51 protein-coding genes and 1 tRNA gene (1 of these 52 cut by a window edge) are annotated in these 55,689 nt (G+C 72.1%); 21 read left to right on the top strand and 31 right to left on the bottom strand.

What is annotated here, in order from left to right:
* Positions 1 to 110: 110 nt before the first annotated feature.
* Together pafA and ACIRRU_RS17215 are read right to left on the bottom strand one after the other, a co-directional pair.
* Positions 111 to 1,472: a Pup--protein ligase gene (gene pafA / locus ACIRRU_RS17220; protein WP_403681084.1), complete on the bottom strand. Its 1,362-nt coding sequence runs from the start codon at positions 1,470 to 1,472 to the stop codon at positions 111 to 113.
* A 9-nt stretch (positions 1,473 to 1,481) separates the two neighbouring features.
* Positions 1,482 to 2,750, bottom strand: coding sequence for an MFS transporter (locus ACIRRU_RS17215; RefSeq protein ID WP_403681082.1), 1,269 nt, complete (start codon positions 2,748 to 2,750; stop codon positions 1,482 to 1,484).
* Positions 2,751 to 2,885: 135 nt separating this feature from the next.
* Between ACIRRU_RS17215 and ACIRRU_RS17210 the strand changes: the two genes are divergently transcribed.
* On the top strand, positions 2,886 to 3,920 hold the full coding sequence (locus ACIRRU_RS17210) for a LacI family DNA-binding transcriptional regulator (RefSeq protein WP_403681080.1): 1,035 nt from the start codon (positions 2,886 to 2,888) through the stop codon (positions 3,918 to 3,920).
* A gap of 60 nt (positions 3,921 to 3,980) precedes the next feature.
* Here ACIRRU_RS17210 and prcA read toward each other — a convergent pair whose 3' ends face one another.
* The 6 genes from prcA to arc form a co-directional block, all read right to left on the bottom strand.
* Positions 3,981 to 4,757, bottom strand: a complete 777-nt coding sequence (prcA, locus tag ACIRRU_RS17205) for a proteasome subunit alpha (protein ID WP_363202342.1) — start codon at positions 4,755 to 4,757, stop codon at positions 3,981 to 3,983.
* 59 nt (positions 4,758 to 4,816) lie between these two features.
* Complete coding sequence (gene prcB / locus ACIRRU_RS17200; RefSeq protein WP_363202341.1) at positions 4,817 to 5,662, bottom strand: proteasome subunit beta; 846 nt, start codon at positions 5,660 to 5,662, stop codon at positions 4,817 to 4,819.
* Positions 5,643 to 5,792 (bottom strand): hypothetical protein, encoded by a 150-nt coding sequence (locus tag ACIRRU_RS17195; RefSeq protein WP_363202340.1) that lies wholly within the window; start codon positions 5,790 to 5,792, stop codon positions 5,643 to 5,645. Before ACIRRU_RS17195 ends, prcB begins: the two co-directional genes overlap by 20 nt.
* 117 nt (positions 5,793 to 5,909) lie before the next feature.
* Positions 5,910 to 6,128, bottom strand: a complete 219-nt coding sequence (locus ACIRRU_RS17190; protein ID WP_018515354.1) for a ubiquitin-like protein Pup — start codon at positions 6,126 to 6,128, stop codon at positions 5,910 to 5,912.
* Between the two features lie 130 nt (positions 6,129 to 6,258).
* Complete coding sequence (dop, locus tag ACIRRU_RS17185; RefSeq protein WP_403681076.1) at positions 6,259 to 7,770, bottom strand: depupylase/deamidase Dop; 1,512 nt, start codon at positions 7,768 to 7,770, stop codon at positions 6,259 to 6,261.
* 237 nt (positions 7,771 to 8,007) lie between these two features.
* Positions 8,008 to 9,774, bottom strand: a complete 1,767-nt coding sequence (arc, locus tag ACIRRU_RS17180; RefSeq protein WP_403681073.1) for a proteasome ATPase — start codon at positions 9,772 to 9,774, stop codon at positions 8,008 to 8,010.
* Between the two features lie 240 nt (positions 9,775 to 10,014).
* Here arc and ACIRRU_RS17175 point away from each other — a divergent pair, with 240 nt between their 5' ends.
* Positions 10,015 to 10,326 (top strand): ferredoxin, encoded by a 312-nt coding sequence (locus ACIRRU_RS17175; protein ID WP_363202337.1) that lies wholly within the window; start codon positions 10,015 to 10,017, stop codon positions 10,324 to 10,326.
* A 12-nt stretch (positions 10,327 to 10,338) separates the two neighbouring features.
* On the opposite strand, the gene ACIRRU_RS17170 is transcribed toward ACIRRU_RS17175, so the two are convergent.
* The 3 genes from ACIRRU_RS17170 to ACIRRU_RS17160 all read right to left on the bottom strand — a co-directional run bounded on the left by ACIRRU_RS17170 (position 10,339) and on the right by ACIRRU_RS17160 (position 13,382).
* Complete coding sequence (locus ACIRRU_RS17170; protein WP_403681070.1) at positions 10,339 to 10,920, bottom strand: hypothetical protein; 582 nt, start codon at positions 10,918 to 10,920, stop codon at positions 10,339 to 10,341.
* Positions 10,921 to 11,162: 242 nt separating this feature from the next.
* Positions 11,163 to 12,071: a tRNA (adenine-N1)-methyltransferase gene (locus ACIRRU_RS17165; protein WP_363204604.1), complete on the bottom strand. Its 909-nt coding sequence runs from the start codon at positions 12,069 to 12,071 to the stop codon at positions 11,163 to 11,165.
* A 60-nt stretch (positions 12,072 to 12,131) separates the two neighbouring features.
* Entirely contained in the window at positions 12,132 to 13,382 is a 1,251-nt protein-coding gene (locus ACIRRU_RS17160) for a site-2 protease family protein (RefSeq protein ID WP_403681066.1), read from the bottom strand.
* A 177-nt stretch (positions 13,383 to 13,559) separates the two neighbouring features.
* Here ACIRRU_RS17160 and ACIRRU_RS17155 point away from each other — a divergent pair, with 177 nt between their 5' ends.
* Positions 13,560 to 14,405, top strand: coding sequence for a RecB family exonuclease (locus tag ACIRRU_RS17155; protein ID WP_403681250.1), 846 nt, complete (start codon positions 13,560 to 13,562; stop codon positions 14,403 to 14,405).
* Positions 14,406 to 14,414: 9 nt separating this feature from the next.
* Positions 14,415 to 15,086 (top strand): response regulator transcription factor, encoded by a 672-nt coding sequence (locus tag ACIRRU_RS17150; protein ID WP_336672575.1) that lies wholly within the window; start codon positions 14,415 to 14,417, stop codon positions 15,084 to 15,086.
* A 75-nt stretch (positions 15,087 to 15,161) separates the two neighbouring features.
* Here the strand turns inward: ACIRRU_RS17150 and ACIRRU_RS17145 are convergent, their stop codons facing one another.
* The 3 genes from ACIRRU_RS17145 to metH form a co-directional block, all read right to left on the bottom strand.
* Positions 15,162 to 16,760, bottom strand: a complete 1,599-nt coding sequence (locus ACIRRU_RS17145; protein WP_403681062.1) for an ABC transporter substrate-binding protein — start codon at positions 16,758 to 16,760, stop codon at positions 15,162 to 15,164.
* A gap of 309 nt (positions 16,761 to 17,069) precedes the next feature.
* On the bottom strand, positions 17,070 to 17,771 hold the full coding sequence (locus ACIRRU_RS17140; RefSeq protein ID WP_363204607.1) for an HAD family phosphatase: 702 nt from the start codon (positions 17,769 to 17,771) through the stop codon (positions 17,070 to 17,072).
* 151 nt (positions 17,772 to 17,922) lie between these two features.
* The gene (gene metH / locus ACIRRU_RS17135; protein WP_403681059.1) at positions 17,923 to 21,438 is read right to left on the bottom strand and encodes a methionine synthase; all 3,516 of its coding nucleotides are present in this window, start codon (positions 21,436 to 21,438) and stop codon (positions 17,923 to 17,925) included.
* Positions 21,439 to 21,678: 240 nt separating this feature from the next.
* Here metH and ACIRRU_RS17130 point away from each other — a divergent pair, with 240 nt between their 5' ends.
* From ACIRRU_RS17130 to ACIRRU_RS17110, 5 genes are all read left to right on the top strand, one after another.
* Positions 21,679 to 22,443 carry an IclR family transcriptional regulator gene (locus ACIRRU_RS17130; RefSeq protein WP_363204609.1) on the top strand — a complete coding sequence of 255 codons (765 nt, stop codon included), beginning with the start codon at positions 21,679 to 21,681 and terminating at the stop codon, positions 22,441 to 22,443.
* Between the two features lie 503 nt (positions 22,444 to 22,946).
* The gene (locus ACIRRU_RS17125; protein WP_403681056.1) at positions 22,947 to 23,753 is read left to right on the top strand and encodes an MIP/aquaporin family protein; all 807 of its coding nucleotides are present in this window, start codon (positions 22,947 to 22,949) and stop codon (positions 23,751 to 23,753) included.
* 58 nt (positions 23,754 to 23,811) lie between these two features.
* Positions 23,812 to 25,356 (top strand): glycerol kinase GlpK, encoded by a 1,545-nt coding sequence (gene glpK, locus ACIRRU_RS17120; RefSeq protein WP_363204611.1) that lies wholly within the window; start codon positions 23,812 to 23,814, stop codon positions 25,354 to 25,356.
* Positions 25,357 to 25,371: 15 nt separating this feature from the next.
* Positions 25,372 to 26,982, top strand: a complete 1,611-nt coding sequence (locus ACIRRU_RS17115; protein WP_403681053.1) for an FAD-dependent oxidoreductase — start codon at positions 25,372 to 25,374, stop codon at positions 26,980 to 26,982.
* Between the two features lie 286 nt (positions 26,983 to 27,268).
* Positions 27,269 to 28,351: a PAC2 family protein gene (locus tag ACIRRU_RS17110; protein WP_403681050.1), complete on the top strand. Its 1,083-nt coding sequence runs from the start codon at positions 27,269 to 27,271 to the stop codon at positions 28,349 to 28,351.
* Positions 28,352 to 28,465: 114 nt separating this feature from the next.
* Here the strand turns inward: ACIRRU_RS17110 and mshC are convergent, their stop codons facing one another.
* From mshC to ACIRRU_RS17090, 4 genes are all read right to left on the bottom strand, one after another.
* Complete coding sequence (gene mshC / locus ACIRRU_RS17105; protein ID WP_403681047.1) at positions 28,466 to 29,695, bottom strand: cysteine--1-D-myo-inosityl 2-amino-2-deoxy-alpha-D-glucopyranoside ligase; 1,230 nt, start codon at positions 29,693 to 29,695, stop codon at positions 28,466 to 28,468.
* A 121-nt stretch (positions 29,696 to 29,816) separates the two neighbouring features.
* Positions 29,817 to 30,656: an SCO1664 family protein gene (locus ACIRRU_RS17100; protein ID WP_403681044.1), complete on the bottom strand. Its 840-nt coding sequence runs from the start codon at positions 30,654 to 30,656 to the stop codon at positions 29,817 to 29,819.
* The gene (locus ACIRRU_RS17095; protein ID WP_363204616.1) at positions 30,620 to 31,210 is read right to left on the bottom strand and encodes a DUF3090 domain-containing protein; all 591 of its coding nucleotides are present in this window, start codon (positions 31,208 to 31,210) and stop codon (positions 30,620 to 30,622) included. The genes ACIRRU_RS17100 and ACIRRU_RS17095 overlap by 37 nt, the downstream gene beginning before the upstream one ends.
* Before the next feature lie 69 nt (positions 31,211 to 31,279).
* Positions 31,280 to 32,002 carry a histidine phosphatase family protein gene (locus ACIRRU_RS17090; protein ID WP_403681041.1) on the bottom strand — a complete coding sequence of 241 codons (723 nt, stop codon included), beginning with the start codon at positions 32,000 to 32,002 and terminating at the stop codon, positions 31,280 to 31,282.
* 55 nt (positions 32,003 to 32,057) lie between these two features.
* Between ACIRRU_RS17090 and corA the strand changes: the two genes are divergently transcribed.
* Positions 32,058 to 33,050 (top strand): magnesium/cobalt transporter CorA, encoded by a 993-nt coding sequence (gene corA, locus ACIRRU_RS17085; protein WP_403681039.1) that lies wholly within the window; start codon positions 32,058 to 32,060, stop codon positions 33,048 to 33,050.
* Between the two features lie 87 nt (positions 33,051 to 33,137).
* Here the strand turns inward: corA and ACIRRU_RS17080 are convergent, their stop codons facing one another.
* Both ACIRRU_RS17080 and ACIRRU_RS17075 read right to left on the bottom strand, forming a co-directional pair.
* Positions 33,138 to 33,926, bottom strand: coding sequence for a ferritin-like domain-containing protein (locus ACIRRU_RS17080; protein ID WP_403681036.1), 789 nt, complete (start codon positions 33,924 to 33,926; stop codon positions 33,138 to 33,140).
* A 249-nt stretch (positions 33,927 to 34,175) separates the two neighbouring features.
* Positions 34,176 to 35,225 carry an LLM class F420-dependent oxidoreductase gene (locus ACIRRU_RS17075; RefSeq protein ID WP_403681034.1) on the bottom strand — a complete coding sequence of 350 codons (1,050 nt, stop codon included), beginning with the start codon at positions 35,223 to 35,225 and terminating at the stop codon, positions 34,176 to 34,178.
* Positions 35,226 to 35,362: 137 nt separating this feature from the next.
* On the opposite strand from ACIRRU_RS17075, the gene ACIRRU_RS17070 reads away from it, so the two are divergent.
* Together ACIRRU_RS17070 and ACIRRU_RS17065 are read left to right on the top strand one after the other, a co-directional pair.
* The gene (locus tag ACIRRU_RS17070) at positions 35,363 to 36,346 is read left to right on the top strand and encodes an aldo/keto reductase (protein WP_403681031.1); all 984 of its coding nucleotides are present in this window, start codon (positions 35,363 to 35,365) and stop codon (positions 36,344 to 36,346) included.
* On the top strand, positions 36,343 to 38,640 hold the full coding sequence (locus ACIRRU_RS17065; protein ID WP_403681029.1) for a helix-hairpin-helix domain-containing protein: 2,298 nt from the start codon (positions 36,343 to 36,345) through the stop codon (positions 38,638 to 38,640). The genes ACIRRU_RS17070 and ACIRRU_RS17065 overlap by 4 nt, the downstream gene beginning before the upstream one ends.
* A gap of 96 nt (positions 38,641 to 38,736) precedes the next feature.
* Here ACIRRU_RS17065 and ACIRRU_RS17060 read toward each other — a convergent pair whose 3' ends face one another.
* Positions 38,737 to 39,399: a hypothetical protein gene (locus ACIRRU_RS17060; protein WP_403681026.1), complete on the bottom strand. Its 663-nt coding sequence runs from the start codon at positions 39,397 to 39,399 to the stop codon at positions 38,737 to 38,739.
* Between the two features lie 47 nt (positions 39,400 to 39,446).
* Here ACIRRU_RS17060 and ACIRRU_RS17055 point away from each other — a divergent pair, with 47 nt between their 5' ends.
* On the top strand, positions 39,447 to 39,635 hold the full coding sequence (locus ACIRRU_RS17055; protein WP_014157168.1) for a DUF5703 family protein: 189 nt from the start codon (positions 39,447 to 39,449) through the stop codon (positions 39,633 to 39,635).
* Positions 39,636 to 39,729: 94 nt separating this feature from the next.
* On the opposite strand, the gene ACIRRU_RS17050 is transcribed toward ACIRRU_RS17055, so the two are convergent.
* The 3 genes from ACIRRU_RS17050 to ACIRRU_RS17040 form a co-directional block, all read right to left on the bottom strand.
* A complete protein-coding gene (locus ACIRRU_RS17050; RefSeq protein ID WP_403681022.1) occupies positions 39,730 to 40,536 on the bottom strand; it encodes a chaplin in 807 nt (268 codons plus the stop codon).
* Positions 40,537 to 40,676: 140 nt separating this feature from the next.
* Positions 40,677 to 40,910, bottom strand: coding sequence for a chaplin ChpH (gene chpH / locus ACIRRU_RS17045; protein ID WP_006123411.1), 234 nt, complete (start codon positions 40,908 to 40,910; stop codon positions 40,677 to 40,679).
* Positions 40,911 to 41,074: 164 nt separating this feature from the next.
* Positions 41,075 to 42,409 (bottom strand): M20/M25/M40 family metallo-hydrolase, encoded by a 1,335-nt coding sequence (locus ACIRRU_RS17040; RefSeq protein WP_403681020.1) that lies wholly within the window; start codon positions 42,407 to 42,409, stop codon positions 41,075 to 41,077.
* A 183-nt stretch (positions 42,410 to 42,592) separates the two neighbouring features.
* Here ACIRRU_RS17040 and ACIRRU_RS17035 point away from each other — a divergent pair.
* A tRNA-Leu gene (locus ACIRRU_RS17035) sits at positions 42,593 to 42,680 on the top strand.
* A 62-nt stretch (positions 42,681 to 42,742) separates the two neighbouring features.
* The gene (locus tag ACIRRU_RS17030; protein ID WP_403681018.1) at positions 42,743 to 43,681 is read left to right on the top strand and encodes an RluA family pseudouridine synthase; all 939 of its coding nucleotides are present in this window, start codon (positions 42,743 to 42,745) and stop codon (positions 43,679 to 43,681) included.
* Between the two features lie 12 nt (positions 43,682 to 43,693).
* On the opposite strand, the gene ACIRRU_RS17025 is transcribed toward ACIRRU_RS17030, so the two are convergent.
* From ACIRRU_RS17025 to ACIRRU_RS17015, 3 genes are all read right to left on the bottom strand, one after another.
* On the bottom strand, positions 43,694 to 44,323 hold the full coding sequence (locus tag ACIRRU_RS17025; protein WP_403681016.1) for an MBL fold metallo-hydrolase: 630 nt from the start codon (positions 44,321 to 44,323) through the stop codon (positions 43,694 to 43,696).
* Positions 44,320 to 45,408 carry an S-(hydroxymethyl)mycothiol dehydrogenase gene (locus ACIRRU_RS17020; protein WP_403681015.1) on the bottom strand — a complete coding sequence of 363 codons (1,089 nt, stop codon included), beginning with the start codon at positions 45,406 to 45,408 and terminating at the stop codon, positions 44,320 to 44,322. Before ACIRRU_RS17020 ends, ACIRRU_RS17025 begins: the two co-directional genes overlap by 4 nt.
* 69 nt (positions 45,409 to 45,477) lie before the next feature.
* Positions 45,478 to 46,179, bottom strand: coding sequence for a FadR/GntR family transcriptional regulator (locus ACIRRU_RS17015; protein WP_403681012.1), 702 nt, complete (start codon positions 46,177 to 46,179; stop codon positions 45,478 to 45,480).
* A 131-nt stretch (positions 46,180 to 46,310) separates the two neighbouring features.
* Between ACIRRU_RS17015 and ACIRRU_RS17010 the strand changes: the two genes are divergently transcribed.
* Together ACIRRU_RS17010 and ACIRRU_RS17005 are read left to right on the top strand one after the other, a co-directional pair.
* Positions 46,311 to 46,838, top strand: coding sequence for a gluconokinase (locus ACIRRU_RS17010; RefSeq protein WP_403681009.1), 528 nt, complete (start codon positions 46,311 to 46,313; stop codon positions 46,836 to 46,838).
* 11 nt (positions 46,839 to 46,849) lie between these two features.
* Entirely contained in the window at positions 46,850 to 48,247 is a 1,398-nt protein-coding gene (locus ACIRRU_RS17005; protein ID WP_403681007.1) for a GntP family permease, read from the top strand.
* 121 nt (positions 48,248 to 48,368) lie between these two features.
* Here ACIRRU_RS17005 and ACIRRU_RS17000 read toward each other — a convergent pair whose 3' ends face one another.
* Together ACIRRU_RS17000 and ACIRRU_RS16995 are read right to left on the bottom strand one after the other, a co-directional pair.
* A complete protein-coding gene (locus ACIRRU_RS17000) occupies positions 48,369 to 49,940 on the bottom strand; it encodes an APC family permease (protein ID WP_403681004.1) in 1,572 nt (523 codons plus the stop codon).
* Between the two features lie 63 nt (positions 49,941 to 50,003).
* Complete coding sequence (locus ACIRRU_RS16995; protein WP_403681003.1) at positions 50,004 to 50,975, bottom strand: hypothetical protein; 972 nt, start codon at positions 50,973 to 50,975, stop codon at positions 50,004 to 50,006.
* Between the two features lie 227 nt (positions 50,976 to 51,202).
* Between ACIRRU_RS16995 and ACIRRU_RS16990 the strand changes: the two genes are divergently transcribed.
* Positions 51,203 to 51,628, top strand: coding sequence for an ASCH domain-containing protein (locus ACIRRU_RS16990; RefSeq protein WP_403681001.1), 426 nt, complete (start codon positions 51,203 to 51,205; stop codon positions 51,626 to 51,628).
* Positions 51,629 to 51,963: 335 nt separating this feature from the next.
* On the opposite strand, the gene ACIRRU_RS16985 is transcribed toward ACIRRU_RS16990, so the two are convergent.
* On the bottom strand, positions 51,964 to 53,622 hold the full coding sequence (locus ACIRRU_RS16985; RefSeq protein ID WP_403680998.1) for an FAD-binding dehydrogenase: 1,659 nt from the start codon (positions 53,620 to 53,622) through the stop codon (positions 51,964 to 51,966).
* Positions 53,623 to 53,804: 182 nt separating this feature from the next.
* Here ACIRRU_RS16985 and ACIRRU_RS16980 point away from each other — a divergent pair, with 182 nt between their 5' ends.
* The 3 genes from ACIRRU_RS16980 to ACIRRU_RS16970 are packed head-to-tail and all read left to right on the top strand — an operon-like array spanning position 53,805 to position 55,083.
* Positions 53,805 to 54,338 carry an NUDIX domain-containing protein gene (locus ACIRRU_RS16980; RefSeq protein WP_363204636.1) on the top strand — a complete coding sequence of 178 codons (534 nt, stop codon included), beginning with the start codon at positions 53,805 to 53,807 and terminating at the stop codon, positions 54,336 to 54,338.
* 23 nt (positions 54,339 to 54,361) lie between these two features.
* Positions 54,362 to 54,757 carry a YidH family protein gene (locus ACIRRU_RS16975; RefSeq protein WP_403680995.1) on the top strand — a complete coding sequence of 132 codons (396 nt, stop codon included), beginning with the start codon at positions 54,362 to 54,364 and terminating at the stop codon, positions 54,755 to 54,757.
* Positions 54,754 to 55,083 (top strand): DUF202 domain-containing protein, encoded by a 330-nt coding sequence (locus ACIRRU_RS16970; protein WP_403680992.1) that lies wholly within the window; start codon positions 54,754 to 54,756, stop codon positions 55,081 to 55,083. Before ACIRRU_RS16975 ends, ACIRRU_RS16970 begins: the two co-directional genes overlap by 4 nt.
* A 245-nt stretch (positions 55,084 to 55,328) precedes the next feature.
* Here ACIRRU_RS16970 and ACIRRU_RS16965 read toward each other — a convergent pair whose 3' ends face one another.
* Positions 55,329 to 55,689: the 3' portion of an NADP-dependent oxidoreductase gene (locus ACIRRU_RS16965; RefSeq protein ID WP_403680990.1), read on the bottom strand. It continues 575 nt past the right edge of the window; the window shows 361 of its 936 coding nt (coding positions 576-936); its start codon lies off the right edge, out of view; its stop codon occupies positions 55,329 to 55,331.

Below are 55,689 nucleotides of genomic sequence, written 5' to 3'. Positions count from 1 at the left end.
TAGGGGGTGTCCGGCCGTCGGGACCTGACCCGCGCACGCCCCGGCCCCCGGGACCAGGTGCGGTCCCGGGGGCCGGGGGACGGTTCGTACGCATGTGCTCGCACGGCGGCTCACATACCGGCGATCAGCTTCTCCACCCGCTCGTCCACGGAGCGGAACGGGTCCTTGCAGAGCACCGTGCGCTGCGCCTGGTCGTTGAGCTTGAGGTGGACCCAGTCGACGGTGAAGTCGCGCCGCTGCTCCTGGGCCCGGCGGATGAAGTCGCCGCGCAGCCGCGCCCGGGTGGTCTGCGGGGGCACCGACTTGCCCTCGAAGATCTTCAGGTCGTTGCAGATCCGGGCGGTCTGGCCCTTCTTCTCCAGGAGGTAGAAGAGGCCGCGCCGACGGTGGATGTCGTGGTAGGCGAGGTCTATCTGGGCGACCCGCGGGTTCGACATGGTCATGTTGTGCTTGGCCCGGTAGCGCTCGATGAGCTTGTACTTCATGACCCAGTCGATCTCGGTGCCGATCCGGTCGAGGTCCTCGGCCTCGATCGCGTCCAGGGTGCGGCCCCACAGCTCCAGCACCTGGTCGACGGTGCCGGTGCGGATGCCCCGGCGATCGACGAAGTCCACGGCCTTCTCGTAGTACTCCCGCTGGACCTCTATGGCCGAGGCCTCCCGGCCGCTGGCCAGCCGGACCTTGCGCTGTCCGGTGAGGTCGTGGCTGACCTCACGGATCGCCCGGATCGGGTTCTCCAGGGTCAGGTCGCGCATGACCGTGCCCGCCTCGATCATGCGGAGCACCAGATCGGTGGCGCCGACCTTGAGCAGCATGGTCGTCTCGGACATGTTGGAGTCACCGACGATGACGTGGAGGCGGCGGTAGCGCTCGGCGTCGGCGTGGGGTTCGTCGCGGGTGTTGATGATCGGCCGGGAGCGGGTGGTGGCGGAGCTGACGCCCTCCCAGATGTGCTCGGCGCGCTGGCTGACGCAGTAGACCGCGCCGCGCGGGGTCTGGAGCACCTTGCCCGCGCCGCAGATCAGCTGACGGGTGACGAGGAAGGGGATGAGGATGTCCGCGAGCCGGGAGAATTCTCCGTGCCGGGCCACGAGGTAGTTCTCGTGGCACCCGTAGGAGTTTCCCGCCGAGTCGGTGTTGTTCTTGAAGAGATAGACGTCGCCCGCGATTCCCTCCTCGTGCAGGCGGCGTTCGGCGTCGACGAGCAGGCCTTCGAGAATGCGCTCGCCCGCCTTGTCGTGGGTGACCAGCTCGGTCACGTTGTCGCATTCCGGCGTTGCGTATTCCGGATGCGATCCCACGTCGAGGTAGAGGCGGGCGCCGTTGCGCAGGAAGACGTTGCTGCTGCGGCCCCATGACACGACACGGCGGAAGAGGTAGCGCGCCACTTCGTCAGGTGACAGTCGGCGCTGTCCCCTGAACGTGCACGTGACGCCGTACTCGTTCTCCAGCCCGAAAATGCGGCGGTCCATGACTGAACATTACGCCTTGGGGCCTGTGCTGAAACCGGGTTCGACGGCCCCGTTGCGATCATTTTCCGATCCGGTCACGACGGCGGGGGCGCGGACGGGGACCGAATCGGCCCCCAGGACCCGCCCGGTGGCCAGCAGAACCACCAGGGCGGCCACTCCCCCGGCCCCCGCGACGGCGAAGCTCCAGGAGGTGGAGCCGAACTCGACGGCCGGGCCCGCGGCGGCCGTTCCCGCCGCCGCTCCCACGCCGAAGGTGGTGACGAGCCAGGAGAAGGCCTCCGTCACCGTGCCGCGCGGCGCGTGCCGGTCGACCACGATGAACGAGCAGGCGATGGCCGGGGCGAGGAACACCCCGGCGAGGGCGGCGAGGAGGGCCATCACGGGCAGCGGCGGGGTGAGGGCCAGCGGCAGGTAGCCGAGCGCCAGCAGCCCGACGATGGCCCGCAGCCGCCGCTCCGGCGGGCCGGCCCACTGCCGAGCCCCGTAGGCCAGGCCGCCGGTCAGCGCGCCGAGGCCGAGCGCGGCCATCAGCCAGCCGTACACCGACTCCCGGCCCTGGTCGTCCGCGTACGCCACCGCGGCCACCGTGATGGAGCCGAGCGCGAGGCCGACGAAGAAGAACGCGCCCAGCAGGGCCAGGAGACCGGGCGAGCGCAGGGCGCCGAGCCAGTGCGCCTCGCGGGGGGCGGAGCGCCAGGCGCGGGAGGGCTCGGACAGCACGACGGAGAGCGCGCCGAGGACGCCGAGGGCGTTGATGACGAGGAGGGCGGCGGCCGGGGACCAGAGCGAGACGAGCAGGGTCACCAGGAGCGGTCCGACGGTGAACATGATCTCCTGTGCGACGGCGTCCAGGGCATACGCCCGGTGCACCTGGTCCTCGCGCTTGAGGACGCTGGGCCACAGGGCGCGCAGGCCGCCCTCCAGGGGCGGGGTGGCGACCCCGGCGAGGACGACGGCGGCGCAGGCCAGTGGCAGCGAGCCGAGTCCGGTGACCGCGAACAGGGCCATGCCGAGCGCGGAGAGGACGGCGGCGGGGAGCTGTACGCGCGGCTGCCCGTAGAGGTCGACGGCCCGGCCGAGGAGCGGCTGGCCGACGGCGGTGGCCAGGCCGTACGCGGCGGCCAGTGCGCCCGCCAGGGTGTAGCTGCCGCCCTCGGCGCGGGTGAACAGCACGATCGCGATGTGCCCGGTGCCGTTGGGCAGCCGCCCCACCAGGGTGCCCGTCAGCAGCCGGGCGGCGTGCCGCGCCCGGAGGATGTCACCGTATCCCGCGGCCATGTCCGCCCCTCCTCCCCCGGACCGGGCCGTCGCCCCGCCGAGGTGTTACGTATAACGTCGAGGCTCATACGTACCATGTCCGCAGTCCGCGGGTCTACCTCGCGGCGCTTTTCAGACACCCGCACGGAGGCCCGAGTGACCAGCGCGCAGCAGCCCGTACCCGCCCGGCCCACCAGCCGGGACGTGGCCCGCGCGGCGGGCGTCTCGCAGGCGACGGTCTCGCTGGTGCTGGGCGGGAAGTGGCCGGGGCGGGTCTCCGAGGCCACCGCCGCGCGGGTCCGGCAGAGCGCGGCGGAGCTGGGGTACCGGCCCAATCTGGCGGCCCGCAGTCTGCGGCTGGGCCGGACGCGGACGGCGCTGCTGGTGGTGCCCGCGCTCACCAACGAGTTCTTCGCCCGGGTCTACACCGGGGCGGCGGCGATCGCCGCCGAGCACGACTTCGGTGTGGTGCTCTACCCCTCCCCCGACGGCACGGGCCCCGCCCGTGATCCGTTCGCCTCGGCCCGTGCCGCACTGGACGGGGTGATCGCGTCCTCGATGGCCGCCGACGCCCTCGACGCGCTGCGCGGGGCGGACCTGCCGCTGGTGATGCTGGACAGCGATCCGGCCGACACCGGCCCGGCAGCCCAGGTGAACCTGGACATCGCCGACGGGATGCGGCAGGTGACGGACCATCTGGTGGCGCTCGGGCACCGGCGCTTCCTCCACCTCGCCTCCGCGGTGGACACCTGGACGTTCGCGGTCCGCGCCCAGGCACTGGCCGAGGCCCTGGCGACGGTGCCGGAGGCGGGCGTGCGTACGGTACGGGCCGCGCTGGACGTACGGGCCGGGCGCGAGGCGGTCGAACAGGCGCTGGCGGTCGCCGGGGAGCGGCCGACCGCGATCGTCTGCGACGACGACATCCTGGCCGCGGGGGCGTGCAAGGCGGCCCGTCGGCTCGGGCTGCGGGTGCCGGACGACCTGTCGGTCACCGGCTTCGACGATCTGGCACTGGCCACCGCCGTCGAGCCGGAGCTGACCACCGTGGCCCTCCCCGCCGAGCGGGTCGGGGAGCGGGGCATGGAGGCTCTGCTCGCCGTCCTGGAGGACCGTCCCGTCGAGCTGGACGGGCTGCCGGTGGAGCTGGTCGTCCGGGGGTCCACCGCGCCGCCGCCCGCGCCCCGGGCATGACGGTGCCCCCGGACCCGAGTCCGGGGGCACGAGGCCCGGGGCCTGTCGTCGGACTGCCGCCTACTCCTCGGTGGACTCCGGCGTGGAGCCGTCGTCCTCGGTGTCGGACGGGGCGTCCGTCGGTGTGCTGGCCGCGGCTTCCGTCTCCAGCAGCCGGGCCAGCTGACGGCCCACGATCCGCTTGAACTTGCGCTGCTGGGGGCGGGTGCGGTCCAGGACCGCGACCTCCAGGCGCTCGGCGGGGATCTCCCGCTCGCCACCGCCGGGCTCCCGGGAGAGCGCCTGGACGGCCAGCTTGAGCGCCTCGGCGAGCGTCATCCCGTCGCGGTGGCGCTGGTCGAGGAAGCCGCTGATCTGCTCGGCGTTGCCGCCGACCGCGACCGAGCCGTGCTCGTCCACGATCGAGCCGTCGTGCGGCAGCCGGTAGATCTGGTCGCCGTCCGGCTCGGTGCCGACCTCGGCGACCACCAGCTCCACCTCGTACGGCTTCTCGGCGGCGCTGGAGAAGATGGTGCCGAGGGTCTGGGCGTAGACGTTGGCCAGCCCACGGGCCGTCACATCGTCCCGGTCGTAGGTGTAGCCGCGCAGGTCGGCGTAGCGCACGCCGCCGATGCGGAGGTTCTCGTACTCGTTGTACTTGCCGGCGGCCGCGAAGCCGATCCGGTCATAGATCTCGCTGAACTTGTGCAGCGCGCGGGACGGGTTCTCGCCGACGAACACAATGCCGTCGGCGTATTGCAGCACGACGAGGCTGCGACCACGGGCGATGCCCTTGCGGGCGTACTCCGCCCGGTCGGCCATGGCCTGCTGGGGTGAGACATAGAACGGCGTCGACACCGGCTATCCGTCCCTTCCTGTCAGTGACGAGTGCATCGGAAAAAGGCTCGGAGTCCGGGTCAGAGCAGGGCGGCGCGCGGGCCGTCGGGCTGCTCCAGTCGGCGTTCCAGGACGGAGCGCGCGATCTCGGAGGACTCCTGGTCGCTCAGCTTCCGGAAGCCTTCGTCGGTGATGACGGTGACGATCGGGTAGATGCGGCGGGCCATGTCCGGGCCTCCGGTCGCCGAGTCGTCGTCGGCGGCGTCGTACAGCGCCTGCACGACCAGGGTGAGGGCCTGCTCCTCCGTCAGGTCCTCGCGGTAGAGCTTCTTCATGGCGTTGCGGGCGAAGATCGACCCGGAGCCGGTGGCGGCGTAGCCGGTCTCCTCGGAGCGGCCGCCGGTGACGTCGTAGGAGAAGATGCGGCCCTTGGCGCGGTCGACGTCGAAGCCCGCGAAGAGTGGCACCACGGCGAGCCCCTGCATGGCCATGGCCAGGTTGGAGCGGATCATGGTGGAGAGCCGGTTGGCCTTGCCCTCCAGGGAGAGCTGGGCCCCCTCGACCTTCTCGAAGTGCTCCAGCTCCAGCTGGAAGAGCTTGACCATCTCCACGGCCAGCCCGGCGGTGCCGGCGATGCCCACCGCCGAGTACTCGTCGGCCGGGAAGACCTTCTCGATGTCGCGCTGCGCGATCATGTTGCCCATGGTGGCGCGCCGGTCACCGGCCAGCACCACACCGCCGGGGAAGGACGCGGCCACGATCGTCGTGCCGTGCGGGGCCTCGACGGCCCCCTGGAGCGGCGGCAGACTCCGGTTGCCCGGGAGCATCTCGGGCGACTGGTCGGACAGGAAGTCCATGAACGAGGACGACCCCGGCGTCAGGAAGGCTGCTGGTAGACGCCCGGTGCTACGAGTGTTGGCTTCCACGCGTTTCCCTCCAGGTATGCGATGGCCCCGCGCAAGGGACGTCAGGATCATTCCCCAACTCGCCGACGGCCGGATTGCGGTTGAAGCAAGTGATGCCACGGACCCTACCCGCCGCGCGGGAGTGATCCACATGTCCGGCGGGGGAGATCCGCGCCGATCCGGCTGCCCGCCGGCCGGGGCCGGTCGGCCGACGGGGTGACGGCGCACGCCGTCACCCCGCTTCCCGCCGGACGTTCACACCGGGGACCTACTGCCCGCCCTTTTGCACGAAGGACCGGACGAAGTCCTCGGCGTTCTCCTCCAGGACGTCGTCGATCTCGTCCAGCACCGAGTCGACGTCGTCGCTCAGCTTCTCCTGTCGCTCCGCAAGGTCCTCGGACGCCTGCGCGTCCTGCGCCTGCTCCTCGGTCTCCTCGGTGGAACGCGTCGCCTTCTGCTGTCCGCCGCCGGTGTCCTTGGTCGCCATGTAGCTCACCCCGCTCGGTTCGAAGCAATCGAAGCTCTTGATCAGACCCTACCCACGAGGTCCGGCTTTTGGCCCGGTGATCGGGTCGACGTCCGGGCCCCAGGTGATTGATTCCCAGCCCGGAGCCCTTTCAGCCGCCGGACAACGTCCGGACCAGCTCGTCCGCCGTACGGCAGCGGTCCAGCAGATCCTTCACGTGCTCCTTGGTCCCGCGCAGCGGCTCCAGAGTGGGCACCCGTTGCAGCGAGTCACGGTCGGGCAGGTCGAAGATGACCGAGTCCCAGGAGGCGGCCGCCACGTCGTCGGCGTACTGCTCCAGGCAGCGGCCCCGGAAGTAGGCCCTGGTGTCCTCCGGAGGCTTCGTACGGGCCCGGGTGACCTCGTCCTCGTCCAGCAGCCGCTTCATCCGCCCACGGGCCGCCAGCCGGTTGTAGAGGCCCTTGTCGGGCCGCACGTCGGCGTACTGGAGGTCCACCAGGTGCAGCCGGGGGGCGTCCCAGTCCAGCGCGTCCCGGCGCCGGTAGCCCTCCATCAGCTCCCGCTTGGCGATCCAGTCCAGCTCGCCCGCCAGACTCATCGGGTCGGTCTCCAGCCGGTTGAGGGTGTCCTCCCAGCGGTTCAGGACGTCCTTCGTCTGCTCGTCGGCGTCGGCGCCGTACCGCTCGTCCACGTACTTGCGGGCCAGCTCGAAGTACTCCATCTGGAGCTGCACCGCGGTGAGTGTCCGGCCGCTGCGCAGCGTGATCAGCTGCCGCAGGTCCGGGTCGTGCGAGACCTGGTGCAGGGTGCGGACCGGCTGGTCGACGGCGAGGTCGACGTTGATGAAGGCGTCCTCGATCATGGATAGGACCAGGGACGTGGTGCCGAGCTTGAGGTAGGTCGAGATCTCCGAGAGGTTGGCGTCGCCGATGATCACGTGGAGCCTGCGGTACTTCTCGGCGTCGGAGTGGGGCTCGTCGCGGGTGTTGATGATGGGGCGCTTGAGCGTGGTCTCCAGGCCGACCTCGACCTCGAAGTAGTCGGCGCGCTGGCTGATCTGGAAGCCGTGCTCGTTGCCGTCCTGGCCGATGCCGACCCGGCCCGCGCCCGTGACGACCTGGCGCGAGACGAAGAACGGGGTCAGGTGGCGCACGATGTCCGAGAAGGGCGTCTCCCGCCGCATGAGGTAGTTCTCGTGCGTGCCGTAGGAGGCGCCTTTGTTGTCGGTGTTGTTCTTGTAGAGGTGGATCGGCTGGGCGCCGGGGATGGCCGCCGCCCGCTCGGCCGCCTCCGCCATGATCCGTTCACCGGCCTTGTCCCAGAGCACGGCGTCCCGCGGGTTGGTGATCTCCGGGGAGCTGTACTCGGGGTGCGCGTGGTCGACATACAGCCGGGCGCCGTTGGTGAGGATCACGTTGGCCAGGCCGATGTCCTCGTCGGTGAGCTGGCTGGAGTCGGCGGTCTCCCGGGCGAGGTCGAAGCCTCGCGCGTCACGCAGCGGGTTCTCCTCCTCGAAATCCCAGCGGGCGCGGCGCGCCCGGTGCATCGCCGCCGCGTAGGCGTTGACGATCTGGGACGAGGTGAGCATGGCGTTGGCGTTGGGGTGGCCGGGGACGGAGATCCCGTATTCGGTCTCGATGCCCATTACTCGACGTACGGTCATGCGGCCCTCCTTGCCCGGCGTCGGCCCCCTCTCGGGAGGGACGATCGCGTACCGCTGCTGTCTCCGGTGCGTGCGCGGTGCCCGTCACCGCACTGCGCGACTCGGCGGTACCGCAGAGCCTAGAGCGCCTCCGCGCCGGTGGGGAGCTCCCTTGCGACTTTGCTCCGGCGTGGCCGGAACGGTGGAATGCCACCGGCCGCGGACACCCCCTCCGGGCATCCGCAGCCGGTCCGCGTATTACAGGTACTGGCCGGTATTGGCGACCGTGTCGATCGACCGTCCGGTGTCCGCGCCCTGCTTTCCGGTGACGAGCGTGCGGATGAAGACGATCCGCTCGCCCTTCTTTCCGGAAATCCTGGCCCAGTCGTCCGGGTTGGTGGTGTTCGGCAGGTCCTCGTTCTCCTTGAACTCGTCCACGCAGGCCTGCAGGAGATGAGCCACCCGCAGCCCCTTCTGGTCCTGTTCCAGGAATGCCTTGATGGCCATTTTCTTCGCCCGGTCGACGATGTTCTGAATCATCGCGCCGGAGTTGAAGTCCTTGAAGTACAGCACTTCCTTATCGCCGTTGGCGTAGGTGACCTCGAGGAAGCGGTTCTCCTCGGACTCCGTGTACATCCGCTCCACGACCGACTGGATCATGGCGTGGGCGGCGGCCTCGCGCGAGCCGGTGTGCTCGGAGAGGTCGTCCGCGTGCAGCGGGAGCGAGGGGGTGAGGTACTTCGCGAAGATGTCCTTCGCCGCCTCGGCGTCCGGACGCTCGATCTTGATCTTCACATCGAGGCGGCCGGGGCGCAGGATGGCGGGGTCGATCATGTCCTCGCGGTTGGAGGCGCCGATGACGATGACGTTCTCCAGGCCCTCCACCCCGTCGATCTCGGCGAGCAGCTGCGGGACGATGGTGTTCTCCACGTCCGAGCTGACGCCGCTGCCGCGGGTGCGGAAGAGGGACTCCATCTCGTCGAAGAAGACGATGACGGGGGTGCCCTCGCTCGCCTTCTCCCGCGCACGCTGGAAGACCAGGCGGATGTGCCGCTCGGTCTCACCGACGTACTTGTTGAGCAGCTCGGGGCCCTTGATATTGAGGAAGTAGCTCTTCCCCGCGGGCTGCCCGGTGACCTCGGCGACCTTCTTGGCGAGCGAGTTGGCGACGGCCTTGGCGATGAGCGTCTTGCCGCAGCCGGGCGGCCCGTAGAGCAGGATGCCCTTCGGCGGCCGCAGCTCGTGCTCCTTGAAGAGGTCGGGGTGCAGATACGGAAGCTCGACCGCGTCGCGGATCAGCTCGATCTGGTCGCCCAGGCCGCCGATCTTGTCGTAGTCGATGTCCGGGACCTCTTCGAGGACCAGCTCCTCGACCTCGCTCTTGGGGACCACCTCGTAGACGTAACCGGACCGGGAGTCGAGCAGCAGGGCGTCGCCGGGGCGGATGGTGATGTCCAGCAGGGGCTCGGCGAGCCGCACCACCCGCTCCTCGTCGGTGTGCCCGACCACCAGGGCGCGCTCGCCGTCCTCAAGGATCTCCTTGAGGGTGACGATGTCCCCGGCCCGCTCGAACTCCATGGCCTCGACCACGTTGAGCGCTTCGTTGAGCATGACCTCCTGGCCGCGCCGAAGGTCCTCCAGCTCGACACTGGGAGAGACGTTCACCCGGAGCTTGCGGCCCCCGGTGAAGATGTCGCAGGTGCCGTCCTCGTTGGCCTGGAGGAAGACGCCGAAACCGGCCGGCGGCTGCGCGAGCCGGTCGACCTCCTCCTTGAGGGCCACGATCTGGTCACGCGCCTCACGGAGCGTGTTGGCGAGCCGCTCGTTCTGGGCGGACACACCCGCCAGGTTCGTCTGCAACTCGACGATCCGCTCTTCGAGAATCCTCGTATGACGCGGAGAGTCGGCGAGCTTACGTCGCAGGACGGCGATTTCCTGCTCTAGATAGGCAACCTGGCCGGCCGGGTCCTGTGACCCTCGCGCGGGCCGGATGCCGCGGTTGATGTCGTCGTCGTGGGCTGCCACGGTCCTCACCTCCTCCATGGGGAGCTGGACGCTTCCTGACCCTACCTGGGTGGGTGATGATTGAAACCCCTAGATCACAAAGACTCCCGGGTGTGTCCGATCTTCACCCTTGCGCTCTCCCCCACGTGAAGGGAATACCCACCCTTCGGCACCGGAAAGCCGCCGGTTGTATCGTCGAACAGGTCAACACCCGTCAGGGCTGGCCCCCATTGCTTCGGATACGCAGGAACGGCAGGACTCATGACCGTGCAGCAGGACTCGCCGGGCGACAGCGGCACCCAGGATCTGGAGGTCTGGATCGACCAGGATCTGTGCACGGGGGACGGCATCTGCGTGCAGTACGCCCCGGACGTCTTCGAGCTGGACATCGACGGTCTGGCGTACGTGAAGAGCGGCGACGACGAGCTGCTCCAGGACAAGGGCGCGACCACCCCGGTGCCGCTGCCGCTCCTCCAGGACGTCGTCGACTCGGCCAAGGAGTGTCCGGGCGACTGCATCCATGTGCGGCGCGTCAAGGACAGCGTCGAGGTGTACGGGCCGGACGCGGAGTAGGTCCCGCGCGGCTCAGACGCTGCGGGCGAGGTCGCCGGAGGTGCGGACGAACGCCTTGCCCTGCCATCGCCAGGACGCCCGTTCCTCCTGGTCGGGGCAGCAGCGGGGGACGTCGAGCGAGGAATAGCCGAGCAGGGTCGCCGTGACACGGCCCTCCCGTACGGCGAGGTCGCCGACCGTCTTCCTGTCCGCGGGGTCCACCAGCGTCGCCACGACCCTGGGTGCGGCCCCGCTCGCGCCGGTCACGACGTAGACGCCGCTCGGCGGGGTCCCGGAGCCCGCGGCGCAGTGCACCACGGCGACGGTTTCCGGCCGCCCGTCGCCGTCGAGGTCACCGGGGGCCTGCCGGGCCACGGTGGTCCCGGCGCCGCCGCACTCCACCGGGAAGTCCACGCCGGCCGGATCCGGTGCGGAGGCGGGCCGGCCGTGCTCGGCCGTCCTGCGCTGCTCGGGGGCCGTGGCGGTGGCGGTGGCCGTACGGGTCTGGAGCAGCCCGGCCAGGGCGACGACGCCGGCCATCGCGGCGGCCGTGGCGATCCAGTGCACCGGCCTGGCCGCGGTGTGCGCGAGATCCGGGAGCGCGGAGGGCTGCACGCGGGATGTCTCCTGATGGTTCCTGGGAGCCCCGGGAGGGGGTGCGGAACACCGCCTGGGGGTGCCCAGCATCGTGCCACACCTCACACTCCGGCGGAACGGCGGGGTGGGCACGGATTTCGCCGCCGGGCCGCCGCGGGGGACGACGGCGAGGGGCGGCAACGCGCGGGCGCCGCCGCGCCGTTGCCCGGTCGGTCGGGCAACGGCGCGGCGGCGCCGGTTCGCATGGCCGGTCGGCCGGGTCAGCCGCGGGCGGCGGAGCCGTTCTGGCCGCCGGGGCCGTCGTAGTCCTCGCCGTAGGCGCCCTTGGAGGGACGGCGGCGGCGCAGCGGCGGCTCGACGCCGTCCGCGAGGCGGCGGGCGGTGACCAGGAAGCCGGTGTGGCCGATCATGCGGTGGTCGGGGCGGACGGCGAGGCCCTCCACGTGCCAGTTGCGGATCATCGACTCCCAGGGCTGCGGTTCGGCGAAGCAGCCGATCTCGCGGATGGACTCGACGGTGCGCGAGAGCTGGGTGGTGGTGGCCACGTAGGCGCACAGGATGCCGCCGGGCACCAGGGCCTTGGAGACGGCCTCCAGGCACTCCCAGGGGGCGAGCATGTCCAGTACGACGCGGTCGACGTCGGCGTCGGAGAGGTTGTCCTGGAGGTCGCCGACGGTCAGCTGCCAGGCGGGGTGCGGCGAGCCGAAGTAGCGCTCGACGTTCTGCTGGGCGATCTCGGCGAAGTCCTCGCGGCGCTCGTAGGAATGCAGCATGCCCTGCTCTCCGATGGCGCGCAGCAGGAAGGTGGAGAGTGATCCGGAGCCGACCCCGGCCTCCACGACGCGGGCGCCGGGGAAGATGTCGGCGAAGGCCAGGATCTGCCCCGCGTCCTTGGGGTAGACCACGGCGGCGCCGCGGGGCATGGACAGGACGTAGTCGGGGAGCAGGGGGCGCAGCGCGAGGTAGGCGACGTTTCCCGTGGTGCGGACAACACTGCCCTCGGGAGCACCGATCAGCTCGTCGTGCTGGAAAGAACCCTTGTGGGTGTGGAAGCTCTTCCCGGCTTCGAGCGTGAAGGTGTAGTGGCGTCCCTTGGGGTCGGTGAGCTGGACCTGGTCCCCGACCTTGAAGGGCCCACGTCGGCGGGCGGCACCGGTCGGTTCAGACATGTGACCAGCGTACCGGTCGTTCCGGGGCCGCCGACCGCCGCTCCCCCGCCCCCGAGGGGGTCAGGAACCGGGGCGGGCCATGGCCTTGACGAAGGCGCGCTCCACGTCGGCGGTGGACAGGACCCCGTAGATCTCGCCGGTCTCCTCGACGACCAGGTACTCGGTGGCGGGGGTCGCCTTGAGGCGGTCCAGGAGGGCTTCGCCGGCCAGTTCGGCGGGGACCTTCATGCCGTCGGTGAGGTCCTGGGCGAGGCCGCTGACGGCGACCCAGGGGCGGCGGTGCTCGGGGACGCCGACGATGGCGGCCTCGCGGACGACGCCCTTGGGGTCGCCCTGTCCGTCGACGACGACCAGGGCGCGGGCGCCCGCCTCGTTGGCCCGGCGCAGCGCTTCGGAGAGCGGGGTGGCGGACTCGACGGGGACGGCGCGGCGGGTGAGGGTGCGGGCGCGGAGGTCGGGCAGGTGCTCGCGGAGGCGGGCCATGCGCAGGCTGTTGCCCGCGCCGGTCCAGATGATCCCGGCGAGGATCGCGGCGAGCAGGGCGTCCATGACGGTCTCGACGCCGCCGATGTCCTGGGGGGAGCCGCCGAGCGTTCCGGTGTGGGTGAGCAGCGGCAGTCCGATGAGGACGGTGATCGCCAGGCCGCGGCCGACCCAGGCGGCGGCGACGGTGCCGCTCATGGGCTTGCCGGTGATCTTCCAGACGACGGCGCGGAGCATCCGCCCGCCGTCGAGCGGCAGGCCGGGCAGCAGGTTGAAGGCGGCCACGATGAGGTTGGAGATCATCAGGCCCGCGAGCAGGACGCCGGGGACGGTGCCGGGCTCGACGAACTGCATCGCCCCGTAGAAGACCGCGCCGAGCACGAGGGACAGGAGCGGGCCGACGAAGGCGAGGACGAACTCGCGGCCGGGGGTCTCGGTCTCCTTCTCGATCTCCGAGACGCCGCCGAAGAACTGGAGCTGGATACGGCGGACGGGGAGCTTGTAGCGCAGGGCGGCGACCGTGTGGGCCAGTTCGTGGACGAGGACGGAGGCGTAGAAGGCGATCGCGAAGAACAGCGCGACGAGGTAGCGGGCTCCGCCCAGTTCGGGCAGCACCCGGTCCAGCTGCCCGCCGAAGACCCAGGTGATCAGCGCGGCGACGACGAACCAGCTGGGCGCGACGTAGACGGGCACCCCGAAGGGGCGGCCCATGAGCAGCCCGCCGCCCGGCTCCGCGGGCCGCTTGGGCTTGTCGTCGTCCGGGGCGGCGCCGGGGCCCGTGCCCCCTGCGCCGGGCTGCGGCCGCCCGCTGTCGCCGCTCTCGTCCACGGGATCCCTTCGGTTCGGTGAGTGGCCTTTGCCACGATCATGCAGTGTGCGAGGGTCTGCCGTCGATGGTATGCCGCTGACTGTCGGTGGCGGGCCGTAGGGTCTGGAGTCATGACTTTCGTGCCGCGGCAGCCCCAGCCGCCCTCGTCGCTGTCGCCGTCGCGGGCGAGCGATTTCATGCAGTGCCCTCTGCTCTACCGCTTCCGGGTCATCGACAAGCTGCCGGAGAAGCCCAGCGAGGCGGCGACCCGGGGCACGCTGGTCCACGCGGTGCTGGAGCGGCTCTTCGACGCCCCGGCGGCCGACCGTACGGCGCCGCGGGCGCGGGGGCTGGTGCCCGGCCAGTGGGACCGGTTGCTGGAGTCGCGGCCGGAGCTGGGCGAGCTGTTCGCCGAGGACGCCGGGGGTGAGCGGCTGACGCGCTGGCTGGGCGAGGCGGAGCAGCTGGTGGAGCGGTGGTTCTCGCTGGAGGACCCGACGCGGCTGGAGCCCGCGGAGCGCGAGCTGTTCGTGGAGACGGTGCTGGAGTCGGGGCTGCGGCTGCGCGGGGTGATCGACCGGGTGGACGTGGCACCGAGCGGCGAGGTCCGGATCGTCGACTACAAGACGGGCAAGGCCCCGCGGCCGGAGTACGCCGACGGTCCGCTGTTCCAGATGACGTTCTACGCCCTGGTGGTCTGGCGGCTGAAGGGTGTGGTGCCGCGCCGCCTCCAGCTGGTCTATCTGGGCAGCGGCGACGTCCTGACGTACGACCCGGTGGTGGCGGACCTGGAGCGGGTGGAGCGCAAGCTGCTGGCCCTGTGGGACGCGATCTCGCGGGCGACGGAGACCGGCGACTGGCGGCCGCGTCCGACGAAGCTGTGCGGCTGGTGCGACCACCGGGCGGTCTGTCCGGAGTTCGGCGGGACTCCCCCGGTCTACCCCCTGGCGGTGCGCCCGGCCGCGTCGGGTGAGGACGCTCAGGGCAGAATGGGAGCGGTCCGGGCCGAGGCCGGCCGAGCTGTGGCCCTTGAGGGCCCTTAAGGAGTTCCTGTGGCGATCCGCGTCCTTCTGGTCGACGACCAGCCTCTGCTGCGCACCGGTTTCCGGATGATTCTGGAGGCGGAGGGCGATCTGGCGGTGGTCGGTGAGGCCGGTGACGGTCTCCAGGCCATCGATCAGGTGCGGGCCCTGCAGCCCGATGTGGTGCTGATGGACATCCGGATGCCGCGGATGGACGGGGTGGAGGCGACCCGTCAGATCACCGGCCCCGGCAAGGACGGCCCGGCGAAGGTCCTGGTGCTGACCACCTTCGATCTCGACGAGTACGTGGTGGAGGCGCTGCGGGCGGGGGCGAGCGGGTTCCTGCTGAAGGACGCCCCGGCGGCCGAGCTGGTGCAGGCGATCCGGGTGGTCGCGGCGGGTGAGGCGATGCTCGCCCCGAGCATCACGCGCCGGCTGCTGGACAAGTACGCGGACCATCTGCCCTCCGGCGAGGAGCCGGTGCCCGACGCCCTGCACACGCTGACGGACCGTGAGGTCGAGGTGCTGAAGCTGGTGGCGCGCGGGCTGTCCAACGCGGAGATCGCCGCGGACCTGTTCGTCAGCGAGACGACGGTGAAGACCCATGTGGGCCATGTGCTCACGAAGTTGAGCCTGCGCGACCGGGTGCAGGCCGCGGTGTACGCGTACGAGAGCGGGCTGGTGCGCCCCGGCGCGCAGTAGGCCCGTCACGCGCGCAAAGCCGTCCGGCCCGCACCTCCTCGAAGCAGGAGGGTGCGGGCCGGACGGCTGAGCGGGCTAGGCGTTGGGCCGGTTCAGCTCCCACAGCTGGAGCTCGGAGGTGGAGCTGACGGAGCGCTCCACCCCGGCGATGCCGGCGCGGGAGGCCACGTACTGCTTGCCCTGCCAGACCGGGAGCAGGGGGACGTCGTTGGCGACGATGTCCTGGAGCTTCTCGTAGGTCTCCCCGGCGGCGGTGCGGTCGGCCTCACGGCGCGACTGCGGGATGAGGACGTCCTGCGCCTCGCGCGAGCGGTAGGGCGAGTTGAGGAAGTTGTTCTTGTCGAGGAACGGCGCGGTGTAGTTGTCCGGGTCCGGGAAGTCGGGGAACCAGCCCATGCCGTAGGCCGCGTAGTCGCCGCGCTTCTGCTCCGGGCGGTACTTCGACCACTCCGTGCCCCGGACGTCGACGTCGAAGAGGCCCGAGCGGTTCAGCTGCTGCTGGAGCGTCTTGAACTCCTTGGCGGTGGCCGGGCCGTAGTGGTCGTTGGTGTAGTGCAGGGTGAACTTCACGGGGGTCTTGGTCCCGGCGTCCCGCAGTGTCTCGGCGGCCTTGGCGGTGTTGGGCTCGCCGTACTTGTTGAAGAAGGAGTTCGTGTGCCCGGCGATGCTGGTGGGGATCATCGAGTAGAGCGGCTCGGCGGTGGTGCCGTACACCTCGCCCGCGATCTCGCCGCGGTCGATGATCTGAGCCATGGCCTGCCGGACGGCCTTGTTGACCACGGGGTCCTTGGTGTTGAACGCGAGGTACCTGATGGCCAGGCCGGGCATCTCGGTCAGCTCGACGCCCTCCTGCGGGTTGACCAGCAGGTCGCGGGCCTGCTCGGGGGACATGGCCCGGGTCATGACATGGATCTTCTTCTCGTCGAGCGCCTTGCCCATGGCCTCGGAGTCGGGGAAGAGGTCCATCTCGACCTTCTCGTTGAGCACCTTCAGCTCACCCTTGTACGAGGGGTTCTTGGAGAAGTTGATCTTGACGACGCGGCCGTCCTTCACCTCGGGCTTCATGGTGTACGGGCCGGAGCCGTCGACCTGGAAGCCGTCGCGGGGGGTCTTCGCCGCGTAGTGCTTCTTCGGGACGATGCCCGCGGCGGGGGTGGAGAGCTTGTACGGGAAGGTCGCGTCGGGCGTCTTCAGGTGGAAGATCACCTGCTGGTCGCCCTTGGTCTCGATGGTGTCGATGTTGTCGAGCAGACCGGTGGGACCGCTGTCGGCGCCGATGGCGACGACGCGCTGGACGGAGTGCTTCACGTCCTCGGCGGTGATGGGCGTCCCGTCGGCGAACGTGAGGCCCTCGCGCAGGGTGCAGCGGTAGCTCTCGCTCTCGGTGTCCGTGAAGCCGCAGCTGCGGGCGGCCTCGGGCACCGGCTCACCGCCCCCGCTGGGGACGACGGTGAGGGTCTGCACGGTCTGGCGCAGGACGTTCCAGACGCCCGCGTCGTAGCCGATGGCCGGGTCGAACGGGGCGGGGTTCTCCTCGGAGGCCACGAACTGGTCCGTGGTGCCGACGACGATGGCCCCATCGCCACCGGCGCCGCTGTCCGTGCTGCCACAGGCGGCGAGCACGGGGGCGAGCAGGCCGACGAGGGCCGGCAGCACCAGGGTCTTGCGGTTCATCTGAAGGTTCTCCCTCATCCCGGCAGGTGAGGAATCAAAGGTAGTAGCCGCCGCGCGGCGCTCCCACCCGCGCGACGGGACAATCATCGCGCCCGAGCCGCCGGGAGGGACGGCAGACGATCAGCATTCCGGACAACTCCGTCGATCCCGATGGCACCTGGGAGGCTCCCGGGTGAGGAAGCTCACCTCCGGGGCCGCTTCACCGCCCTGTCCGGTGACTGACGCGTGTTCACGCGATGTTGCGGGAACGCACACGGACACGGGAGAGAAATCCGCCGTTCGTTCACAGAGCCACGCTCGGTGTCCGGGTCACCCCCTCCCGGTGACGAGTCCCCGGAGGAAGGCGAGGTCGACCTCTTCGAGGGAGCCGACGACCACCCGGCCGTCGGCCGGGGCGATCGGGGACACCGACGGCACGGCGACCACCCGGCATCCGGCGGCCTCGGCGGCGGCCACCCCGGTCGCGGTGTCCTCGATCACCGCGCAGCGCCAGGGGTCGGCGCCGAAGCCCGCGGCGGCGGTGAGGTAGGGCTCGGGGTGGGGCTTGGTCCGGGTCACCTCGTCCCCGGCGACGGTGAGTGCGAAGTGGTGGCGGCCCACCGAGTCCAGCACCCGGTCGATGACCCTGCGGTGGGAGGCGGAGACGAGCGCGGTGGGCACCTCGTGCGCGGCCAGTTCGGCGAGCAGCCGGTCGGCGCCGGGCATCAGGTCGACCCCGCGCGCGATGCGCTTCTCGAAGCCGTCGTTGAGCAGCACGCTCAGCTCGTCCAGCCGGATGTCGGCGCCGGTGGCGTCGATGAGATACCCGGCGCTGCGGGTCATCGGACCGCCCACCACGACCTCCCGCCAGGACTCCTCCAGCCGGTGTCCGAGGCCCGCGAAGACCTCCTTCTCGACGTCCCACCAGAAGCCCTCGGTATCGACCAGGGTTCCGTCCATGTCGAGAAGGACCGCCTGCAGTGCGGCGCCTCCGGCCGTGCGGGTCAAGGACGCGGGAACCGTGCTGGTCATCCGGCACACCTTCCGTAAGGGACGAGAAGGCCGGTCGCCACTCCCACCCGGGGAGGACGACCGGCCTGCGCTGGACCGATAATTGTACGACGTGTCCGGCCATTGTGCGCTCAGCGCGTGAAGAGCGCGGCAGCCGCGTGTGAACGGCCGGCTACCGGGCGTTGAAGTACTTCGCCTCGGGGTGGTGGATCACGATGGCGTCCGTGGACTGCTCCGGGTGGAGCTGGAACTCCTCGGAGAGGTGGACGCCGATGCGCTCCGGCTGGAGCAGGTCCGCGATCTTCGCCCGGTCCTCCAGGTCGGGGCACGCCCCGTAGCCGAGCGAGAACCGCGCGCCGCGGTACTTCAGCGCGAACATGTCCTCGACGTCCGCCGGGTCCTCCCCGGCGAAACCCAGCTCACCGCGGACCCGGGCGTGCCAGTACTCGGCGAGGGCCTCGGCGAGCTGGACGGACAGGCCGTGCAGCTCCAGGTAGTCGCGGTAGGAGTTGGCGGCGAAGAGTTCGGCGGTGGCCTCGCCGATCTTCGAGCCGACGGTGACGACCTGGAGGCCGATGACGTCCCGCTCGCCGGACTCCTCCGGGCGGAAGAAGTCCGCCAGGCACAGACGGCGGCCCCGGCGCTGGCGCGGGAAGGTGAAGCGGGTGCGCTCCGAGCCGTCCTCGTGCAGCAGGATCAGGTCGTCACCCTTGGATACGCACGGGAAGTAGCCGTAGACGACGGCGGCCTCCAGCATGTTCTCGGTGTGCAGCTTGTCGAGCCAGCCGCGCAGATGGGGGCGGCCCTCGGTCTCCACCAGTTCCTCGTAGGAGGGTCCGTCGCCGGTACGGGCCTGCTTCAGGCCCCACTGGCCCTTGAAGAGCGCGCCCTCGTCGAGCCAGGAGGCGTACTCCTTGAGCTGGATGCCCTTGACGACCCGGGTTCCCCAGAACGGCGGCTCGGGGACGGGGTTGGTGGTGGAGACGTCCGAGCGGACGCCCTCCTCGGGCCGCTCCTCGACCTCGGTCACCGGGGCGTCCCGCTTCGGCACCCGGCGCTGCTTCAGCTCGGGGAGAGCCGCGCCGGGGACGCCGCGCTTGACGGCGATCAGGGCGTCCATCAGCCGCAGGCCCTCGAACGCGTCCCGGGCGTAGCGGACCTCGCCCTCGTAGATCTCGTGGAGGTCCTGCTCCACATAGGCCCGGGTGAGGGCCGCGCCGCCAAGGATGACGGGGTAGTCCGCGGCCATGTTGCGCTGGTTCAGCTCCTCCAGGTTCTCCTTCATGATCACCGTCGACTTCACGAGGAGGCCGGACATGCCGATCACGTCGGCGCGGTGCTCCTCGGCCGCTTCCAGGATCGCGGAGACGGGCTGCTTGATGCCGAGGTTGACGACGTTGTAGCCGTTGTTGGACAGGATGATGTCGACGAGGTTCTTGCCGATGTCGTGGACGTCGCCGCGGACGGTGGCCAGCACGATGGTGCCCTTGCCGTCGTCGTCGGTCTTCTCCATGTGCGGCTCCAGATAGGCCACCGCGCCCTTCATGACCTCGGCGGACTGGAGGACGAACGGCAGCTGCATCTGGCCCGAGCCGAACAGTTCACCGACGACCTTCATGCCCTCCAGAAGGGTGTTGTTGACGATGTCCAGGGCGGGGGTGTCCTGGAGCGCCTCGTCGAGATCGGCCTCCAGGCCGTTCTTCTCGCCGTCGATGATGCGGCGCTGGAGGCGCTCGTCGAGCGGGAGGGCCAGCAGCTCCTCGGCCTTGCCCGCCTTCATCGACTTCATGTTGACGCCCTCGAAGAGCTCCATGAGCTTCTGGAGGGGGTCGTAGCCCTCGGCGCGGCGGTCGTAGATCAGGTCGAGGGCGGTCTTGACCTGCTCCTCCTCCAGCCGGGCGATGGGCAGGATCTTCGAGGCGTGCACGATCGCCGAGTCCAGCCCCGCCTTGACGCACTCGTCCAGGAAGACGGAGTTCAGCACGACGCGGGCGGCCGGGTTGAGACCGAAGGAGATGTTGGAGAGGCCGAGGGTGGTCTGGACGTCGGGGTGGCGCTTCTTCAGCTCGCGGATCGCGCCGATGGTGGCGATGCCGTCGCCGCGCGACTCCTCCTGGCCGGTGCAGATGGTGAAGGTCAGGGTGTCGATGAGGATGTCGGACTCGCGGATGCCCCAGTTGGTGGTGAGGTCCTCGATCAGCCGCTCGGCGATGGCGACCTTCGTCCCGACCGTACGGGCCTGGCCCTCCTCGTCGATGGTCAGCGCGATCAGCGCCGCCCCGTGCTCCGAGGCCAGCGCGCTGACCTGGGCGAACCGGGACTCGGGGCCGTCGCCGTCCTCGTAGTTCACCGAGTTGAGCACGGCGCGCCCGCCGAGCTTCTCCAGCCCGGCCCGCAGCACGTCCAGCTCGGTGGAGTCCAGCACGATCGGGAGCGTGGAGGCGGTGGCGAACCGTCCGGCCAGCTCGGCCATGTCCGCGACGCCGTCCCGGCCGACGTAGTCGACGCAGAGGTCGAGCATGTGCGCGCCCTCGCGGATCTGGTCGCGGGCCATCTCGACGCAGTCGTCCCAGCGCGCCTCCAGCATGGCTTCGCGGAACTTCTTGGAGCCGTTGGCGTTGGTCCGCTCCCCGATCGCGAGGTAGGAGGTGTCCTGGCGGAAGGGCACGGTCTGGTAGAGCGAGGCGGCTCCGGGCTCCGGGCGCGGTTCGCGGGCGGCGGGCGCCAGCTCCCGGACCCGCTCGACGACCTGGCGCAGGTGCTCCGGCGTCGTACCGCAGCAGCCGCCGACCAGGGACAGCCCGTACTCGTGGACGAAGGTCTCCTGGGCGTCCGCCAGCTCGGCCGGGCCCAGCGGGTAGTGGGCGCCGTTCTTGCCGAGGACCGGCAGACCGGCGTTCGGCATGCAGGAGAGCGGGATGCGGGAGTGCCGGGCGAGGTAGCGCAGGTGCTCGCTCATCTCGGCGGGGCCGGTCGCGCAGTTCAGGCCGATCATGTCGATGCCGAGCGGCTCCAGGGCCGTCAGTGCCGCGCCGATCTCCGAGCCGAGGAGCATCGTGCCCGTCGTCTCGACCGTGACGGAGCAGATCAGCGGGAGCGTGAGGCCGGTGGCCTCCATGGCGCGCCGGGCTCCGACGATCGAGGCCTTCGTCTGGAGCAGGTCCTGGGTGGTCTCCACCAGGAGGGCGTCGGCACCGCCCGCGATCATGCCCTCGGCGTTCTGCTGGTAGGCGTCGCGCAGGGTGGTGTAGGGGGCGTGGCCCAGGGTCGGCAGCTTGGTGCCCGGACCCATGGAGCCCAGCACCCAGCGCTGCTGTCCGCTCGACACGGTGAACTCGTCGGCGACCTCGCGCGCGATCCGGGCGCCCGCCTCTGCCAGCTCGTACACCCGCTCGGGGATGTCGTACTCGGCGAGCGCCGCGTAGTTGGTGCCGAAGGTGTTGGTCTCGACGCAGTCGACGCCGACCGAGAAGTACTCCTCGTGGACCGAGCGCACGATGTCGGGGCGGGTGATGTTCAGGATCTCGTTGCAGCCTTCGAGGTTCTCGAAGTCCTCAAGGGTGGGGTCCTGTGCCTGGAGCATCGTTCCCATCGCTCCGTCGGCCACCACCACGCGGGTGGCGAGCGCCTCTCGGAGGGCGTCTGCTCGGGTCCGGCTGTCGGCGGCGGATGTCGGCAACGAGGCCATGGATGATCTCCCAGGGATGCGACGGCTGTCGGCTTTGCGTCCTTCTCGGGGAAGGCGCACCCGGCCAGCGTAGCGGGACGGCACCCCGGACGGTCAGGGCGTCCATGGGACGGACTCCATGCTGTACGGGGTGGGGTGCGCGGGGACGGGTGGCGGAGACTTTCTCCGGGCGCCGGGCGTAGGTCGGCATCGACCGATAGTGTTCAGCATTGTCGAACCGAGGTGGAGGAGTACGGCGCGATGGCGAAGAACATCCAGTCGCTGGAGCGGGCGGCCGCGATGCTGCGGCTGCTGGCGGGCGGCGAGCGCCGGCTCGGGCTCTCCGACATCGCCTCGTCGCTGGGGCTGGCCAAGGGCACCGCGCACGGCATCCTGCGCACCCTCCAGCTGGAGGGGTTCGTCGAGCAGGACGCGGCGTCGGGCCGCTACCAGCTCGGCGCGGAGCTGCTGCGGCTGGGCAACAGCTATCTGGACGTCCACGAGCTGCGGGCCCGCGCCCTGGTCTGGACGGACGACCTGGCCCGCTCCAGCGGCGAGAGCGTGCACCTGGGCGTCCTGCACCAGCACGGCGTCCTGATCGTCCACCACGTCTTCCGGCCGGACGACAGCCGCCAGGTGCTGGAGGTCGGGGCGATGCAGCCGCTGCACTCCACGGCGCTCGGCAAGGTGCTCTCGGCGTACGACCCGGTGGCCCACAGCGAGGTCGTGGAGGCGGAGCGGCGCTCCTTCACCGGGCGCACCGTGACCGCGGCCGACGAGTTCGAGGCGATGCTCGACCTGGTCCGGGCCCAGGGCTGGGCCGCCGACGCGGAGGAGACCTGGGAGGGCGTGGCCGCCGTGGCCGCGCCGGTGCACGACCGGCGCAGGATGCCGGTGGGCGCGGTCGCCGTGACGGGCGCGGTGGAGCGGGTGGCCCCGGGCGGGACGCTGCGGCCCGAGCTGATCGCGGCCGTACGCGACTGCGCCCGCGCGGTCTCCCGCGACCTGGGCGCCGGGCGCTTCTGAGCGGCGGGCTCTCCGGAAGCCGGGCGGACCGCGCCCCCGAGAGCCCGGCGGACCGCGCCCCTCCGAGAGCACGCTGGACCGCGCCCCGCGAAAGCCCGGCGGACCGCGCCCCGCGAAAGCCCGGCGCCCCCCTGAGAGCCGGGCGGCCGCCCCCGTGACCGGGCCTGTTTCCGCCGGGGCCGTGCGGCTTCTCCTGTGCGCCGGGTCCCGCCCCACTCGCGCCCGCGCGCGTCCGGGCGCATCGTGGGGTAACGATCGCGTCGCGCACCGGGTTCTGCGCCACAGAACCCTTGACGCATCTTTCACACAAGGAAACACTGCCGTTCAACGGTCGGCATTGTCGAACGACTAACGGCAATACGCGTTAGAGTGTGACAGTGCCAAGGGCCGGTCAAGCCCTTACAGGTGGTCTGCCCACGCTTCGTGGATACCCACCTGGGGCGTGGAACACCGGCGGGACCGGTGGTCCGCGCTCCCCTGGACGAAGGACAAAGGAGTCGCGGGTGTCCAGCTCCGACATTTTCATCGGCGAGACCATAGGGACCGCCGTACTCATCCTGCTCGGCGGCGGTGTCGTCGCCGCCGTCACCCTGAAGCGCTCGAAGGCCCGGAACGCGGGCTGGCTGGCCATCACCTTCGGGTGGGGCTTCGCCGTGCTGACCGGCGCCTACCTGGCCGGCGGCGTATCGGGCGCCCACCTCAACCCGGCGGTCACGCTCGGCCTGGCCATCCAGGGCGGTACCGAGTGGAGCGACGTGCCCCTCTACCTCGGCTCCCAGCTGCTCGGCGCGATGATCGGCGCCGTACTGGTCTGGGCGGTGTACTACGGGCAGTTCCACGCGCATCTGACGGACCCGGAGATCGTCGGGACCAAGGCCAGGGACGGGGACGAGGACGACGAGGGCCTCGTCGACCAGGCCGCCGCGCCCAAGGCGGGCCCCGTGCTCGGGATCTTCTCCACCGGCCCCGAGATCCGCAACGCCGTGCAGAACGTCGTCACCGAGGTCATCGCGACCGTCGTCCTGGTCCTGGCCATCCTGACCCAGGGCCTCAACGACGAGGGCAACGGCCTCGGCACGCTCGGCGCCCTGATCACCGCCCTGGTCGTGGTCGGTATCGGTCTGTCGCTCGGCGGGCCCACCGGATACGCCATCAACCCGGTCCGTGACCTCGGCCCGCGCATCGTCCACTCCCTGCTGCCGCTGCCGAACAAGGGCGGCTCGGACTGGGGCTACGCCTGGGTGCCCGTCGTGGCTCCCCTCATCGGCGGCGCGCTGGCCGGCGGGCTCTACAACCTGGCCTTCGCCTAGCCCGCGCGGGTATCAGCGCCGTAACCCCTCTCCATCCACAGACTTCCGGGAGCACACCGTGACCGACGAACACACCACCGGGACCCACGGCAGCGGGCCGTTCATCGCGGCCATCGACCAGGGCACCACCTCCAGCCGCTGCATCGTCTTCGACAAGGACGGCCGGATCGTCTCCGTCGACCAGAAGGAGCACGAGCAGATCTTCCCCAAGCCGGGCTGGGTCGAGCACGACGCGACCGAGATCTGGGAGAACGTGCAGGAGGTCGTCGCCGGGGCGATCGTCAAGGCGGGCATCACCTCCGCCGACGTCAAGGCGATCGGCATCACCAACCAGCGCGAGACCACCCTGCTGTGGGACAAGAACACCGGGGAGCCGGTGCACAACGCCCTCGTCTGGCAGGACACCCGCACCGACGCGCTCTGCCGGGAACTGGGCCGCAACGTGGGCCAGGACCGTTTCCGCCGCGAGACCGGGCTGCCGCTCGCCTCGTACTTCGCCGGGCCCAAGGTCCGCTGGCTGCTCGACAACGTCGAGGGGCTGCGCGAGCGCGCCGAGGCGGGCGAGATCCTCTTCGGCACGATGGACTCCTGGATCATCTGGAACCTCACCGGCGGCACCGACGGCGGTGTCCACGTCACCGACGTCACCAACGCCTCGCGCACCCTCCTGATGAACCTGCGCCGCATGGAGTGGGACGAGAAGATCCTCCACTCCATCGGCGTCCCAGCCGCGGTGCTCCCCGAGATCCGCTCCTCCGCCGAGGTCTACGGCCACGCCAAGGGCGGCATCCTCGACGGGGTGCCGGTCGCCTCCGCGCTGGGCGACCAGCAGGCGGCCCTGTTCGGCCAGACCTGTTTCGCCGAGGGCGAGGCCAAGTCCACGTACGGCACCGGCACCTTCATGCTGATGAACACCGGCGGAACCCCGGTGAACTCCTACAACGGGCTGCTCACCACGGTCGGCTACCGGATCGGCGACAAGCCCCCGGTGTACGCCCTGGAGGGCTCCATCGCGGTCACCGGCTCGCTGGTGCAGTGGATGCGCGACCAGATGGGCCTGATCAAGTCGGCCGCCGAGATCGAGACGCTGGCCTCCTCGGTCGAGGACAACGGCGGCGCGTACTTCGTGCCCGCCTTCTCCGGCCTGTTCGCCCCCTACTGGCGGCCCGACGCCCGGGGCGTCATCGCCGGTCTCACCCGCTACGTCACCAAGGCGCACATCGCCCGTGCCGTCCTGGAGGCCACCGCCTGGCAGACCCGCGAGATCAGCGACGCCATGACGAAGGACTCCGGCGTCGAACTGACCGCGCTCAAGGTCGACGGCGGCATGACGTCCAACAACCTGCTGATGCAGACGATCTCCGACTTCCTGGACGCGCCCGTGGTGCGTCCCATGGTCGCCGAGACCACCTGCCTCGGCGCTGCCTACGCCGCCGGTCTCGCCGTCGGCTTCTGGCCGGACACCGACGCCCTGCGCGCCAACTGGCGCCGGGCGGCCGAGTGGACCCCCCGCATGGACGCGGACACCCGTGACCGCGAGTACAAGAGCTGGCTCAAGGCCGTCGAACGGACCATGGGCTGGGTCGAGGACGAAGAAAGCTGACGAGGAGCATTCACCATGACCACCCTGCAGAGCGTTCCCGCCCTAGGGACGCACCCGGCCTCCGGCACCCTGCCGAGCCGCGCCGAGACCCGGGACCAGCTGTCCCGGGCCACGTACGACCTCCTGGTCATCGGCGGCGGCATCCTGGGCATCTCCACCGCCTGGCATGCCGCGCAGTCCGGGCTGCGGGTGGCTCTGGTGGACGCCGGTGACTTCGCCGGCGCCACCTCCTCCGCCTCCTCCAAGCTGCTCCACGGCGGTCTGCGCTACCTCCAGACCGGTGCGGTCAAGCTGGTCGCGGAGAACCACTTCGAGCGGCGCGCGGTCTCCCGCGAGGTGGCCCCGCACCTGGCCAACCCGCTCACCTTCTACCTGCCGGTCTACAAGGGCGGCCCGCACGGCGCGGCCAAGCTCGGTGCGGGCGTCTTCGCCTACTCCGCGCTCTCCGCGTTCGGCGACGGCGTCGGCCACGTCATCTCCCCGGCCAGGGCCCGGCGCGACGTGCCCGAGCTGCGGACGGACGACCTCAAGGCGGTCGCGGTCTACCGCGACGACCAGATGAACGACGCGCGCATGGCGCTGATGACGGTCCGCGCGGCCGTCGACGCGGGCGCCGTCGTCCTCAACCACGCGGCCGTCACCGGGCTGCGCTTCACCCGGGGCCGGGTCACCGGCGCCGAGCTGAAGGACAGCACCGACGGCACCGAGTTCGGCGTCGACGCCCGGCTCGTGCTCAACGCGACCGGCCCCTGGGTCGACCACCTGCGGAAGATGGAGGACCCCAACGCGGCCCCCTCCATACGGCTGTCCAAGGGCGCCCACCTGGTCCTCAAGCGGACCCGGCCGTGGGGGGCGGCGCTGGCCACCCCGATCGACAAGTACCGCATCACCTTCGCGCTGCCGTGGGAGGACATGCTGCTCCTCGGCACCACCGACGAGGAGTACGAGGGCGACCCGGCGGACGTCGCGGTGACCGAGGCCGACACCGCGCAGATCCTCGACGAGGCGGCGTTCTCGATCAGGGACCAGCAGCTGTCGCGCGATCTGATCACGTACTCCTTCGCGGGGCTGCGCGTGCTGCCGGGCGGCCCCGGTGACACCTCCAAGGCCAAGCGCGAGACGGTCGTGTCCGAGGGCCGCGGTGGGATGCTGTCGGTCGCGGGCGGCAAGTGGACGACGTTCCGCCACATCGGCCGCACCGTCATGAACAAGCTCGCCGCCCTCCCCGGCCACCCGCTGGCCGAGGACATGGAACCGATGGACCGGCTGCCGCGCAAGCTGCCGCTGCCCGGCATCGCCAACCCCGACGCGGTCGCGCACCGGCTGCTGATCGACGCCCCGGCGCCCGGCCCCCGGATGGCCCCGGACACCGCCCGGCACCTGGCCACGCACTACGGCTCGCTCGCCTTCGACATCGCCCGCCTGGCGAACGAGGACCCGGCGCTCGCCGAGCGCGTCCACCCCGACGCCCCGGAGATCTGGGCGCAGGTCGCCTACGCCCGCGACCACGAGTGGGCCGTGAGCGCCGACGACGTGCTGCGCCGCCGGACGACGCTGACCATCCGGGGCCTGGCCACGGACGAGGTCCGCGACGGGGTCGAGAAGCTGCTCGCCGACCGGGACTGATCCACCCCCCACGGGTACGGCACGGGGGCGGCCTCCGCGAGGAAGCCGCCCCCGTCTCCGTGTCCGCGCCCCCTCCCGCGCCCCGGTGCCCGCCCACGGGGCAACGCGCCACGCGGCCGCCGCGACGATGCAACGTGCCGTAAGGACAGCGCAGTTCGTCGCGTTCCCGGCCGGCCCGTGAGGGCGGGGCACGGGGTTCACCCGGCCGTGCGTGAGAGCGGCGGCGGAGGGCCTGAGACGCCGTAAGGTTGCCCCGTACGTATGGAGACATCGGAAGGAGGCCCGGGTGATCGAGCTTGAGTCGGTGCCCGAGCTGATCGATCCGGTCATGGTGGCCGCGTTCGAGGGCTGGAACGACGCCGGGGACGCCGCCTCGACAGCGGTCGGCCATCTGGACCGGGAGTGGAAGGGCGAGGTGTTCGCGGCGCTGGACGCCGAGGACTACTACGACTTCCAGGTCAACCGGCCCACGGTGTGGCTGGACGGCGGGGTGCGGAAGATCACCTGGCCGACGACCCGGCTCTCCGTGGTGCGGATCGGCGGGGAGAAGCCCCGGGACCTGGTCCTGGTGCGCGGGATCGAGCCGTCGATGCGCTGGCGCTCGTTCTGCAACGAGATCCTGGGGTTCGCCCACGAGCTGGGCGTCGAGATGGTCGTCATCCTGGGCGCGCTGCTGGGCGACACCCCGCACACCCGGCCGGTGCCGGTGAGCGGGGTCACCTCGGACGCCGATCTGGCGCGGACGATGGATCTGGAGGAGACCCGCTACGAGGGCCCGACGGGCATCGTCGGGGTCCTCCAGGAGGCCTGCACGCACGCCGGGGTGCCCGCGGTGAGTCTGTGGGCGGCGGTGCCGCACTACGTGTCGCAGCCGCCGAACCCGAAGGCGACGCTCGCTCTGCTGAACCGGCTGGAGGACCTGATCGGGCTGCGGATCCCGCTGGGCGAGCTGCCCGAGGACGCGCGGGCCTGGCAGGTGGGCGTGGACCAGCTGGCCTCGGAGGACAGCGAGGTCGCGGAGTACGTCCAGACGCTGGAGGAGGCGCGGGACACCGCGGAGCTGCCCGAGGCGTCCGGCGAGGCCATCGCCCGGGAGTTCGAGCGCTATCTGCGGCGGCGGGACGGCGGTCCCGGCCAGGGGCCGGGGAGCCACGCGACGGAGAGCGGGGACGGGTCGTATCTGCGGGACCCCTCCGGTGGCCGCACCCGCCCGCCGAGGCCGCCCCGCCCGGAGCCGGGTCGGGGCAGGAAGCCCGGCCACCCCGAGAACAAGGGCGGTGACGACGGCGAAACGGGCGACGACAAGGGCGGCCGGGGTCCCGACGCCCCGCCCGGAGAGACCTCAGGGGACACCCCCGGGGAGGACTGACCCCCGGGACGGGTACGGCCAGCTGGGCGCCGCACGGGGGACGGAGACGGCGACCGGCCCCGAACTTCCTGGAGAAGTCCGAGGCCGGGGCGGCGGGCGGGGCGCCGGAGCCCGCTACAGCGCGACCCCCAGCAGGGCGTCGGCGGTACGGGAGACGAGGCCGGGCGCGCCCTCTTCGCCGCCGCCCTCCGCGTCCTGGAGCGCGGCCCAGCGGTCCACCGCGGCCAGCGCGGCGGGGCTGTCCAGGTCGTCCGCGAGGGCCGCGCGGACCTCCTCGACCAGGGCGTCGGCGGACGGGCCGTCGGGGCGCGAGACCGCGGCCCGCCAGCGCGCGAGGCGCTCGACGGCGTCGGCCAGTACCTGCTCGGTCCACTCCCAGTCGGAGCGGTAGTGGCGGGAGAGCAGCGCGAGCCGGATGGCCGCCGGGTCCACGCCCTCGCGGCGCAGCGCCGAGACGAAGACCAGGTTGCCGCGCGACTTCGACATCTTCTCGCCGTCCAGGCCGACCATCCCGGCGTGGACGTACGCCCGGGCGAACGGGTGCTCGCCGGTCAGCGCCTGGGCGTGCGAGGCGCCCATCTCGTGGTGCGGGAAGGCGAGGTCGGAGCCGCCGCCCTGGATGTCGAAGCCCATGCCGAGGTGGTCGAGCGCGATGGCGACGCACTCGATGTGCCAGCCGGGGCGGCCCTGGCCGAGCGAGGCGCCCTCCCAGCTCGGCTCGCCCGGCCGGGCGGCCATCCAGAGCATCGGGTCGAGGGGGTTCTTCTTGCCGGGGCGCTCCGGGTCGCCGCCGCGTTCGGCGGAGAGCAGCCGCATCGCCTCGGCGTCGAGGCCGGAGACCTCGCCGAAGTGCGGGTCGGCGTCGACGGAGAAGTAGATGTCGCCGTCCAGTTCGTAGGCGGCGCCCGCGTCCCGGAGGCGTTCGACCAGGGGCACGATGCCCGGTATGGCCTCGACCGCTCCGATGTAGTGCCGCGGGGGCAGCATCCGCAGGGCGGTCATGTCCTCGCGGAAGAGCGCCGTCTCGCGCTCCGCCAGCTCGGTCCAGTCCTGGCCGTCGCGCACGGCCCGCTCCAGCAGCGGGTCGTCCACGTCGGTCACGTTCTGGACGTAGTGAACCTGCCGCTTGGTGTCGAGCCACACGCGTTGAACGAGGTCGAACGCGTTGTAGGTCGCCGCATGACCCATGTGGGTCGCGTCGTACGGCGTGATGCCGCAGACGTAGATGCGGGCGACGGGACCGGGGTCAAGGGTGATCCGTCCGCCGGTCGCGGTGTCGTGGATCCGAAGGTCGCGGCCCTTGCCGGGCAGGGCGGGGACCTCAGAAGCGGGCCAGGCATGCATGTCCTGAGCGTAACCGGACGATGCTTCCGGATACGAACCGGATCCGGAATCCTGTCCGAAGACGCCCCCTTGCGGGAAACCTCTGGCCAGCATCGTGAAAGCCCCCGCCGGATCGCCTCCGCTACACGGGGGGCCACGGGATCGGCGGCCACTGGCCGCTCGGCCGCGGATGCACGCCGTCCTTCACCAGTGCGGCGACCCGCCCGCGCAGCGCCTCCGCCTCGGCCGGTGTGACGAGTTCGGCCATCCGGGTGGCCAGGGCCGTCCCCGGGGCCAGGGCGGCGGTGAGCCGCTCCAGCACCGCCAGCGCCTCCGCGGTCAGCGGCTCGCCGGCCCAGCCCCACAACAGGGTCCGCAGCTTGTCGTCCGCGTTGAAGGTGACCCCGTGGTCGATGCCGTACAGCCGTCCGCCGGGGGCGGGCAGCAGGTGGCCGCCCTTGCGGTCACCGTTGTTGATCACCGCGTCCAGCACCGCGAGCCGCCGCAGCCGGGGGTCGTCGGCGTGGACCAGCAGCGCGGTCCGCCCCTCCCCCACGTCCGCGAAGCCCACGGCCTTCCAGCCCTCGCCCGGCTCCTCGCCCTCGACGAGCGCCAGCAGTTCGGGGACGTCCGCTTCGGACTCGGGGCCCTCGATCCACAGCTGGCACATACCCGGCCCGTAGGGCCCCTCCCGCAGCACGGTGGGCGGCACGAGGTCCCAGCCGGTCGCCCGGGAGATCTCGTACGCGGCGACCTCCCGCTGGGCGAGCGTCCCGTCGGGGAAGTCCCAGAGCGGCTGCTCGCCCGCGACCGGCTTGTACGCGCAGGTGCGCTCCTCGCCGTCGTACGCCACCGTGCAGTGGAGCACCGCGTTGGACGCCCCGCCGACCTGCCCGAGCACGGTGAGCGTGCCCTCGGTGAGCAGGGTGAGCGCGTCGGTGTCGGTCAGGCTCCGCGACGGTATCCGTTCTGGCGCGGGCATACGTGTCCTTCCGGATCGAGCGGGAGGCTGCACAGCGGGCACGGCGGGCGCCCGGCGTTGACGACGTCCAGGGCGCGCTTGGCGAAGGCGCGGGCCTGGGCGCCGCTGAGCCGGACGCGGAGCATCGGCGGGCCGTTCTCCTCGTCCTGGAGCAGCTTCTCCTCGGCCTCCGCGAGGTCGTCCTCGGAGTCGGCGTCCAGCTCGACGAGGGCCTGCGCCTCGACGATCATGCGCTGTTCGTCGCCGTCCCAGGCCAGGGCCATGGTGCCGACCCGGAACTCCTCCTCGACCGGGACGTCCAGAGGCGCGGTGTCGGTGACGTCGGTGGGCGCCATCGCGGGGACCGGGGAGTTGCCGCCGGTGCGGCGCACGACCTCGTCGAGCAGTTCGTCGATCCGCTCGGCGAGGGCGGCGACCTGGGTCTTCTCCAGGGCCACGCTGGTGACCCGGCCCTGGGAGGACGCTTGCAGGAAAAACGTACGACGGCCAGGCAATCCGACCGTACCGGCCACGAATCGGTCCGGTGGGTCGTAGAGGAACACCTGACGGGACACGTCCTGCTCCCTTGAGATTCGACGGTGGTTGGGGGCGCTACGGCGCGTCCACCCTACTGCCCGCGGAGATCACGGCGCGCCCGCGCCGCCCCCGACCGTGGCGTCCGCCGTGCTGTCGCCGGCGGGCGAGGCGGCGGCGTCCGCTCCGGCGGGCCGTTTGTGGGGCGCGAGCGGGGTGAGGTCGCCGGTGTCGCCCAGGCGCAGCAGGAAGGGGCGCAGCCGGGTGTAGCGGATCGCGGTGACCGAGCAGGGGTCGGCGTGGACGCGCTGGAAGAGGTCCAGGTGCATCCCCAGCGCGTCGGCGACGAGCGCCTTGATGATGTCGCCGTGCGAGCACATCACGTACGTGGCGTCCTCGCCGTGCTCCGCCTCGACCCGGGCGTTCCAGTCGCGTACGGCGTCCACCGCGCGGGCCTGCATGGCACGCATGGACTCACCGCCGGGGAAGGCGGCGGCGGAGGGGTGCTGCTGGACGACGGACATCAGGGGCTCGTCGGCGAGTTCGGCCAGTTTCCGCCCCGACCAGTCGCCGTAGTCGCACTCGCTGACCCGGTCCTCGATGTGCAGGGCCAGGCCGGGGCGGGCCGCCAGCAGCGGCTCCAGGGTCTCCCGGCAGCGCTCCAGCGGGCTGCTGACGGCGAGGACCGGGGCCAGGGCGGCCAGCCGGGCGGGCAGGGCCGCGGCCTGCTCGGCGCCGCGTTCGTCGAGGTGGACGCCGGGGGTGCGGCCCGCGAGCACTCCCGCGGTGTTGGCGGTGGAGCGTCCGTGGCGTACGAGGATCAGCGTGGGCATACCCGCCAGCGTAGAGGGGTGGCGAAGGTGCGTGGAGGCGGGTTCACGGGGAAGAATGCCCGCCGTGATCGTGGACTGTGCCATCTACCGGGACGGGCGCCGCACCGAGCGGCCCGAGGACTTCTCCGATGCCCTGGCGGAGGCGCGGGGCGCGCCGGACGCGTTCCTGTGGATCGGGCTGCACGAGCCGACGGAGACGGAGTTCGATCTCGTACGCCACGAGTTCGCGCTGCATCCGCTGGCCGTGGAGGACGCGCTGCGCGCGCACCAGCGGCCGAAGCTGGAGGTGTACGACGACTCGCTGTTCGTGGTCCTGAAGCCGGTCGTCTACGAGCCCGCGGGCGACACCGTCAGCGCCGACGAGCTGATGGTCTTCATAGGGGACTCGTTCGTGGTCACCGTCCGGCACGGCGAGGGCGCCCCGCTGGCGGCCGTGCGCCGGCGGCTGGAGGCCGAGCCCCAGGTCCTCAAGCACGGGCCGACGGCGGTGCTGTACGCGGTGAGCGACGCGATCGTGGACCACTACCTGGACGTGACCGGGGAGCTCCAGGTCGACCTGGAGGAGCTGGAGGCCGAGGTGTTCGCGCCGAGCGGCGGCGACTCGAAGAACACCGCGGCCCGGATCTACACCTTCAAGCGGCAGGTGCTGGAGTTCCGCCGGGCGGCCGGCCCGCTGACCGGTCCCATGGCCCGGCTCTCGGCCGCGGGCGTGCCGTTCGTGCACGAGCACGCGCAGCCGTTCTTCCGGGACGTGGCCGACCACCTCACGCGCGCCAACGAGCAGGTGGAGGGGCTTGACCGGCTGCTCTCGGACATCCTCTCCGCGCATCTGGCGCAGATGGGCGTCCGGCAGAACGACGACATGCGCAAGATCTCCGCCTGGGCGGCGATGGCCGCCGTCCCGACGATGGTGGCGGGCATCTACGGCATGAACTTCGACCACATGCCGGAGCTGCACTGGACGTGGACGTATCCGGCGGTGGTGGCGCTGATGGCCTTCGCGGTGTACGGGCTGTACCGGCTGTTCAAGCGGCGCGGCTGGCTCTGAGCAGCCCGGCCGGGCTTCCGGGGGCCCGGCCGGTTCCGGGCCGTGCGGTGGCGCCGGGCGGCGGCGGTGTGGGCCGCCGCCCGGGACTCAGGCGTACTCGTGCTCCGGCACGGCGGGGCTGCCGAGCGCGTCGCGCCGCTCGGGCATCTCCAGGGCCACCATGCGCCGCCAGCCGACGAGGCGTTCGTACGCGTACATCGCGTGGATGCCCGCGGCGAGCACGGCGGCCTTGGGGCGGGACCAGCCCAGGAGGCGGCCCATGTGGGCCATCACGGCGAGGCTGACGTCGCGGTAGACGCGGATCTCGGCCAGGGCGCACTCGCGCATGATCCGCTGGATGGTCCGGCCGTGGCCCTCGCGCGCGAGGGTGAGCAGTTCCTCGTGGCAGTAGGCGAGGTGGTTGTCCTCGTCGTGGGAGATCATCTTCACCGCGCGGCCGATGTCGGGGTGGTCGGCGAAGTACCGGCGCAGCAGCCGCATCTGCTCGGAGGCGCGCTGCTCGGTGATGCGGCTGTGGGCCAGATAGGTGATGATGTCGCGCTCGGTGAGCCGTTCCTCACCGCGCAGCCGGGAGTGGGCGAGCCCGATCCCCTGCCGCTCCAGGAGCATCGTGTAGTCGGTCTCCGGCGGGACCTCCACGGGCGGCAGGCCGCGCTTCTTCAGCAGGGCGTTGAAGATCCGGCCGTGCTTGTCCTCGTCGGCGCCGTGCCGGACGATCCGGGGGCCGAGGCCGCGGCGGTTCTCGGGGACGAGGGCGGCGATCCGGGCGTTCTCCCAGCCGCCCTGGGACTCCCCGCTGGCGGCGATGGAGCAGAAGAGCCGGTAGGCCTCGTCGTCGTCGAGGATCTCCTGGAACACGCTTTTCGCTGACAGCATGGCGGCCACCTCCGTACCGGATGCCCGCGGACCACGAGTCCGCGGAGCGACATTCCGCAGGGAGAGTCAAATGCGCCGCCGACGGGTCGGCAACCGGAACGGCGCCGGACGCCCGGCGCCGCCCCGCCGTAACTCCTGGGCGTGAGGGGCGTTGTTCCGGGTGACGGCCGTGGCGGGGAAGACCCCCGAGCCCCCACCACGGCCGTAGTGCTGTCCGGCTGCCGCGGGGGCCGTCAGCCCCGGGAGCCGTCAGGCGAGTCCGGAGCGCTCCAGGGCGTCCGTGCCGGCGCGCAGGGCGGTCAGCCGCTCCTCCAGGGTGAAGCCGGCCGGGGCGAGGTTGAGCGTGGTGACCCCGGCGGCGGCGTAGGCCTGCATCCGCTCGGCGATCCGGTCGACGGGGCCGAGCAGCGCGGTCTGGTCGATCAGCTGGTGCGGTACGGCGGCGGCGGCCCCGGCCTTGTCCCCGTCCAGGTACTTGTCCTGGATTTCGGCGGCCTCCTTCTCGTATCCCATGCGCTGGGCGAGCTGGTTGTAGAAGTTCTGCTTCCGGCTGCCCATGCCGCCGACGTACAGCGCGGTGTAGGGGCGGAACATGTCGGCGAGGCCCATCACGTCGTCGCCGACGGCGAGCGGCAGCGTCGGGCTGACGTCGAAGCCGTCCATGGTCTTGCCGGCCTTCTCGCGGCCCGCGCGCAGCGGCTGGATCGCGGTCTCCTCCAGGTGCTCGGCGGAGGGGAAGATCAGCAGGGCGCCGTCGGCGATCTCCCCGGTCTGCTCCAGGTTCCTGGGGCCGATCGCGGCGATGTAGAGCGGAATGTGCTCGCGCTCGGGGTGCACGGTGAGCTTGATCGGCTTGCCGGGACCGCCGGGCAGCGGCAGCGTCCAGTGCGCCCCCTCGAACGAGAGGCGCTCGCGGGTCATCGCCCTGCGGACGATCTCCACGTACTCCCGGGTGCGGGCCAGCGGCTTGTCGAACTTCACGCCGTACCAGCCCTCGGAGACCTGGGGACCGGAGACGCCGAGGCCGAGCCGGAAGCGGCCGCCGGACAGCGAGTCGAGGGTGGCGGCCGTCATCGCCGTCATGGTGGGCTGGCGGGCCGGGATCTGCATGATCGCCGAGCCGACGTCGATGGACTCGGTCTGGGCCGCGACCCAGGTCAGCACGGTCGGGGCGTCGGAGCCGTACGCCTCGGCCGCCCAGCAGACGTCGTAGCCGAGCCGGTCGGCCTCCTGCGCGACGGCGAGGTTGTCGCCGTCCATGCCCGCGCCCCAGTAACCGAGATTGATGCCGAGCCGCATGAACCGCTCCCTACTGATCAGTAACGTCTCTTTCCCCGGACTCTAGCGCGGGTGACGGCATTCCGGCAGGCCCGCACGACCTCCCGTTGTCCACAGGCTTCCACTCCGTGGGGCCATGGCCAGTAATCTCAGCGCCCATGGAGCAGAGGCATCTCGGCCGCACCGGCCTTCGCGTGTCCCGGATCGGGCTCGGTACGCTCACCTGGGGCCGGGACACGGACGAGCACGACGCCGCCGACCAGCTGAAGGCCTTCTGGGACGCGGGCGGCACTCTGGTGGACACGGCCGATGTCTACGGGGGCGGCGAGGCGGAGTACGTGCTCGGGCGCCTCGTCGGCAGCCTGGTGCCCCGCCAGGATCTGGTCATCGCCACGAAGGCGGGCAGCGTCCCGGACCCCTACCGCCGGGTCAACGGCTCACGCGGGCATCTGCTGGCCGCCCTGGACGCCTCGCTGGAGCGGCTCGGCACGGACTACGTGGATCTCTGGCAGGTCCACGCCTTCGACCCGTCGACCCCGCTGGAGGAGACCCTCCAGGCGGTGGACCTGGCCGTCAGCTCCGGCCGGGTCCGCTACGCGGGGGTGTCGAACTTCTGCGGCTGGCAGCTGGCCAAGGCCGCCACCTGGCAGCTCGCCGCCCCGGGGACGCGCACCCGGCTGGCCAGTACGCAGATGGAGTACTCCCTGCTCCAGCGGGGCGTCGAGCGCGAGGTGCTGCCCGCCGCGCTGGACCTGGGGATCGGGCTGCTGCCGTCCTCGCCGCTGGGCCGGGGCGTGCTCACCGGCAAGTACCGCCAGGGCACCCCGTCGGACTCCCGGGGCGCCTCCGAACTGCTCGCGCCGTTCGTCGAGCCGTATCTCGACGACGCGGCGGCCCGGGTCGTCGACGCGGTGGCGACGGCGGCGGACGGCCTGGCGACGAGCCCGCTCCAGGTGGCGCTGGCCTGGGTCCGGGATAGGCCCGGGGTGACCGCCCCGATCGTCGGCGCGCGCAACGCCGGGCAGCTCACGGAGGCATTGTCGGTGGAGGCGCTTAGTCTTCCCTACGAGATCTGCCAGGCGCTCGACGACGTGTCGGCGCCCGTGCACCGCTATCCCGATCAGGACTGGAGCACGCTGTGACTGCGCTTCCCGGGGAGACCCCCGGCACCGCCGGCCCGGACACCCCGGACGGGACCACGGCGAGCGGCCCGGCCGACGCGACGAGGGCCGGGACCCCCGAGGCCGCCGGGAGTCCGGCCGACGAGAGCCGGGCGACCGGTGACGGAGCCGCGGAGCCCGCCGGCACCGCCGAGACGCCTGACACCGCCGACGCGCCCGATGCCGCTGATGCCACCGGCGATGCCACCGCCGACAGCGCTGCCGCCGACGCTCCCGAGCTGTCGGAGGCGCAGGCCGAGCTGGCCGCCCAGCGGGAGCTGCGGGAGCGGATCGCGCAGCGCAAGGCGGAGAAGGACGGACCCATCGCCGCCGGTACGAAGCTGAGCGGTCCGGCCGCCGACCTGCTCGCGGCGGTCCGGGCCGTGGAGAGCGGCGAGAAGGCCGGGACCGCCTTCTTCGACTCCCCCGCCGCGCCCACGGCGCCCCGGCGCCCCGACCCGGCGGCCGCCGCGCAGCCCGCCAGGGCCCAGGCGCCCGCGGCCGCTCCGGCGGTGCGGGCCGCCCCGCCCGAGGCCACGGCGGCGGTGCGGGCGGTGCTCGCCGAGGGCGGGGCCCCCGAGACGCTGGCCGGTCCGGCCGTCGACGTGCTGGGCGATCAGGCGGCCGAGGCGCTGCGCGCCGACCCCTGGCAGTTGCTCGCGGTGCCCGGCGTCCGGCCGGAGCAGGCCGACGGCTTCGCGCGGGCCCTGCTCGGCGCCGCGTGCGGACCGGACGACGGGCGCAGGACCGGGGCCCTGGTCGGCTGGGCCCTGGAGCGCGCGGCCCTCCAGGGCCACACGGCCCTGGACATCGACGCCGTACGGGCGGCGCTCGCCGAGCGTGCGGTCGGCGACCCGGACGCGGCGGTGCGGGACGCCGTCGAGGAGGGCGTCGCGCTGGTCTTCCAGGAGGGGCAGGGGGAGGGCCTGGAGCCGGAGGCCGCCGAAGCGGCCGACGGAGGGGCGGAGGAAGCGGACGCCGACGCTCCACAGGAGCCGGTGCGGGTGCTGCTGGGCCTGGACCGGTACGCCCTGGCCGAGGAGAGCCTCGCGGACGGTCTGGCCCGGCTGGTCAACGCCTGCGAGAAGGGCGCCGACTGGACGGAGGCGGCCCGGTCGGCCCCCTCCCCGTCGGCCGCCGAGCTGATCCGTACGGTCGCCTCGGCCGGTCTGGTCGCGCACAGCGGCGGCGAGGCGGCTCGGGCCGAGCCCGCCGCGCTGATCGCGGCGGCGCGCGGGCTGGGCCTGCGGGCCCTGGGCGCCACCCACAGCGAGGACGGCCGCCGACGGCTGGCCGCGGCCACCGGCGCCCCGGACACGGCGGTCACCCTGGCGGGCCTGCTCTCCGGTGCGCAGGGTCCCGGCCGGGACGAGGACGGGGCGCTCGCCCTGGATCTGCTGGTCGTGCTGGACGCCCCGCAGCTGGACGTGGAGAGCGCAGCTGTCCTGGTCGAGGCGCTGGCCGACGGTGTCCGGCTGGTGCTGAGCGGTGATCCGGGCGTGCTGGGCTCGGCGGGCGCCGGGCGGGTCTTCGCGGATGTGCTGGCCGCCCGCGCCTGCCCGCAGACCGTCTCCCGCACCCCGGACCCCGGGCCGATCGGCGAGCTGGTCTCGGGCATCGGCATCGGCGAGCTCAACCAGGTGGAGGCGCCGGGCAAGGAGGTCGTGATCGTCCCCGTCCGCGACGCGGGCGAGGCGGTGCACCGCACCGTCCAGCTGGTCGCGGAGTCGGTGCCCCGGGCCTTCTCCATCCCCGCCGACGAGACCCAGGTGATCACGGTGGGCCACGGCGGGGCCGCCGGGACCAGGGCGCTGAACGACGCCCTGAAGCAGCGGCTCAACCCGGGGCCGGGACGGTTCGGCGGGTTCGACCCGGGCGACCGGGTGATCCATGTGCCCGCGCCCGGCCACGCGGTGCCGGGGGTGGTGCGCTCCGCGGACGCCGAGGGCCTGCACCTGGACTGCGGGGGGCTCACCGTCGTCGTACCGCAGGAGCGGGTGGAGTCGGCGGTGCGGCACGGCTGGGCGCTCAGCGCCCACCAGGCGGCCGGGATGCGCTGGCCCGCCGCGATCGTGGTGCTGCCGGGCGACGCGGCGCAGGGTCTGAGCAGGCCGTGGGTCTACACCGCGTTCGGCCGGGGAGAGCGGCATCTGTCCGTGGTGCACGGAGTGGACCAGGCGCTGCCGCAGGCGGTGGAGCGGATTCCGGCGCAGGAGCGCACGACCCGGCTGCGGCAGCTGCTGGAGGCGCTCCCCACCGCCGACGCGGCCTCCTGAGCGGCTGCCCCCGGCCCGGAACAGCGGTGGGCCCCGGCGCGCGTCGCGCCGGGGCCCACCGTCACGTCCAGTGCCAGAAGCGGGAGCCGGAGCCGGTCAGACGCCGCCCACCGTCGTTCCTGGGGCGTCCTCGTCGGACTCGTCCTCCTCGTCGAAGACGGCGCTGACGTCGAAGCGGCAGACCACCAGTTCGGGTTCGGCGTCCTCGAACGGCGCCGCGAGCCACTCCCCCGGTTCCGGAAGCGCGTGCCCGGCCGAGACCCAGAGGGTGGAGTCGCCCTCCTCCAGGCCGAACTCCTTGTGCCGGGAGGCGATCTCGTCCGGTTCGTACTCGCCGAAGAGCACGCCGAGCGCGGCGTGGACGCTGGTGCCGACCACCGGGGCCGTGTCCTCGTCGCCGGGGCCGGCGTCGAGGTCGGCGAGGCGCTGGGCCTGGGCGAGGAGGCGGGGCGGCTCCACGACCGCGTAGTCGCGCCGGATCAGGACGCTGAGCGCGCTGGGCTCCGCGGGGCCCGCGTAGGGCGGCAGCGAGTCGTCCGCACCGGGGATCTCGAAGGGGGTGACCTCGTCGTAACGGTCGTAGAGAAGCTCGTCGTAGACCTCGGCGGCAGCGGCCAGGGCGTTGAACGCGTCGTAGACGGCCGGGTCGTCGTCCCCGGTACGGCGTTCGACCGCGTCGAGGTGACGGTCGATCGCGGCTTTGACCGCTTCGGCGGCGGCACGTACCTCGGCAGCGGTGGGCTGCGCAGCATCAGACATAGTGCAGACGCTATCCGTACCGGGGCGCTGCCCGCACAATAGATGCGATGCCGGAATACGAATTCATCGACGTGTACGTTCCGCGCGGGGTGTCCCGCAAGGAAGCGGCCCGACTGCTGACCGACCATGCCGAGTACGGACACTGGGAGCTGGACCGTCTGACGCTGCGCCTGGACGGCAGCCGGAGGGTGCGGCTGCGCAGACGGATCATCCGTCAGCTGCGGGCCACGTGGTGAGGTGAAGACGGCCCGATGAGCAGAGAGCGGGCCCCGCCGTCGCGGGGCCCGCTCCTTCTGTTCGCCGCTCCTGTCGTGCCGTGCGCGCCCTGGGTCAGGCGGCGCTGCGGGAACGGCGGTAGAGCACCGATCCCATTCCGGCGAGCAGCAGTCCGGCACTGGCCGGGATGAGCATCTCGGCCCCGCCCGCGCCGGTCTGCGCGAGCTGCTCCCGGGGGACGTTCCGGGTCTCGGGGGCATTCGGCTCGGGCGGTTGGTCGACCGGCGGGTGGACCGGCTTCTCCGGCGTGACCGGGGGCTTCTCCGGCTGCTCGGGCGGCGGGGGCGGCACCTCGGAGTCGTTGGCGCAGCTGTTGCCGAAGACGGGGTTGAGCAGTCCGCCGATGGTGACGCTGTTCCCGCAGAGGTTCACGGGGATGTCGATCGGGGCCTGGATCAGGTTGCCGGAGAGGATGCCGGGCGAACCCTGGGCGGTTCCTTCCGCCGAGGCGCCGCCGCCCGGGGCCCGGTGACGGCCGGTGCCGGGTTCGGTGTGGCGGTCCGAGGCGGTGGTGTCGCCGGCCTGGGCGCTGTTGCCGGATCCGGCGGGCAGCGTGCGGTCCTGCGCGCCGCCGGACCGGTCGGCCCGGTCGGAGTGCGTGGACCGGTCGGATGCCGCTGATCCGTTTCCGCAGTCGTTTCCGCTCGTGGGATTGAGCAGTCCGCCGACGCTGACGGAGTTCCCGCACACGTTGACCGGGATGTCGATCGGGACCGAGACCGAGTTACCGGACAGCACGCCCGGCGAACCGGACGCCGTGGAGGCCGCTCCGGAGTCGGCGTGGGCGTAGCCACCACTGAGCGCGAGCACTCCGCCCGCCGCCGCCATGGTGATCAGGCCTTTACGAGTGACCTGTCGCATAGGTTCGTTTCCTGCCTTCTGGCTTCCGAAAAACCCCCGGACATGACCGTGCGGGAGCCGAATGCCGAACGGTCCCGGAGTGCATGGAGTGCACTCCGGGACCGGTCGAGCTCAAACCCTTGACGGGTTGACGTTCAACGTCAGGCGTTGACGCAGGTGTTGCCGAAGGCGGGGTTCAGCAGACCGATCACGGAGACCGTGTTGCCGCACACGTTGACCGGCACGTGGACCGGAACCTGGACGACGTTGCCGGACAGCACGCCGGGGCTGCCGATGGCTGCACCCTGGGCGCCCGCGTCGGCGGAAGCCATGCCCGCACCCGCGAGAACGAGGCCACCGGTGGCAGCCGCAACTGCGACGACCTTCTTGATCATGATTCCTCCTAGTTGGAAAATGCGGTCCCAGCCGCGGACCGCACACCTTGTAACGAGGAGGGGGGTGCGGGGCTACGTGCGAACGGCCCGTTTCACTCGTTCGGACATGTCCGAACAGGCGGCCGAATCTATGGCGAGTCGAGGGTGAAACGGACCGGCGGCGATCAGGAGTGGTCGATGAAGCGGTCGAGAACCCGTACGCCGAACTGGAGGCCGTCGACCGGCACCCGCTCGTCGACCCCGTGGAACATCCCCGCGAAGTCCAGCTCCGGCGGCAGCTTCAGCGGGGCGAAGCCGAAGCCCCGGATGCCGAGGTCGTCGAAGGACTTGGCGTCGGTGCCCGCGGAGAGCATGTACGGCACGGCGCGGGCGATCGGGTCCTCGGCCACCAGCGCGGTCTGCATGGCGTCCACCAGCGCCCCGTCGAAGGTGGTCTCCAGCGCCTTGTCCGCGTGGACGTCCTCGCGCCGGACGTTGGGGCCGAGGATGCGGTCCAGGTCGGCGAGGAACTCCTCCTCGTATCCCGGCAGGTACCGGCCGTCGACATGGGCGGTGGCCTGGCCCGGGATGACGTTGACCTTGTAGCCCGCGCCGAGCTGGGTGGGGTTGGCGGTGTTCTGGAGGGAGGCGCCGATCAGCTTGGCGATGCCGCCGAGCCTGGCGAGCGTCTCGTCCATGTTCTCCGGGTCCAGCTCGGTGCCGAGGGCGTCCGAGAGCTCGTCCAGGAAGTGCCGCAGCGTCTTGGTGACCCGCACCGGGAACTTGTGCCGCCCCAGCCGCCCGACCGCCTCGGACAGCTCCGTGATCGCGTTGTCCTTGTGGATCATCGACCCGTGCCCGGCGGTGCCGTCCACGGTGAGCTTCATCCAGTGCATGCCCTTCTGGGCGGTCTCCACCAGATAGAGCCGCAGCTTCTCGTTGACGGTGAAGGAGAACCCGCCGACCTCGCTGATCGCCTCGTTGACGCCCTCGAAGAGCTCCGGGTGGTGGTCGACCAGGTAGCGGGCCCCGTAGGTGCCGCCCGCCTCCTCGTCGGCGAGGAAGGCCAGCACGATGTCGCGCGGGGGCTTGCGGCCGGTGCGCATCCGCTCCCGTACGACCGCGAGGGTCATCGCGTCCATGTCCTTCATGTCGACCGCGCCCCGGCCCCAGACGCAGCCGTCCGCGATCTCGCCGGAGAACGGGTCGTGGGTCCAGTCCGCCGCGTTGGCGGGGACGACGTCGGTGTGCCCGTGGATCAGCAGCGCGGGCCGGGAGGGGTCCTCGCCCTCGATCCGGGCGACGGTGGAGGCCCGCCCCTTGTGCGACTCGAAGATCCGCGGCTCCAGACCGACCTCCGCGAGCTTCTCCGCGACGTACTCGGCCGCGCGCCGCTCGCCGGGGCCCGAGTGGTCGCCGTAGTTGCTGGTGTCGATCCTGATCAGGTCACGACAGAGGTCGACGACCTCCCTCTCCGCGTTCCCCCCGGTGACGGCCTGGCCCGTGCTGCTCTCGCTCACGCTGGTTCCTTCCACTGTCGCTGTGGTGCTCCCTCTCATCCTCCCGCGCCGGCGGCGTACGCCCAAGGCCGCCCACCGCCCGTCACGCGGCGTTCACGGCGACCGGACGTGATCGAGCACCCTCGAATGTTTGCTATGGTTTTCCACGTCGGAACGGGCCAGGGCCCGGGAGACAGACACCTTGTCCGGGTGGCGGAATGGCAGACGCGCTAGCTTGAGGTGCTAGTGCCCTTTATCGGGCGTGGGGGTTCAAGTCCCCCCTCGGACACCAGCGGGAGCCCCACTTCGGTGGGGCTCTTTTGCGTCACCGGGCGACTACGGAGAGGGGCGCCGATGAGAGGCCGCGGGAAGCCGCCCGGCGCACCGCTCCCCCAGCGGGAGGGCGTCGATCCGGTGCGGGTGCGGCTGCCGGAGGACCCCGAGGGGGTCTGGGGCAGCGTCGGGGAGCATCTGGTCGCCCGGTTCGGAGCGGCGATCGGGGCCGGGCGGGTGGCGGCGATGCTGGACGCGGGGCGGTTCGTGGGGGCGGACGGGCGCGCGGTGCGGGGCGAGGAGCCGTACACGGCCGGGCGCTGCCTCTGGTTCCACCGGGACTTCGCGGCGGAGGAGCCGGTGCCGTTCCCGGTCGGCGTGGTCCACCACGACGAGCGGATCGTGGTCGCGGACAAGCCGCACTTCCTGGCGACCACGCCCCGGGGGCGGCACATCACCGAGACCGCGGTGGCCCGGCTGCGGCGGGAGCTGGGGCTGCCGACGCTCCAGCCCGCGCACCGGCTGGACCGGCTGACGGCGGGGCTCGTGCTGTTCGTGGTGCGGCCCCGGGAGCGGGGCGCGTACCAGACGCTGTTCCGGGACCGGCTGGTGCGCAAGGAGTACGAGGCGGTGGCCCCGTACGACCCCGGCGTGGCCCTTCCGCGGACCGTGCGGAGCCGGATCGTGAAGGAGCGGGGGGTGCTCGCCGCCCGGGAGGAGCCGGGCGAGGCGAACAGCGAGAGCCGGGTGGAGCTGGTGGAGCGCCGGGGTGCGCTCGGGCGGTACCGGTTGCTGCCCGCCACCGGGCGGACCCATCAGCTGCGGGCGCACATGAACGCGCTGGGGGTGCCGATCGTGCACGATCCGCTGTATCCGGTGGTGGAGCCCGAGGGCGCCGCGGAGGACTTCACCCGGCCCTTGCAGCTGCTGGCGCGGGTGCTGGAGTTCACCGATCCGGTCGGCGGGGAGCCGCGCCGCTTCGAGAGCGGGCTGCGGCTCTCCGCCTGGCCGGAGGGGTGAGGCGCGCGGCCGTCAGTGGCCGCGCTTGATCCACTCGTCGAGCTGCGGGGCCTCCGCGCCGATGGTGGTGGGGTCGCCGTGGCCGGTGCGGACCTTGGTGTCGCCGGGCAGCGTGAGCAGCCGGTCCCGGATCGAGTCGATGATCGTGGGGAACGACGAGAAGGACCGGCCGGTGGCGCCGGGGCCGCCCTGGAAGAGGGTGTCGCCGGTGAAGACCGTGGCCAGCTCGGGGGCGTACAGGCAGACCGCGCCGGGGGCGTGGCCCGGGGTGTGCAGGACCCTGAGCGTGGTGCGGGCGACGACCAGTTCCTGGCCGTCGGTCAGGGGGCCGTCGGGGGTCCGGTCCGGGTGGGTCTGGAGCCAGAGCGGCAGGTCGTGCGGGTGGAGCAGGATCGGGGCGCCGGTGGCCTCGGCGAGGGCCGGGGCGGCGTCGATGTGGTCGTTGTGGGCGTGGGTGCAGACGATCGCGCGCAGGGTACGGCCGCCGAGCGCCGCCTCGATGGCGGCGGCGTCGTGCGCGGCGTCGATGACGATCGCCTCGTTGTCGTCGCCGACGATCCAGACGTTGTTGTCGACCTCCCATTCGCCGCCGTCGAGGGCGAAGGTGCCGGAGGTGACCAGGTGGTCGACGCGGGTGGTCACGGGAAGACCACCACCGAGCGCAGGACGTCGCCGTCGTGCATCCGGGCGAAGGCCTGCTCGACGTCGCCGATGCCGATGGTCTCGGTGACGAAGGCGGCGAGGTCGAGGCGGCCCTGCTGGTGCAGGTCGACGAGCATCGGGAAGTCGCGGGAGGGCAGGCAGTCGCCGTACCAGGAGGACTTGAGGGAGCCACCGCGGCCGAAGACGTCCAGGAGCGGGAGTTCCAGCTTCATGTCCGGGGTGGGGACGCCGACGAGGACGACCGTTCCGGCCAGGTCGCGGGCGTAGAAGGCCTGTTCGTAGGTCTCGGGGCGGCCGACGGCCTCGATGACGACGTCGGCGCCGTTGCCGTCGGTGAGGGCGCGGATGGCCTCGACGGCGTCGTTCGAGCGGGAGTTGACGGTGTGGGTGGCGCCCATCTTCTTCGCCGTCTCCAGCTTGCGGTCGTCGATGTCGACCGCGATGATCTTCGCCGCTCCGGCCAGCCGCGCTCCGGCGACGGCCGCGTCGCCGACCCCGCCGCAGCCGATGACGGCGACCGAGTCACCGCGGCCGACCTGGCCGGTGTTGATGGCGGCGCCGATGCCCGCCATCACGCCGCAGCCGAGGAGTCCGGCGACCTCGGGGGCGACCTCCGGGTCGACCTTGGTGCACTGGCCGGAGGCGACGAGGGTCTTCTCCGCGAAGGCGCCGATACCGAGGGCGGGCGACAGCTCCGTGCCGTCGAGCAGCGTCATCTTCTGCTTGGCGTTGTGGGTGTCGAAGCAGTACCAGGGGCGGCCGCGCAGACAGGCACGGCACTGGCCGCACACGGCACGCCAGTTGAGGACGACGAAGTCGCCGGGGGCGACGTCGGTGACGCCTTCGCCGACCGACTCCACGACGCCCGCGGCCTCGTGGCCGAGGAGGAAGGGGAACTCGTCGTTGATGCCGCCCTGCTTGTAGTGCAGGTCGGTGTGGCAGACGCCGCACGCCTGGATCTTCACGACGGCCTCGCCGGGACCGGGGTCCGGGACGACGATGGTCTCGACCCGTACCGGCTCGTCCTTGCCCGGTGCGACGACCGCTTGCACCTGCTGTGCCATAACCCTGCTCTCCCTGCTGCCGCGCTGCGTGAAGATCGATCGCGGACCACCGTACGCCCTGGGTGGCCCCTACGGAGCCAGCACGTCCAGTTCGTGCAGGGCGCCCACCGCGATCTCCTTGGTGATCCGTTCGGCGGCCTCCGGGTCGCCCTCGCGGACCGCTTCGGCGAGCCGGACGTGCAGGGTGACGGCGGCCGGATCGGGGTCCTCGAACATCACCTGGTGGTGGGTGCGGCCCGCGAGGACCTCGGCGACGACGTCCCCGAGGCGGGCGAACATCTCGTTGCCGGAGGCGTTGAGGACGATCCGGTGGAAGGCGATGTCGTGTTCGAGGTAGCCCTCCAGCTGCTGGCCTCGGGAGGTGGCGACCATGCCGAGGGCGCGCGCGGTCAGCTCGGCGCACTGCTCGGCGGTGGCGTGGCGGGCGGCGAGGCCCGCCGCCACCGGTTCGATCGCGGAGCGCAGCACGGTGAGGGAGCGCAGCTGGCGGGGGCGGTCGGCGCCGGCCAGGCGCCAGCGGATGACCTGGGGGTCGTAGACGTTCCAGGCCTCGGTGGGCCGGACGGTCACCCCGACCCGGCGGCGGGACTCGACCAGGTGCATGGATTCCAGGACCCGGACCACTTCGCGGATCACCGTACGGGAGACGTCGAAGCGCTGGGCCAGCTCGTCGGTGCGCAGCACGCTGCCGGGAGGGCTCTGGCCGGAGGAGATCTCCAGACCCAGGGTGTCCAGCACATGCGTATGCAGCCCCTGGCTCTGTGTGGTCATGGACCAAGCCTACGGCGCACCCCTTAGGAAGAAAAAGTACGACGTTTGTGTCACAGCCTCTTGAATAAGTCGTACCTAATGGGTTTCAGTAGCGCGACGGACCGATGTCGAAGAAGACAGCGAGACACTCCATGAACACCGCACCTCTCCCGAGCACCCCCCATGTGGTGGTGGTGATGGGCGTGGCAGGAACCGGCAAGACCACGATCGGTCCCCTGCTCGCCGCCGAACTCGGCGTCCCGTACGCCGAGGGCGACGACTTCCATCCCCCGGCGAACATCGCCAAGATGTCGGCCGGCACCCCCCTGGACGACGACGACCGCCGCCCCTGGCTGGACGCCATCGGCGCGTGGGCGCACGGGCGGGCGGGGCGGGGCGGGGTCGTCTCCAGCTCCGCGCTCAAGCGGGTCTACCGCGACCGGCTGCGGGCCGGGGCCCCGGACGCCGTCTTCCTGCATCTGACCGGCGACCGGGCGCTGATCGAGGAGCGCATGGCGGACCGCACGGGCCACTTCATGCCGACCGCGCTGCTCGACTCCCAGTTCGCGACGCTGCAACCGCTCCAGGCCGACGAGGCCGGGGTGAGCGTCGACGTGTCCGGCACCCCCGAGGAAATCACCCAGCGAGCCGTCGCCGCGCTGCGCCGGCTCGATACCTAAGGACCATCACCGTGACCAGTCTCAGCGTCGAGATGCTGGCAGCGGACGCCGCCGAACCGATCACCTCGGCAGGCAACGCGCAGTTGGGCATCGCCGTACTGGCGGGCATCGCCGTCATCGTTCTCCTGATCACCCAGCTCAAGATGCACGCGTTTCTCGCGCTGACCATCGGTTCGCTGGCGCTCGGCTCCTTCGCGGGGGCGGCCCCGGCCGACACGATCGCCAGCTTCACCACGGGGCTCGGCTCCACCGTCGCCAGCGTGGGCGTGCTCATCGCGCTCGGCGCGATCCTGGGCAAGCTGCTCGCCGACTCCGGCGGGGCGGACCAGATCGTCGACACCATCCTGGAGCGGGCGAGCCGGGGGGCCATGCCGTGGGCGATGGTCCTCATCGCCTCGATCATCGGGCTGCCGCTCTTCTTCGAGGTCGGGATCGTGCTGATGATCCCGGTGGTGCTGCTCGTCGCCAAGCGCGGCAACTTCTCCCTGATGCGGATCGGCATCCCGGCGCTGGCCGGACTCTCCGTGATGCACGGGCTCATCCCGCCGCACCCCGGCCCGCTGGTCGCGATCGACGCCCTGGACGCCAACCTCGGGGTGACCCTGGCGCTCGGTGTGCTGGTGGCCATCCCGACGGTGATCATCGCCGGTCCGGTCTTCTCCCGCTACGCCGCCCGCTGGGTGGACATCGAGCCGCCGGAGAAGATGATCCCGCAGCGCCCCTCCGAGGAGCTGGACCGCCGCCCGAGCTTCGCCGCGACCCTGGTGACGATCCTGCTGCCGGTCGTGCTGATGCTGCTCAAGGCGCTCGTGGAGATCGTCGTCGACGACCCCGAGAACGGCCTCCAGCGGGTCACCGACGTGATCGGCTCGCCGCTGATCGCCCTGCTCGCCGCCGTCCTGCTCGGCATGGTCACCCTCGGCCGCGCCGCCGGGTTCACCAAGGGCAGGCTCGCCGGGACCGTCGAGAAGTCGCTCGCCCCGATCGCCGGGATCCTGCTGATCGTCGGAGCCGGTGGCGGTTTCAAGCAGACGCTGATCGACGCCGGGGTGGGCCAGATGATCCTGGACTTCTCCGAGAACTGGTCGATCCCCGCCCTGCTGCTCGGCTGGCTGATCGCCGTCGCGATCCGCCTGGCCACCGGCTCGGCCACGGTCGCCACCATCTCCGCCGCCGGTCTGGTCGCTCCGCTCGCGGCCGACATGTCGACCTCGCACGCGGCGCTGCTGGTGCTGGCGATCGGTGCCGGTTCGCTCTTCTTCAGCCATGTGAACGACGCCGGGTTCTGGCTGGTGAAGGAGTACTTCGGGATGGACGTCGGGCAGACCGTGAAGACCTGGTCGGTGATGGAGACGATCATCTCCGTGGTGGCCATCGCCTTCATCCTGCCGCTGTCGCTGCTGCTGTAGCGGTCCCCCGTGCGGCGCGGCCGTCCCCTGACGAGGGGCCGCGCGGTCGCTCCCGTCGGATGCGCGAAGGCGCCCGCCCCGGTCCTCCACCGGGGCGGGCGCCTCCCGTACGTACGGGAGTTCAGCGGCGGGCGGTCCCGCTCCCGGCCGCCTCCTCCAGCCGGAACGCCTCGTTGCCCAGGCCGATACGGGCGTGCACCTCGGGCCTGGCCGAACGCAGGACGGCGCCGTACACGAGTCCGCCGACGAGCGCGAGGAGGATCACACCGGGCAGCAGCCGGCTGAGGACGGAGCCGGGTCCCGAGCCGACCAGGACGTCGAAGTCGCGGACCGTGAAGAAGGCGATCGTCAGCAGCGCCAGCCCGGCGAGACCGGAGGCGACCAGCCGCGGCGCCTGGGCCCGGCCCGCGCCGCGCTTGACGAAGAAGGCGATGACGGCGAAGGAGGCGGCGGCCATCAGCAGGATGACGCCGAGCGCCCCGACGTTCCCCATCCAGGTGAAGAGCCGCAGCACCGGGGCGGTGGGATCGCCGGACGGGCGGTCATCGGTCAGGGCGAAGGCCAGCACGATGGCCACGGAGATCGCGGACTGGAGCAGCGAACCGGTGCCGGGAGCACCGCTCGCCCGGTTGACGCGGCCGAAGCGGGCGGGCAGCAGGCCCTCGCGGCCCATGGCGAACGCGTAGCGGGCGACGACGTTGTGGAAGCTGAGGAGGGCGGCGAACATCCCGGTGACGAAGAGGATGTGCAGGACGTCGGTGAAGGTGGAGCCGAGCCGTTCCTCGGTGAGGCCGAACAGCAGGCCGGGGCCCTCCGTGCGGGAGGACCCGGCGATGGAGCCCGGTCCGGCGGCCACCGTCAGGGCCCAGGAGCTGACCGCCAGGAACAGCGCGGCGTACCCCACGGCGAGGAACATCACCCGGGACACCACGATCTGCGGGCGGCTGGTCTCCTCCGCGTACACCGGGGCCTGCTCGAAGCCGACGAACGCGGCGACGCAGAAGCAGAGCGCGGTGCCCAGGCCCGCACCGGCCAGGGTCTCGGGGTTGAAGGCGCTCAACGACAGCCCCTCGGGGCCCGGCTTGCTCACGGCGGCGACGTCGAAGATCACGACGAGCGCGCACTCGATGACCAGCAGGACACCGAGCACCTTGGCGTTGAGGTCGATCTTCAGCCAGCCGAGCACGCCGACGACCGCGGCCGAGACGAGGGCCGGTACCCACCACGCCACCTCGACGCCGAGGTACGTGGCGAAGATGACGGAGACCTCGAAGCCGAGGATGCCGTAGATGCCGACCTGCATCGCGCTGTACGCCACCAGCGCCACCAGCGAGGCGCCCGCCCCGGCGGTCGGGCCGAGGCCGCGCGCGATGTACGCGTAGAAGGCGCCCGCGTTGTGGACGTGGCGGCTCATCTCGGCGTAGCCGAGGCCGAACAGCATCAGGACCACGCCGAGGATGAGGTAGAGCAGGGGCTGGCCGACGACGCCCATCACGCCGAAGACCGTGGGCATCACCCCGGCGACGACCATCAGGGGGGCGCTCGCGGCGACCACGGACAGCAGCAGTCCGGGGGTGCCCAGCCGGTTCGCGCGCAGCGCGCGTTCCTCGCCCTTGTAGGTGTTGATCCCGCCGGTACCGGCCGTCGTCCTCGTGGTGCCGGCCTCGCTGGAGTACGAACTGCCCGTCGACATGGCGGGGATGGTCCCTTCCTCGGTGGTGGGGCGGTGGGTGCGACGTGCGTCGAAGGAGGTGCGTCAAAGGGTGCCGAGCGCGTAGGCCCGTGCGGCGGCGAACGCGTCGTGGGGATCGCGGCCGGAGTAGGACCAGGGGGCGGCGGTGGCGTACGGACCGATGCGGTGGAAGAGGGCGGCCGCCTCGGCGGGCCGCCGTTGGCAGACCTTGGCGTGGGCCAGGAAGTTGAGGTCGACCCGGTGGCGCGGGTGGTCCTCGCGCTCCCACTCGAGCCACCAGTCGAAGGCGGCCTTCATCACCTGCCGGGCCCGGCGCCCCGACCAGTGGCCGGAGGCCGCCGGATCCTCGGGCTCGGTGCCCGCGGCGACCAGGACGCGATAGCGCTCGGCGTGGGCGACGACCGGGAGCACGGCCAACGGAGAGTCGGCGGGGGCCAGTTCGGCGGCCCAGGCGGCGAAGTCGTACACCTCGTGGAGCGGGTCGGCACCACTCTCGGGGCGGCTCTCGGCGAGCAGGCCGGTCATCAGATGGTGGGCGTGGTGGTGGTCGGGGTGGCGCGAGCGCACCTCCTCGAAGAGCCTGCCGCACTCGTCGCCGCCACCCTCGCGCCCCCGGTCCAGCAGGAGCAGCGCCAGCCAGGGCGTGGGGTCCTCGGGGGTGGTGCGGGCCGCGGCCAGACAGGCCTCCCGGGCGCGGGCGGTGTCGGCGCCTTTGGCCTTGGGGCGGAGCGCGCGGATCACGGAGGCGCAGGCCAGCAGGGCGGAGGCGTCCGCGCTCCCGGGCTCCACGAGCAGCCAGTCGGCGGCCCAGGCGACGGCGGACGGGGTCTCGGCGAGGGCGAGCAGGCGGTGTCCGCGGCGGTCCCAGTCCGGCCCGGTGGCCACGAGGAGGGCGCGCGCGTCGGACCAGCGCCCCTGGACGAACCGGGCCCGGACGGCGATGAGTTCGGTGTCGTCCAGGGCCGGGTCGAAGGCGCGGTCCGGGCGGCTGCCCCGACGGCGGGAGCGGCCCAGGGGCGGCGGAGGCGGGGACATGCCGCAGACTTCTTTCGACGCGGTAGGCGGGCGGGCGACCGCGCACAGCCAAGCGGGAGGCGAGGCGTCACGTCAAGGGGATCCTGGCGCCAACTCCCGCTTCAGCCACCACAGTTGGCTCATTCTCGACGAGTGCTCCCGAGGATCGGCCCCGGGGCGCCGCCGGGGTGGGCGGGGCGGACGCGACGCCCTGCGCACCGGGGTTGTGCGGGTGCGACACTGGGCGCATGGCGCATCGCGAACCCCTGAAGCCCTTCCTCCTGGCCTTCCCCGGGCCGCTTCGCGACCGGCTGGTGGCGGCCGTCCTGTCCGGCGAGAAGGTGTCCACCACCGGGCTGCTCGCCGAGTACCAGCTGGAGCAGGAGGAGTTGCCGCCGGTCGGCGAACGCTCCGCGCTGATCGACTCGGACGGCCGCGAGGTGGCGGTGGTCGAGGTGACGGACGTACGGGTGCTGCCGCTGGGAGCGGTCGACCTGCGCCACGCCCTGGACGAGGGCGAGGGGTACACGTCGGTGGCCGAGTGGCGGGCGTCGCACGAGGCGTTCTGGCACGGGGCGGAGATGCGGGAGGCGATGGACGACCCGTCGTTCACGGTGAACGACGGGACGCTGATCGTGGCGGAGCGGTTCCGGGTGGTGGAACGGCTGGAGTGAGGGCGGGGCGGGGGCCCGGGGGCCGGACGTGGCTCCGGGGGCCGGTGTTCGCGGGGCCGCTGCGGGCGGGGACGGTGCCCCGGAGGACGGTGTTCGCGGGGCCGCTGCGGGCGCGGACGGTGCCTCCGTAGGGCGGGGCGCGCAGGGAGGACGGTGCGGGCAGGGCAGACCCCGAGGGCCGGTGGTCGCGGGGCCGGCGCGGGTGGGGCCGGTGTTCGCGGGGACGGTATCTCCGTAGGGCAGGGCGCTCCGGGCCTTCGGCCGGGTGCTCGCCGGGGCGCCGGACCCTCCCGGGGCCCGCGCCTTTGTCGGTGCCGGTCCCCTAGCCGTGGGAGCTACGCCGTCGCCTTCGCCGCCGCCCTGCCCGCCGCTCGGCCCGAGAAGATGCAGCCGCCCAGGAACGTGCCTTCCAGGGAGCGGTAGCCGTGGACCCCGCCGCCGCCGAAGCCCGCCGCCTCGCCCGCCGCGTACAGGCCCGGCAGCGGGGTGCCCTCGGCGGTCAGGACGCGGGAGGACAGGTCCGTCTCCAGGCCGCCCAGGGACTTGCGGGTGAGGATGTTGAGGCGTACCGCGATCAGCGGGCCCGCCGCCGGGTCCAGGAGGCGGTGGGGTTTCACCGTACGGATGAGGCGGTCGCCGAGGTAGGCGCGGGCCCCGTGGACCGCGGTGACCTGGAGGTCCTTGGTGAAGGGGTTGGCGATCTCGCGGTCGCGGGCGGTGATCTCGCGGCGCAGGGACGCCTCGTCGATCAGGTCGTCGCCGGTGACCGCGTTCATGCCCCGGACCAGGGACGCGAGGTTCTTCTCCACGACGAAGTCCTTGCCGTGGTCCATGAACGCCTTCACCGGCGCGGGCACGTCCGCGCGGGCCCGGCCGATCACGTCGCGGACCGACTTGCCGGTCAGGTCCGGGTTCTGTTCGGAGCCGGAGAGCGCGAACTCCTTGCCGATGATGCGCTGGTTGAGCACGAACCAGGTGTAGCCGTGCCCCGAGCCCATGATGTGGTCGAGGGTGCCCAGCGTGTCGAAGCCGGGGAAGAGCGGGACCGGCAGCCGCTTGCCCCGCGCGTCCAGCCAGAGGGACGAGGGGCCGGGCAGGATGCGGATGCCGTGCTTCGCCCAGATCGGGTTCCAGTTCTCGATGCCCTCGGTGTAGTGCCACATCCGGTCGCGGTTGATGTGGTGGGCGCCCGCCTTCTCCGCGATGCCGAGCATCAGCCCGTCGACGTGGGCCGGGACCCCGGAGAGCATCTTCTCGGGCGGGGTGCCGAGCCGCGCGGGCCACTGGGCGCGTACCAGGTCGTGGTTGCCGCCGATGCCGCCCGAGGTGAGGACGACCGCCTGGGCCCTCAGCTCGAAGGAGCCGGTGGCCTCCCGGCTGCTGGCGGTTCCGCGTTCGGCCCCGCTGGGCTCCAGGATCTCCCCGGTGACCGTGTCGAGCGCCCCGGCGGTGCGGGCGAGGCCGGTGACCCGGTGGCGGAACCTGAGCTGAACGAGCCCCTTGGCGACGCCCTCGCGGACCCGCCGTTCGAAGGGGGCGACGACGCCGGGGCCGGTGCCCCAGGTGATGTGGAAGCGGGGTACGGAGTTGCCGTGGCCCGTCGCGTCGTAGCCGCCGCGCTCCGCCCAGCCGACGACGGGGAAGATCCGCAGCCCCTGCTGGTGGAGCCAGGGCCGCTTCTCCCCGGCGGCGAAGTCGACGTACGCCTCGGCCCACCTGCGCGGCCAGCGGTCCTCGTCCTCGCGGTCGAAGCCCGCCGTGCCGAACCAGTCCTGGAGCGCCAGTTCCGCGCTGTCCTTGATCCGCAGCCGACGCTGCTCGGGCGAATCGACGAGGAAGAGACCGCCGAAGGACCAGTGCGCCTGGCCGCCGATGGACTGCTCGGGCTCCTGGTCGAGGAGGATCACCGACCGTCCGGCGTCGACCAGTTCGGCGGTGGCCACGAGCCCCGCGAGCCCTGCCCCGATCACGATCACATCAGCGTCGTACGCCATGGGTTCCATCCTGTCGGGGGGGCCGGAAGCTCGGGGCTCGGGCGGGGGTGCGGAGGGGTTCGGTCAGGGGTCGCGGCGGGGCGCGGGCCGAGGGTGGGCGGGGCGGCAAGTTACTCGTGCGTCAGATCTTCGGCACCGGCCGGGGGCCGCGTCAACCGTCGGGGTGCGGTTGGATGGAGCGTATGACGCCCTCTGACGAGATCCTGGACATCGTCGACGAGAAGGACGAGGTCATCGGTCAGGCGCCGCGCGGCGAGGCGACGGCCCGGCGGCTGCGTCACCGCTGTGTCTTCATCGAGGCGCGCGACCCCGCTGGACGCGTCTTCGTCCACCGCCGCACGGCCGCCAAGCTCGTCTTCCCCTCCCACTACGACATGTTCGTCGGCGGGGTAGTGGGCGCGGGCGAGTCGTACGACGAGGCGGCGCTGCGGGAGGCGGAGGAGGAGTTGGGGGTGTCAGGGCTGCCGCGGCCCGAGCCGCTGTTCCGGTTCCTGTACTCCAGCGCCGAGCACACCTGGTGGTCCGCCGTCTACCAGGTGCGCTGCGCGCTCCCGGTGGCACCGCAGGCCGAGGAGGTCGCCTGGCACGCGTTCCTCGACGACGAGGAGGTACGGCGGCGGCTCGCCACGTGGGCCTGGGTGCCGGACGGGCTGGAGGCGTACCAGCGGCTCCTGGAGTTCCGAGGAGGCCCGGGGCGGGGCGGGTCCGGCGCCTGAGGTCCGGCCCTTAGGGTGCCCGTGTGAACAAGATCGCGCAGAGCGTACGGCTGTGGTTCGCGCCGCAGCGGGTCCGGGAGGAGGGGGACACCCCCGACTACCGGTTCTCGCTGGCCAACGAGCGGACGTTCCTCGCCTGGATCCGGACGGCGCTGGCCCTGATCGGCGGGGGCTTCGCCGTCGACCAGTTCCTGCCGGAGCTGGTGTGGGGCGTCCGGGCCGGGCTCGCCCTCGGCCTGCTGGTCGCGGGCGTGCTGTGCGCGCTGCGGGCGGTCAACCACTGGGTGCGGTGCGAGCGGGCGATGCGCCGGGGCGAGGATCTGCCGGTGTCCCGGTTCCCGGCGCTGCTGTCCCTCGCGGTGGCCGTCGTCGCCGTGGCGATGGTGGTGGTGGTCCTCTTCGGCTGGGAGGGCCGGTGACGGCGGCGGCGCGGGACGGCGAGGGGGAGCGGGATCCGGGACTTCAGCCCGAGCGGACCCGGCTGGCGTGGCGGCGCACCACGCTGTCGGCCACGGTCGTGGCGCTGCTCGCGGTACGGCAGGCGCTGCACAGCGGCGCGACCCCGGCCGCGCTGGTCGCGATGGCGCTGTGCGCGGTGGCGTGGCTGGGCTTTCTGGCGGTGGCGCACCGCAGGGTGCTGCGCCTGGGGGTGGCCCGGCCTCAACCGCTCGCGCCGGGCGGGGCACTGCTCACCGCGCTGTGCACGGTGTCGCTGGCGGTGTTCGCCGCGGCGATGCTGTTCTGAGCCGGGCACGCGTCTGAGCAGGGCGCGCGTTTGAGCCGGGCGCCCGCCTGAGCCGGGCCCGCACCGCTCCGGACGGAGCCGGGGTCGTGGGCGTGCGCCACTCCAGCCGGACTCGGGGTCGTTGCGGGCTCGGACCCAGCCGGGGGTGTGCCGGGTCCACCTTCCGTCCGGCCGGGACCGTCGCGAGCTCCGCCACGTCCGGCCGGCCGGAGTTGACGGCGTTCCGGCCCGGTCCGGCGGGTTCCTCAGCCGTCCCAGTCCACCGTCACCACGATCTTGCCCCGGGTCCGTCCCTCTTCGTTGAGCCGGTGCGCGTCGGCCGCCCGCTCCAGGGGGAAGACCCGGTCCACGTGGACGGTGACGATGCCCCGCTCGGCCAGCTCCGCGACCTGCGCCAGGTCGTGCGCGTCGGGGCGGACGAAGGCGTAGCGGCCGCCGTACGAGAAGACCTCGCCGTCCGCGATGGAGGCGAGCCGTCCGCCCGGGGCGAGGGTGTCGGCGGAGGCCCGCAGCGCGTCGCCGCCCACCGTGTCGAAGGAGGCGTCGAAGCCTCCGGGGACCAGCTCCCGCAGCCGCTCGGCCAGGCCCTCGCCGTACTCCACCGGC

Source organism: Streptomyces sp. NPDC101181 (assembly GCF_044767975.1).
Taxonomy (GTDB): domain Bacteria; phylum Actinomycetota; class Actinomycetes; order Streptomycetales; family Streptomycetaceae; genus Streptomyces.
The sequence above is the reverse complement of the archived record's forward strand: the minus strand, read 5'-3'. Positions and strand labels throughout refer to the sequence as shown.

Coding starts and splice junctions, on each gene's coding strand:
- pafA (WP_403681084.1), bottom strand. CDS start 1,472: ATGGACCGCCGCATTTTCGGGCTGGAGAACGAGTACGGCGTCACGTGC.
- ACIRRU_RS17215 (WP_403681082.1), bottom strand. CDS start 2,750: ATGGCCGCGGGATACGGTGACATCCTCCGGGCGCGGCACGCCGCCCGG.
- ACIRRU_RS17190 (WP_018515354.1), bottom strand. CDS start 6,128: ATGGCGACCAAGGACACCGGCGGCGGACAGCAGAAGGCGACGCGTTCC.
- dop (WP_403681076.1), bottom strand. CDS start 7,770: ATGACCGTACGTCGAGTAATGGGCATCGAGACCGAATACGGGATCTCC.
- ACIRRU_RS17175 (WP_363202337.1), top strand. CDS start 10,015: ATGACCGTGCAGCAGGACTCGCCGGGCGACAGCGGCACCCAGGATCTG.
- ACIRRU_RS17165 (WP_363204604.1), bottom strand. CDS start 12,071: ATGTCTGAACCGACCGGTGCCGCCCGCCGACGTGGGCCCTTCAAGGTC.
- ACIRRU_RS17155 (WP_403681250.1), top strand. CDS start 13,560: ATGCAGTGCCCTCTGCTCTACCGCTTCCGGGTCATCGACAAGCTGCCG.
- ACIRRU_RS17145 (WP_403681062.1), bottom strand. CDS start 16,760: ATGAACCGCAAGACCCTGGTGCTGCCGGCCCTCGTCGGCCTGCTCGCC.
- ACIRRU_RS17140 (WP_363204607.1), bottom strand. CDS start 17,771: ATGACCAGCACGGTTCCCGCGTCCTTGACCCGCACGGCCGGAGGCGCC.
- metH (WP_403681059.1), bottom strand. CDS start 21,438: ATGGCCTCGTTGCCGACATCCGCCGCCGACAGCCGGACCCGAGCAGAC.
- ACIRRU_RS17130 (WP_363204609.1), top strand. CDS start 21,679: ATGGCGAAGAACATCCAGTCGCTGGAGCGGGCGGCCGCGATGCTGCGG.
- ACIRRU_RS17115 (WP_403681053.1), top strand. CDS start 25,372: ATGACCACCCTGCAGAGCGTTCCCGCCCTAGGGACGCACCCGGCCTCC.
- mshC (WP_403681047.1), bottom strand. CDS start 29,695: ATGCATGCCTGGCCCGCTTCTGAGGTCCCCGCCCTGCCCGGCAAGGGC.
- ACIRRU_RS17100 (WP_403681044.1), bottom strand. CDS start 30,656: ATGCCCGCGCCAGAACGGATACCGTCGCGGAGCCTGACCGACACCGAC.
- ACIRRU_RS17090 (WP_403681041.1), bottom strand. CDS start 32,002: ATGCCCACGCTGATCCTCGTACGCCACGGACGCTCCACCGCCAACACC.
- corA (WP_403681039.1), top strand. CDS start 32,058: ATGCCCGCCGTGATCGTGGACTGTGCCATCTACCGGGACGGGCGCCGC.
- ACIRRU_RS17080 (WP_403681036.1), bottom strand. CDS start 33,926: ATGCTGTCAGCGAAAAGCGTGTTCCAGGAGATCCTCGACGACGACGAG.
- ACIRRU_RS17075 (WP_403681034.1), bottom strand. CDS start 35,225: ATGCGGCTCGGCATCAATCTCGGTTACTGGGGCGCGGGCATGGACGGC.
- ACIRRU_RS17070 (WP_403681031.1), top strand. CDS start 35,363: ATGGAGCAGAGGCATCTCGGCCGCACCGGCCTTCGCGTGTCCCGGATC.
- ACIRRU_RS17060 (WP_403681026.1), bottom strand. CDS start 39,399: ATGTCTGATGCTGCGCAGCCCACCGCTGCCGAGGTACGTGCCGCCGCC.
- ACIRRU_RS17055 (WP_014157168.1), top strand. CDS start 39,447: ATGCCGGAATACGAATTCATCGACGTGTACGTTCCGCGCGGGGTGTCC.
- ACIRRU_RS17050 (WP_403681022.1), bottom strand. CDS start 40,536: ATGCGACAGGTCACTCGTAAAGGCCTGATCACCATGGCGGCGGCGGGC.
- chpH (WP_006123411.1), bottom strand. CDS start 40,910: ATGATCAAGAAGGTCGTCGCAGTTGCGGCTGCCACCGGTGGCCTCGTT.
- ACIRRU_RS17030 (WP_403681018.1), top strand. CDS start 42,743: ATGAGAGGCCGCGGGAAGCCGCCCGGCGCACCGCTCCCCCAGCGGGAG.
- ACIRRU_RS17020 (WP_403681015.1), bottom strand. CDS start 45,408: ATGGCACAGCAGGTGCAAGCGGTCGTCGCACCGGGCAAGGACGAGCCG.
- ACIRRU_RS17015 (WP_403681012.1), bottom strand. CDS start 46,179: ATGACCACACAGAGCCAGGGGCTGCATACGCATGTGCTGGACACCCTG.
- ACIRRU_RS17010 (WP_403681009.1), top strand. CDS start 46,311: ATGAACACCGCACCTCTCCCGAGCACCCCCCATGTGGTGGTGGTGATG.
- ACIRRU_RS17000 (WP_403681004.1), bottom strand. CDS start 49,940: ATGTCGACGGGCAGTTCGTACTCCAGCGAGGCCGGCACCACGAGGACG.
- ACIRRU_RS16995 (WP_403681003.1), bottom strand. CDS start 50,975: ATGTCCCCGCCTCCGCCGCCCCTGGGCCGCTCCCGCCGTCGGGGCAGC.
- ACIRRU_RS16990 (WP_403681001.1), top strand. CDS start 51,203: ATGGCGCATCGCGAACCCCTGAAGCCCTTCCTCCTGGCCTTCCCCGGG.
- ACIRRU_RS16985 (WP_403680998.1), bottom strand. CDS start 53,622: ATGGCGTACGACGCTGATGTGATCGTGATCGGGGCAGGGCTCGCGGGG.
- ACIRRU_RS16980 (WP_363204636.1), top strand. CDS start 53,805: ATGACGCCCTCTGACGAGATCCTGGACATCGTCGACGAGAAGGACGAG.